Raw genomic sequence first — 55,465 nt, 5'->3', positions numbered from 1 at the left:
GCAGAACCCGATCGTCGGGCTCGACGGTCGCCTGGCGCTCCTGCGCAGACTGGGGGAACGGGTCGCTTCGGCTCCAGACCTCTTCGCCATTGCAGATGATCCGCGGCCGGGCGGGCTGTTTGACCTGCTCCTGTCCCGGGTCGAGGCGGGGGCGATCAGCGCGCCGACCATTCTGGAGACCGTCCTCACCGCCTTGGGCCCGATCTGGCCGGGGCGGATCAGCGTTGGCGGCGTTGACCTGGGGGACACGTGGCGCCACCCGCTGGTGACCGCGCCGGATGCCACCGATGGACTCGTTCCGATCCACAAGCTCTCACAGTGGCTGAGCTACTCGCTGATCGAGCCGCTGCTGTGGGCCGGCATCGAGGTGACCGATATCGACGGGCTGACGGGGCTCGCAGAGTATCGCAACGGTGGTCTCCTGATCGACACTGGCGTGATCGCGCTCAAGGATCCCACCGATGCCGCGCGGCCGCAGCCGGTTGGCAGCCTCCTGGTGGTGGAGTGGCGCGCGCTCACCGTCGCGCTGCTCGACCGGCTGGCGGACGAGATCCGACGACTGCTCGGGCGGGACTCAAGGAGCCTGCCGCTCGCCATGGTTCTGGAGGGCGGCACGTGGTCCGCCGGACGGGCGATCGCAGCCAAGCTCCGACCTGGTGGCGGTCCGCCGATTACGGTGGAGAGCGATGGAACGGTGTTTTGATCCGCGCCGGTCTCGGCTAGGGTCGGTCGGTTTTTCAAGGGCTTTGCGAGAGGGGTCCCATGGAGGGCGTCAAGGTCATCGATCATCCGCTGGTGCAGCACAAGCTGACGATCATGCGCAACAAGGAGACCTCGACCGCCGGGTTCCGGCGCCTGCTCCGCGAGATCGCGACACTTCTTTGCTATGAAGTGACGCGCAATCTCGAACTCACCACGGTGGAGATCGAGACGCCGCTCTGTCCGATGACGGCGCCGACGCTGGTGGGCAAGAAGCTGGTGTTCGCCTCGGTGCTCCGCGCCGGAAACGGCCTCTTGGAGGGCATGCTGGACCTGGTGCCCGCCGCGCGCGTCGCCCATGTCGGCCTCTACCGCGATCCGAAGACGCTGCAAGCGGTGGAGTACTACTTCAAGGCGCCGGACGACCTCGCCGACCGGCTCACCATCATCGTCGATCCGATGCTGGCGACCGCGAACTCGGCCGTTGCCGCCGTCGATCGCCTGAAGGAGCGCGGCGCGAAGGATCTTCGCTTCGTCTGCCTGCTGGCGGTGCCCGAAGGCATCGAGCGGTTCCGCGGGGCGCACCCGGACGTGGAGATCTATACCGCCGCCGTCGATAGCCATCTCAACGAGAAGGGCTACATCATACCGGGGCTCGGCGATGCCGGCGACCGGATGTACGGCACGAAGTAGACACACCGCGGGCCGTCATGCCCTTCCGCACCCGCCTCAAGGTCTGTTGCATCATGTCCGCGGAGGAAGCGCGGCTCGCGGTCGCGCACGGAGCCGACGCTGTAGGGTTGGTCGCGCAGATGCCGTCCGGGCCCGGCGTGATCGCGGACGCACAGATCGAAGCGATCGTCGCCGACGTTCCACCACCGGTCGCCACGTTCCTCCTGACCAGCGAGACCACGGCAGAGGGCATCGCGGATCATGTCCTGAGGACGCGTCCGTCGGCCGTGCAGTTGGTGTCGCACGTCGATCCGGCGGTGCATGGCCAATTGAAGCGACTGTTGCCGTCGGTGCGGATCGTCCAGGTAATTCACGTGGAGGACCATGGGTCGGTGGCGCTGGCACGCGACTATGCGCGGCTGGCGGACGTGCTTCTCCTCGACAGCGGGCGGCCAAAGGCCGCGATCGCCGAACTCGGCGGGACCGGACGCGTGCACGATTGGTCGTTGAGCCGATCGATCGTGGAGAGTGTGGAACGGCCAGTGTTTCTTGCCGGCGGCCTCAATCCGGTCAATGTGGCCGAGGCTGTCGCGCTTGTCCGGCCGTTCGGACTGGACCTTTGTTCCGGCGTCCGCACGAACGGCCGGCTGGACCCGGGCAAGCTCGGCGCGCTCGTCGCAGCCATCCTGGCGGCGGACAGGGGAGGTCTCGAATGATCGTGGTTTTCGGCTCCATCAACGTCGATCTGGTCACTGCGGTCGATCGCCTTCCGGGACCCGGAGAAACCGTCAAAGGACCGGACTACCAGACCTTTCCTGGCGGCAAGGGCGCCAATCAGGCGCTGGCGGCGCGCCGCGCCGGGGCCGAAGTCGCGATGGTGGGGGCCGTCGGCCGTGACGGGTTCGCGGACACGGCCCTGGCGCTTCTCAAGGCCGACGGCGTCGACCTGTCCGGCGTGAGCGTCGTGGATGCGCCGACGGGGATTGCGATGATCGCCGTGGATCGACGGGCCGAGAACCAGATCATCGTGGCGAGCGGTGCCAACAGCCGGGCGGATGCCGCCACGCTCGGGCGGAGGCTCGGAGCGGGCGACATTCTGCTGCTCCAGTTTGAGGTGCCCGAGGGAGAGGTGCTCCGGGCCGCGGAGATCGCGAAGTCCAGAGGCGCCCGGGTCATCCTCAACGCCGCACCGGCCGGGCCTGTCGACCCGTCGCTGATAGCCCTTCTGGACGGCCTGGTCGTCAACGAACACGAGGCAGCGGAAGTGGGTGCGGCGGCCGGGTTGCCGACCGAGCCGACGGCCTTCGCCGCTGCCTTCGCGGACGCGACCGGCGGGTTCTGCGTGGTCACCCTCGGTGCCGAGGGAGCCTACGCGACGGTCGGCAGTGCGGCCTATCGCATTCCGGCCGCCGCCGCGACGGTGGTGGACACGACCGCTGCGGGGGATGCCTTCGTCGGAAGCTTCGCTGCAGCTCTCGGCCGCGGTCTCGAATTGCGGGATGCCGTGATCGAGGGGGTTTCGGCCGGCAGCCTCGCCGTGGAGACAACGGGGGCACAGCCAAGCCTGCCGCGGCGGGCAACGATCGCGGAGAGAGCGGACAAACTTCGCCGCAGTCTTGGCGAAGCATAAACCGTCTTCAGCAGCGTTTCGGGACCATTAAGGCGGGCGCAAGCCTCGGCGGCCGATCGTCGGGGAGGTCCATCCATCCGGTCCCTGCACCCATGTTGAAACTTGCCGCCTCTGTCCTCGTGCTGGCTCTCGTCGCGACCGCTGTGGTGCCGCGCCTCGACGCGATGACGGCGCCGAGCGCTGCGCCCGGCACCGTATCGGCGGTCAACGAAACCACGGCGCCGAAGAAGCGAGCGGGCGCTGCGCTCGGCGATGTGGTGATCGAAGCCGATCGGGACGGCCACTACCGGGTCAACGCCCGCGTCAACGGGGCTTCGGTGCTGTTCCTTGCCGACACCGGCGCGACGGTCGTGGCGCTTCGCCAGAGCGAGGCGAACCGGATGGGGCTCCATCCTGCGCCCGGGGACTTCACGGTGCCAGTGCAGACGGCCAATGGCGTTGTCCAGGGCGCGCCGGTAAGCGTTCCCGAAATTTCGGTAGGCCGAATCCGCGTGGGCTCCGTTCCGGGCCTCGTGCTGCCGGACGCCGTGCTGGCCACCAACCTGCTCGGGATGAGTTTTCTCGGAAAGCTCGACAGCTTCCAGGTGGTCGGCGGCCGGTTGATCCTCAGCGACTGAGGGTCATGCCGAATTGAGCGGCAGGCCGAGATCGCGCAGATCGCGCCGCAGATCGTGCGCGCCCGTGAAGTGGATCGCGTTCATCCCCGCAGCCAGCGCGCCCTCTACGTTCTTGACGGAATCGTCGATGAAGACGGTTCTTCGGGGATCGAGATCGTTGCGGTCCAGAAGCCGCCGGTAGATGGCCGGATCCGGCTTCAGCAGGCCCTCGTGCGCCGAGACGACCGTGTCGCGGAAGATCGTCAGGAACGGGAAGCGGTCCGTTGCCTCCGCGTACTTCTCGGCGGAGAAATTGGTGATGGCGAACAGGGGCACGCCGGCGCCGTGGAGTTCGTCGAGGATGCTTCGAGTGCCGTCCACCTCGCCTGGCACCATCTCGTGCCAGCCGGTGTCGTAGGCGGCGATGAGATCCGCCTTGTCGGGAAACAGGGCGACGCGTTCGGCGACGGCTTCGGTCCAGGTGCGGCCGCGATCCTGCTCGAGGTTCCAGGCGTCGGTGCAGACTTCAGCGAGGAAGCGCTCCATCTCCGCGGCATCCGGGATCAGGCGGCGATAAAGATTGCGGGGATCCCAGCGGATCAGGACGTTCCCGATATCGAATACGACTGTGTCGACGCGTGGCATGTCGGCTCCGGGGCGTGTGGGTGGAGCGGACGTAGCTCTCCAGCGTGACAAGACTTTGACGCTCAGCGGGTCGCGGCCTTGATCGCGGTCTGCATGCGTTCGGCGGCCCCGCGGAGCACGAACTTCACCGTCGTGCCGTCCTCGCCCGCGGTGAACTCGGAAATCTGTCCGCCGACCTTGCGGAGAGCGGTTCGGAAAGCTGCCATGATGAGTTGCCAATCGGCCGCGACGGCATGCTCCGGGCCACCGTCGCCTCCAGCAGCCTGTGCACGGATCGTGAAACCGGCCGTCTCGAAGTTGATGCCGCGGCCCTCGATGACCATGGCTGCCGGCGCGGATCCGGTGCGGGCGTAGGCGAGCAGGAGGCCGAGGCGGATGACTGCGCGCAGTTCCTCCTGCGGTCCGGCGATGATGGGCGATTCATTGCCGATCGACGAGTTGACGACCAGATCGGACTGGCGGGCCATGGCAAGCCACTCCTCGACGAAGGGCAGCACCTCGATGTGCACTTCGGGGTGCTTCTCACCGCCGCCCAGCAGGCTGAGGCAGGCCTCTAGGGACAGTTTCAGCTCCATGTTCCGGCGGTTGGTCGTTCGGGTACCGTACTCGGCGCGTTGCCGTGCATCCTCGGCAGCCACCTTGCCCTCATAAAGCGGGCTGATGTCGGTGAAGAGAACGAGGTAGCTGGGCGATCGCGTGTCGCGACCGATCACGAGGCCGCCGCACATCGCATAGCGCGGCCCCGAACTGGTCATGATCTCAACGAGGCGGCATTCGGAACCGTGCTTCTCCAGGTGCTCGCGGATGACCGCCCGCTCGCCTGACGCCAGATCCCGAACCACCAGAGGCGCGGTGTTCTGGGTCTTGACCACGTCCCGATCGAACAAGGCGGTGGCGACCGAGTTGCAGAAAGTCGGGGTGCCTTCCATGGCGAGCTGCACGACGCCGACGGGGGCTCGTTCCAGAAGATTCTCCGCCACGATGACCTTGCTGCGCCAGGTGCTCGCCAGCATGGTCCGGAAGCGATCAAGGGCAATGCCAAGCGCGCCGATCTCGTCGCGGCCCGTGGGCAGGATCATGGCCGCGTCCGCGCTTGCCGGATCGGAGATCACGCGGTCGACGACGGCGAGGATCTGGCGCATCGGGCGCGCCACGCGCAGCCATACGACGATTGCGATTATCACGGCCGCCAAGGCGCCGGACGCCAGCGCCAGCATGGTGACCCGCTCGCCGGAGATGGTCTCCAGGCGAGTCATCTCGGTGATCTCGATCCGAGCGATCAGGTGAAAGGGCGTCCCGGAAACTTCGGGCGGAATGTAGAACTCCACACGGTACGGGTCGAGTGTGCGGAAGATCCGGCTGGTTCCGTGCTTGATAGCCTCGAACCCGGTGACGGCCTTCTCGCCGAAGCTCTCGACGAGGTGCCCGGTGGCATCGAACATCGCACCGCCCTTGAGGATCTCCATCATCACCAGGCGGTTTGTGACCCGACCGACCTCGGTCGACTTGGTCTGGAAGCGCGGATCGATAGCCGCGCGGACGGTCTGCTCGGTCTCGGTATAGAGGCGTTCGAGGAAAGCGTTCGGATCGTCACGGGTGATAAGGGCCGACACACCCACGACGGCAAACGCGGTCGCGGCAAAGGTCGCCAGGGTCGTCAGAAGGACAACCGAAAGAATCAGGACGGATCGCTTGTCGCGTCTCACCACTGAACTGCCTTGTCATAGCAATCGCAAATGCGATAGCCCCCTGATAACCATGCGCCCGGAACATGAAATGTGCGTTAAGGCGGCCGACCTCAGGTGTGAGAAGCCCAGGTGAGACGGCGAATTCCTCACGAAAAGACTTACGGTGTATAAGTGACCGTGTTTCCAATACGCGGCCGCATCATGAAAACATGAGACAGATCGTATGAAGTCTTGCCGGTGATGCCCTTCATGAAGGACGAGAACGGCGAGGTGAACTGGTAGGTGGTCTGGGCCACGATCACCTGGGTTCCATCGACCGCGATGTTGGCGGGAACAGGAATGGGAGTGGTCGGGGGGGTGGATCCGTCGCTGGTCTTCACCCACGCGATCGTCTGTTTGCCCGATTTGATGTCGACAGCCATCACAACGGTCTTCAGCGTGTTGGCCGTGTAGGGTTCGATGATCGACGTCGCCGCGGCGAAGATGTCGGTGAGCTCGCTTGCGGTTAGCGTTTCCTTCTGCGCGACCAGATCACCGAGCGTGCTCGCCACGCGGTTGACCTTGCGGTCAACGGCGAGTGCTTCGCTGAGTTCGACGCTGCCGGCATAGAGGAGCAGCATGATCGGCAGGATGAGGGCGAATTCCACCGCGGAAACGCCGCGATTTTCCCTGCCAAAGACGTGCGCCCAACGGCCGAGGCGGGCAAGCGTGGCTCTCATCTGATCACCACGGGAAGGGTTCGTTTCGGAAGGCGACCACCGCGCCGAGCAGCTTGCGGCCATCGGCGAGCGTGGAAGTCTTGTTTCCGAAGAAGCCGAAGAAAGTCGGCCACGGGTAGAAGGCCCGGACCACGACGATATCGCTCTTGCCGCCCATGTCGTAGGTCATCAGGCTGGCGTCCAGCTTGTTGTCCTTGTCGATCGGCGAGGTCTGCGTGACCTTGCTGAAGTCGGAGTATTTCCGCACATCGATCATCAGGTTGCCGCTGCAGTTCACCAAGCCGACCATGCCGTTGCAGACAAGGGTCTTAAACTGCGCCCCGGTCATGGCGGCCTGTTGCGCCTGACCAGTCCGGATCTGACGCGATGCCTTGGTCACAGCTGAATCGAGGATCTGCCCCACGAAGAACATGAGGGCGGTTTCGATGATCGCGAACAGAAGCGCGAAGAAGGGGATCGAAACGATCGCAAATTCGACGGCGACAGAGCCCGAGGATGCGCGACCGAACCGCAGGCCCGCTCCGAGCCATCGGCGGGCCGACTTGTTCCTGTTCTTGTCATCCTCAGACATTGTCCGTCGTCCTAGCGACCAAAGTGCCCACGATCGGCGGCCATTCATCCTGGTCAGTCGAACATGCGAGGGTTTATGAAGGGTATAGACGACGGAGGTGAGGGGTTTCGGTCCGCGGAACCCCGTCGAACTGGTTACCTGACCGTAAAGCCCGTCAGCCACCCGTCCGGTTACTGAGCCTGTGTGGCCTGGCCGCTCGCGGCGCCGCTGCGTGCGCCCGCCTGGCTCTGGATGTTGCCGAAGAAGTCGGCGGCGTCACCGGGCACCACGCTCGCTTCGCAGCTCGATGCGCAGGAGTAGCTGAATCGGTTGGTCGCGCGGTAGACGGTGACGCGATTCTCGGTGGGACCTTCGACCACCAGATTGGCGTCGGCGATCGTCTCGCCTTCGGAATCCAGGATGATCATGTTGGTGGTTCCGTAGGTTCGTCCGGTGATCACCAGCGTCTGCGCGTCCTGCATTGTCGCATCGGCGATCGCCGGGTTGCCGATGATGATGGTGGATGCCGGCGCGGCGATCCGCATGATCTTGGCCTGATCCATGACAATGGTCACGGATTCCTTCTCCAGACCTGTCGACTGAGCACCTGCTGAAAAGGGCAGAGCCGTCAGCACACCGACCATGAGAAAAATCTGATAACGGGTCGCCATCTCGGCCTCCGAAGTCGCGTTGGCCGAAACATTGCGCGCGGTTGGTAAACAAAGGGAAAACAGGGTTCGCTGGAGAGCGCCCACCCTTTTGGCGAGCAGCAGACGCGTCCCCGGCCAACTGTTGAGAAAACCTTGCAGCCGGAGCTTCGTGCTGGGGAAAAGAACGATTGAGCGTTGTTTTTGGACCACCTTTCGCGGCGTTTGATGAACAACACGATTAGAAGTCTGGCTAACAAAGTGTAATTTTTCCAGATAGTTCTATTTCTTGATGGATTTTGCTTATTGAATGCAACACTCCGGTAATTTTCCTCATTAACATGTTCGAAATTGCTTCTTATTAGGTTCGACATCGGTTCAGCTGGTCGGGGACAAGACCTACGAACCCCCGTGCTGTCAGAATAGATCCAGGAGATATCTTATGAAGAATCTCGCTTCCCGCTTCCTCAAGGACGAATCCGGCGCCACTGCGATCGAATACGGCCTCATTGCTTCGCTCATCGCCGTTGTGATCATTGGCGCGGCGACGACTCTCGGCTCGAAGATCAGCAATACCTTCAGCCAGGTCTCGAACCAGCTGCGTTGATGCGCTCGTGCCGGACCCGTTCTCCGGCACGATCCGCCTCGAATTCAAGATAGCGGTCCGCACTGCGGGCCGCTTTCTTCGTTTCCTGTCAAGTCCGCGGGCCGGACATGGTGGATTCGGAGGCGGGCGGTAACGCGGGGGCAACCTCTCCATTGTTGAATAGCGTTTCCCGCGCTGTTCGACGCGAGCAAGAGATCTGCCATGACGGACTGGATACTCCTTCCCAGCATCTTCGCCTTTCCGGTCCTGGCCGCCTATTCGGCGGCAAGCGATCTCCTGACGATGCAGATCCCCAATCGCATCTCCCTGATCCTTATTGCCTGCTTCCTGTTGGCGGCCGCTCTCAGCGGGCTGGACCTCACCACGATCGGTCTCCACGTGGCGGTTGCGGTCGGAACGCTCGTCGTCACCTTCATCCTATTCGCCATCGGCCAGATCGGGGGAGGCGACGCCAAGCTCGCCGCAGCGATCGCCCTATGGATGGGTCCGGAGCACGTCTTCCCCTTCCTTGTCTACACATCCGTTTTCGGTGGACTGCTGACCCTCGGCTTTCTGGGGTTCCGGAGTATGGCGCTTCCCATGTTCGCCTTGCGCGAGCCGTGGATCGCGAGGCTGCACGAGAAAGGGATGGGCATCCCCTATGGGATCGCGTTGTGCATCGGCGGACTGCTGATCTTCCCGGACACCATCTGGTTCAAGGCGCTGGTTGCAATGCCGCTGATTTAGCCTATGCAACCCTGAAAAAAACGAAACCTGTCGTTAACCATAAATTCAGGGCTTTGCCGTGTACTGACGTCGAACCTTTGTTTCGACTAACAGGACACGTTCATGCGCCCGATCCAACTGCTCATCCTGCTGGTCGCGCTTGGCGCGGCAGGTGCCGCCGGGCTGCTCGCCATGAACCTGGCGACACCGGAACAGACAGCAGCGCCGGTCCAGATGGAAGCCGCACCGGCCATGGAGACCGAGGACGTTCTTGTCGCCTCGGCCGACATCGGCATGGGCACCCAGGTGAAGGGTGACGTGCTCGCCTGGCGGACCTGGCCGAAGGAGGGGCTCTCCGAGGGCTACATCACCCGGACCATGAGGCCGGATGCGATGACCGAACTGGAGGGCACGCTGGCGCGCAGCCCGTTCCTGTCCGGCGAACCGATCAAGGAAGCCAAGCTCGTCCGGACCGACCGCGGATTCCTTTCGGCCATCCTTCCGAAGGGCAAGCGCGCCGTCGCCGTGCGGGTGAACGCCGCCTCGACGGCCGGCGGCTTCATCCTGCCGAACGATCGGGTCGATATCATCCTCATCCGCCAGGCGGTTTCCGGCGGAAATCCGATCAGCGAAACGATCCTCTCCAATATTCGCGTGCTTGCCATCGACCAGACGGTCGACGAGGTGCAGGGCGAGCAGCGATCGGTCGTCGCTCAGGATACCGCCACGTTGGAGCTGACGCCGGAGCAGGCGGAACTCATCATTCAGGCTCAGCAGATGGGTACGATCTCTCTCATCCTGCGGTCCATTGAGGATCTCAATGTGACAGCAGCCGAGAAACAGCAAGAAAAGCCTTCAGGCGTGCGCACCGTAAAGTTCGGAGTTCAGTCGCGCATCATGGCGAATGAAGTCAATTGAGCACCCATGTGCGACTGGATACATTCCGAGGACCAGAAATGAAGCGCTCTTTTTCGACAGCCCTGGCCATCGTTGCGGGACTTCTGCTGGCCGGCACCGCGGCGCCATCTTCGGCCGCAGATGCTGACATCATGACGATCAACTCGGTCAGCGAGATCCGCGGCGAAGTTCTGCATCTGCCGCTCAACAAGTCGATCGTGATCGATCTGCCCGAAGAGGTTCGGGACGTTCTGGTCTCCAACCCCGCGATCGCGGATGCCGTGCTGCGGTCGAACAAGAAGATCTACCTGATCGGCGCCTCGGTGGGCGAGACGAACGTATTCCTGTTCGGCGCCGAAAACCGTGAGATCGCCCGTTTCGAAGTGGTGGTCAGCCGTGACACGATCGGGGTGGATGCCCTGATCCGCGAAGTGGTTCCTGGCTCGGCGATCAAGGTCCAGACCATCGGCGACTCCATGGTGCTCTCTGGTACCGTTCCGACGCCGGAGGGCGCAACGAAAGCGGCGGAAGTCGCTGCAAAGTTCATCGGCGACCCCTCCAAGGTGGTCAACATGATGACCGTTGCCGGATCCGACCAGGTGAACCTGCGTGTGGTGATCGCGGAAGTGCAGCGCACAGCGGCCAAGCAGATCGGCGTGGATTTCAACATCTCCGCGTCGGTCGGCGGCGTCAGCTTCAACCCGATCACCAACAACCTGTTTGGCGTCGCCGGGTCGGCGGTGAACAACACCCGCACACTGCTCTCCGGTGGCGACTTCTCCGCCACGATCCGCGCCCTCGAGCGCGACGGCATCCTGCGTTCGCTGGCCGAGCCGAACCTCACCGCGGTGTCCGGTGACGATGCGAACTTCCTTGTCGGCGGCGAGGTTCCGGCGGTGTCCGCGGTCGAGAACGGCGTGGCGACCTACACCTACAAGCCCTATGGCGTCGGGCTCGGCTTCACGCCCGTGGTCCTGTCACCCGGCCGCATCAGCCTGCGCATCAAGACCGAGATCAGCGAACTCGATCCCACCACCTCCCAGTCGGTGTTCGTCGGCTTCAAGACCCGGCGCGCCGAGACCACGGTGGAGCTGCCGTCCGGCGGATCGATCGCCATCGGCGGACTGATCAAGGACGACGTGCGGCAGAGCTTCGACGGCGTGCCCGGGCTGATGAACGTTCCCATCCTCGGCACCCTGTTCAAGAGCCGCGACTTCCAGCGGTCGCAGACGGAACTCGTGATCTTCGTGACCCCGTACATCGTGGATCCGGTCGCGACTTCGGCGCTGACCCGTCCCGACAAGAACTTCGAGGCCCCGAACGACGCGCAGGGCATCTTCCTCGGCCAGGTGAACCGGGTCTACCGGACCAGTCCGAGCGCGCCCGGCGCGACGCCCTACTACGGCCGCTACGGCTTCGTCTACGAATGAACCCTCCGTCGCAGGAAAACAGAGCGATGAACAACCGGCTTAACCCTGCCCGGCGCCACCTGCCCTTCGGATCCGCACGCGCTTTGGGACGTCTGCTCGTTCCTGCGGCCCTCGGAATGGCGGCGTTGATGTCCGCGTGCACCAGCCCGGAAACGCTGGAGACAGGCTCGATCCGCTCCGACGGGTACCGGACGCGCTATCCTATCGCGTTGGCGGAGGCACCGGAGACGCTCGACATTCCGGTCGGCTACTCCACCAGCGGCCTCGATCCCATCTCGCGCGACAGCGTACGATCCTTTGCCGCCAATGCAGCGCGCAAGGGGACCGGCAGCCTGGTCATTCTCGCGCCGGCCGGATCGGCGAACCAGAAGGCCGCCGCCTACATCGCCCGCGAGGCGCGAAATGCTGCCGTTGCCGGCGGCCTTCCGTCGACGCTCATCGAAATGCGCACCTACCCGGTGGCCGACGGCAAGGCGGCCGCCCCGATCCGTCTCAGCTACAATCGGCTGAAGGCTGTGAGCCCGCCGTGCGGGGAGTGGACCGGGAACGCGCTGATCGGGCACAGCAACGACGACCCGGTGGAGTTCGGCTGCTCCACCCAGGCAAACCTTGCAGCCATGGTCTCCAATCCCAACGACCTGATCACGCCGCGCGTGATGACGGCGGCGTCGGCTACGCGGCGGGCCGGCTCGATCGGCAAGTACGAGGCCGGCACGGATCCGACCGGCGCCTGGAAAGACACGAACATCACGGCCGGTGGGAGCTGATCCAGATGAGCAGTTTCACGATGAACTTGCCCGCCGAGCCCACCACGTCGGAACGGATCGCCGAGACAGCGGATCTGCGGCCGATACCCCGCATCGCCATCCAGGCCTTCTGCGAGACGCCGGAGGTGGCCTCCGTGCTGGAGCGGGCGGCCGCGGACCGCCGGATGGCGAAGACGCACGTCAAGATCCACATGGGCGGGATCGAGGCCGCGACCGACTTCTACGGCAGCGCGCCGACCCCCAACCTCCTGTTCGTGGAATCGACCAAGGGCCGCGATGCGGTCCTCGACGCGGTCGACCGGCTTGCCGGCGTCTGCGACCCCGGAACCAAGGTAATCCTGATCGGCACGACCAACGACGTGCTGCTCTACCGCGAGCTGCTGCGCCGCGGGGTGAGCGACTACATGGTCGTCCCGTTCGATCTGTTCGACGTCATCCGGGAGATCGGTGAGATCTATCTCGATCCGAGTTCCGGCCCCATCGGGAAGACCATCGCCTTTCTCGGGGCGAAGGGTGGCGCGGGCTCGTCCACAATCGCCCACAATGTGGCATTCGCGCTGTCGCGGCAGTTCGAGGCCGAGGTGGTGATCGGGGATATGGACCTGGCCTGGGGCACGGCCGGGCTGGACTTCAACCAGGACCCCCCGCAAGGCATCGCCGATGCGGTGTTCTCGCCGGATCGCGTCGACGACATGTTCCTCGACCGGATCCTCGCCAAGTGCGCGGACAACCTCAGCCTTCTCGCGGCGCCGGCCACGCTCGATCGGACCTACGACTTCAGCGAGGAGTCCTTCACCGGCATCGTCGACGTGATGCGCGCCGGTGTGCCCGCGATCGTGCTCGACGTTCCCCATGTCTGGACGGCCTGGGTCCGGCGGGTGCTGACGCTCGCCGACGAGGTGGTGATCACGTCCGTTCCAGACCTCGCGTCGCTGCGGAACGCCAAGAACATCGTCGACCAGCTGAAGCTGATGCGCCCCAACGACCAGCCGCCCCGGCTGATCATCAATCAGGTGGGCGTGCCGAAGCGTCCGGAGATCAAGGCGGACGACTTCAAGAAGGCGCTCGGCATGGATCCCGTGGCGATCATCCCGTTCGAGCCGCACCTGTTCGGATCGGCGGCCAACAACGGCCAGATGATCGCCGAAGTGAACGGCAAGAGCCCGGTGGCGGAGATCTTCGAGGAGATCGCCCGCCTGGTGGTCGGCCGAACCGTAGCGCGCAAGGTCCGCAAGTCGGCGATCGCGCCCTTGCTTTCCCGTTTCTCGATCGGCCGGCGCAAGGCCGGTTGAACGCTCTGATTTGGAGGTCGCAGGTAGATGTTCGGAAAACGCGGCAACTTCGGTTCGGGCGAGGCGAAGCAGACCCCGGCTGCGGTGGCGGCGGCTCCCAAGCCGGTCGCTCAGCCGGCACCCCAGGCTTCGGCCCCGCCCGCGCAGCCCCGCCAGGACACGACGCCGGCCGGCGAGCGTCGCAAGTCCGACAACTACTACGATGTGAAGTCCTCGATCTTCTCCGCGCTGATCGAGACGATCGACTTGTCGCAGCTGGCCAAGCTGGACGCGGAATCCGCGCGTGAGGAAATCCGCGATATCGTCAACGACATCATCGCCCTCAAGGCGGTGGTCATGTCGATCTCCGAGCAGGAGGAACTGCTCGACGACATCTGCAACGACGTGCTCGGTTATGGTCCGCTCGAGCCGCTGCTGGCGCGCGACGATATCGCGGACATCATGGTCAACGGCGCGGACACCACCTTCATCGAAGTCGCGGGCAAGATGCAGAAGACCGGCATCCGGTTCCGCGACAACATGCAACTGATGAACATCTGCCAGCGGATCGTCAGCCAGGTCGGCCGCCGCGTGGACGAAGCCTCGCCGATCTGCGACGCGCGTCTTCCCGACGGATCGCGCGTCAACGTGATCGCGCCGCCACTGGCGATCGACGGGCCGACGCTCACAATCCGCAAATTCAAGAAGGACAAGCTGACGCTGCCGCAGCTGGTGACCTTCGGGTCGATCAGTCCGGAAGGCGCGACGATCCTGGAGATCATCGGGCGGGTCCGCTGCAACGTCATCGTCTCCGGCGGTACCGGCTCGGGCAAGACGACGCTGCTCAACTGCCTGACGCGCTACATCGACACGACCGAACGCATCATCACCTGCGAGGACGCGGCGGAGCTCCAGTTGCAGCAGCCGCACGTGGTTCGCCTGGAAACGCGGCCGCCCAACCTGGAGGGCGAGGGCCAGGTGACGATGCGAGACCTGGTCAAGAACTGCCTGCGCATGCGTCCAGAACGCATCATCGTCGGCGAGGTGCGCGGACCGGAAGCCTTCGACCTCTTGCAGGCGATGAACACCGGTCACGACGGCTCGATGGGCACCCTGCACGCCAACTCGCCGCGCGAGGCACTTTCTCGCGTGGAGTCGATGATTACGATGGGCGGATACTCGCTGCCGTCCCGCACGATCCGCGAGATGCTGGTCGCTTCGGTCGACGTCATCGTGCAGGCCGCCCGCCTGCGCGACGGCTCGCGCCGCATCACCCACATCACCGAGGTGGTGGGGATGGAAGGCGACGTGATCGTGACGCAGGATCTCTTCCTCTACGAGATGCTGGGCGAGGACGAGCACGGCAAGATCATCGGCCGGCACCGGTCGACCGGTATCGGCCGGCCGCGGTTCTGGGATCGGGCGCGGTACTACAATGAAGAGAAGCGGCTGGCAGCCGCCCTCGACGCGGCGGAAGTGGACGAGCGCAATCCGTTCGCCTGATCGGGGGGATATCGATGCAACTGTTCGGTTTTGATGCGACGATCCTGGCGCTGGTGGCGCTGGTCGGCTTCGCCGTGGCCGGCGTCGCATACTCGCTCCTGTTCAACCGGATCAACGAGACGGCGAGCCGCGAAAAGCGTCTGGACCGGGTATCCGGCACCGCCGCCGTGGCGAGCAAGAAGTCGAACGAGCCGGTGTCATCACGTCGTCGTTCGGTGCAGGACACGCTGAAGGACATCGAGACCAAGCAGAAGTTCAAGGCTTCCCGTTCCACCAATCCGCCGATGGTCCTGCGGCTTCAACAGGCCGGCATCGCGGCGAGCATGTCGCAGTTCATCATCGCCAGCGTGGCGACGGGCGTCGTCTTCGTACTTGCCGGGCTCTACATGGGCTTTCCGTTCGCCTTGACCGTGGGTCTCGGCGTGGTCGGCGGATTGGGGCTGCCGCGCTTCATCGTCAACTACAAGCGAAAGAAGCGGCAGAAGAACTTCATCGACGAACTGCCGAACGCGGTGGAGGTCATCGTGCGCGGCGTCAAGGCCGGCCTGCCTCTCAACGATTGTCTGCGCATGATCGCGTCGGAGGCGAAGGAGCCGGTTCGCGGCGAGTTCAAGAACATCACCGACGCGCTCGCCATCGGCATCCCGCTCGACGAGGCGGTATCTCGGCTGTTCGAACGGATGCCGCTGGCGGAAGCGAACTTCTTTGCCATCGTGATCGCAATCCAGTCGAAGGCCGGTGGTAATCTCTCCGAGGCGCTAGGCAACCTCGCCCGCGTTCTGCGCGACCGTAAGAAGATGCGCGCTAAGATCCAGGCGATGAGTACAGAGGCCAAGGCCTCGGCCGGCATCATCGGTTCGCTGCCGATCATCGTGATGGGCCTCGTCTACATCACCAGCCCCGACTACATCACGATCCTTTTCGTCGACCCGCGCGGGCAGGTGGTGCTGGTCGGCTCGGGACTCGTCATGGCCGCCGGCGTCTTCGTCATGAAGCGAATGATCAACTTCGACATCTGATCGCGAACGCTTTCCACCCGACCACAGGCACCAAGGATCCGACGGATCATGATCGATACCATCCGAAATCCGATCTTCCTGCTGTCGGTGTTCGTCGCCGTCTCGATCTTCTTCACCATCGTCTCGTTGGCGATGCCGATGCTGGCCACCGACAAGCTGCAGAACCGCATGAAGGCGGTGGCGCTGGAGCGGGACAAGATCCGTGCCCGCGAACGTGCCCGCCTGCAGGCGGAATCCCAGCGGCCGGTGCTGCGCAAGGAATCGCGCCGCTACATGAAGGATCTCGTCGAGCGGCTCAGCCTGAAGAACGCGCTGGCCGACGAGAAGACCCAGATGAAGCTGACGCAGGCCGGCTTCCGGGGAGAGGCCCCGCTTACGGCCTTCCTGTTCGCCCGCTTCGTCCTGCCGTTCCTGTTCCTTTCGGTCGCAGGGTTCTACATCTTCGTGGTGATCGAGCTCGACCGGCCGCTGCTGTTCAAGATCGCGCTGACGCTGGTAGGCGGCTACTTCGGCTTCTACGCGCCGATCATCTACGTCAACAATCTGATCTCCAAGCGGCAGCTCTCGATCAAGCGGGCCTTTCCGGACGCGCTCGACCTGCTGCTGATCTGCGTCGAGTCGGGTATGTCGATCGAGGCTGCGATGCGGCGGGTGGCCGAGGAAATCGGCATCCAGTCGGTGGCGCTCGCCGAGGAGTTCAGCCTGACGATGGCTGAGCTCTCGTTCCTCCCCGATCGGAAGACGGCCTATGAAAACCTTGCCACGCGCGTCGGCCTCGACGGCGTCAAGTCGGTCTGTCTGGCGCTGATCCAGTCGGAGCGGTACGGCACGCCGCTCGGAACCACGCTGCGCGTGATGGCGCAGGAGAACCGCGACATGCGCATGAACGAGGCGGAGAAGAAAGCCGCGGCGCTGCCGCCGAAGCTGACCGTGCCGATGATCGTGTTCTTCCTGCCCGTGCTGTTCGCGGTGATCATGGCCCCGGCGATCATCAAGATCATGTCGATCTGAGGCGCACCGGGTCTTCGCCTCGCCCGAGCCGGCCGGCTAGCGCGCAAGGGCCTCCTCGGCAAGGGCCACCCACCAGCTCGACCCGTAGGCGATCGCCTCGTCGTCGAAGTCGTAGGCGGGGTGATGAAGCCCGGCCGAGGGGCCGTTGCCCATGAAGATGTAGGCGCCGGGCCGCCGCTCCAGGAAGTAGGCGAAATCCTCCGCCCCCATCATCGGGTCGGCCGTTTCGCTGACCGCCGCGTCGCCGACCACCTTTCGAGCGACGTCTGCCGCGAACCGGGCGGCGCGGGGGTCGTTGACGGTCACCGGATATCCGCGGCGGTAGCCGACCTCGGCCGTTGCACCGAAGACGGCGGCGGTCGATGCCACTATGTGGCGCAGCCTTTCCTCGATGAAGGACCGGACGCCGGCATCCAGGGTGCGCACCGTTCCGCCCAACCAGGCGGTCTGCGGGATGACGTTGCTGGTGTCGCCGGCATGGAATTCGGTGACGGACACGACGGCGGCCGACAACGGGTCCACGGTCCGCGATACGATGCTCTGGAGCGCGGTGACGATGTGCGAGCCGACCAGCACCGGGTCAATCGTGGCATGGGGCTTGGCGGCGTGCCCGCCGCGCCCTTCCAGATCGATCCGGAACACGTCGGCGGCCGCCATGATGGGGCCCGGGCGGATGGCGAACCGGCCGACGTCGAGGCCCGGCATGTTATGCAGACCGTAGACCTCGTCGAAGGGGAACCGGTCCAGAAGGCCGTCCTCCAGCATCGTGCGGGCGCCGCCGCCGCCTTCTTCGGCCGGCTGGAAGATGAAGACGATTGTTCCTTCGAAAGCACGGGTCTCGGCCAGCTGGCGCGCCGCGCCTAGCAGCATGGCCGTGTGTCCGTCATGTCCGCACGCATGCATCTTTCCGGGAACGGCTGAGGACCATGGCTTGCCGGTGATCTCGTGGATGGGCAGTGCGTCCATGTCGGCGCGGAGCGCGACGGTTCTCGTCCCCGCTCCAGCCCGGCCGTGGAGAACGCCGACAACGCCGGTGCGGCCGATCCCCGTTTCCACTCGGTCCAGTCCGAACGCGCGAAGCTTCTCGGCCACGACCGATGCCGTCCGGTGGACGTCGTAGAGCAATTCGGGGTTGCGGTGAAAATCGCGGCGCCATTCGGCGATCTCGGGGGCCGCCGCACGGATGCTGTTGGAAACGGGCACGGGCAAGGAGCTCCAGCGGACTTGGGTGGCGCTATGACGGTTAGCGCGGGAACGCGTGGCCGGGCGCACAAGATTGAAGCGCACGGTAGGACGCGGCCGGAGGGCGATGCAAGCGTCAGGCCGACCTCGCCCTGGTGATCGCAGAAATGCCGCGGAAGCCATGCTATCTCAATCCAGGTTCCGCGATTCGTGCCGATTGGGTTCAGCCTCCATGATTTTGAAGCCTACCGCCCTTGTTCTCGCCGCCATCTGTCTCGCCTTGGCGGGGTGCGAGAGCGCCCCCAAGCCGCAAGCCTCGCAGCCGTCGTTCTACCGGGACCTGGCCTCGCCCTACGCGGAGGTGGACGCGGTCAAGGCGCTCGCGATGATCAACGAATACCGGGCGCGCAGCGGGTCGGGACCGCTGCGCCTGGACCCGGGGCTGAACCGGATCGCCAAGGCCTACGCCGAAACCATGGCTAGGGCCGACAAGATGGGCCACGCAGTGGCGCCGGGCGAATCCATCATCGAGCGCCTGAACCGCAACGGCTACAGCGCCCTCACGGCCGGCGAGAACGTTGCCGCGGGTTATCGCACGCTGGCCGAAGCCTTCTCCGGATGGCGGGATTCGCCTCGGCACGACCGGGGCATGAAAGATCCGCAGATGTCGCTGATGGGGATCGGAACGGCCTATAATCCCAACTCCAAGTACAAGGTGTTCTGGTCGCTAATCTTTGCTGCGCCCAAGGACGGGGCGGTCGGAATGCCTGGCGTGGGCGGCGTTCCGTCTGTCGTCTCAGTGGCCGGCGCGCCCGTGCCCAACTGACGCGGGTTGGCAGAAAATCAACGGTTCAGGGATCTAATCGCACCTGTTATGGTGCGAAGCGCAATTGCCTTGTGCAGCGCACGCGTCCACACTTCGGCAGGTTCCTGCCGCTCCGGTGACCGTCCCCGTGTCCAAGCGTTCCGCCTTCGACGATCTTGCCGCCACGTTCCGGTGGCACCTGCCGCCGCGCCTCAATATGGGCGTCGATGTCTCGGACCGCTGGGCGGCGATCGATCCAGGCCGGCCTGCGATCATCTCCCACGGGGGCGGTCCGGAGCCGGAGATCGTCACCTTCGGAATGCTGTCGGCGCAGTCGAACCGGCTCGCCAATGCCCTGAGGGCCTATGGGGTGGAACGCGGCGACCGGGTTGCGATCCTCCTGCCCCAGTCGGTGGAGGCAGCGGTCTCCCATATCGCAGTCTACAAGCTAGGGGCTGTGGCTCTGCCCTTGTCGATCCTGTTCGGCATCGACGCGCTGGAGTATCGGCTGCGCAGGTCGCAGGCGAAGGTGATCGTGACGGTGGTCCACTCGGCCGATCGCATTACCGCGTTACGCGACCGCTGCCCGGATCTCCACACCGTCATCACGGTGGACGGACCGGCTCCGGGCGCGCTTGCCTACGGACAGCTTCTCGCGCGAGCGTCGGATCGCTTGGTCGCCGAAGCGACGGGGCCGCGGGATCCTGCCCTGATGATCTTCACCTCCGGTACGACCGGCATGCCGAAGCCGGCTCTGCACGGCCACAGCGTGCTGGCGGGGCATCTGCCGGGCATCAACCTCGCGCAGGAGACGCTCGGCCGTGCCGGCGACATCATGTGGACGCCGGCCGACTGGGCCTGGGCCGGGGGGCTGCTCAACGCGATGCTGCCCGCTCTCCATGCGGGGGTGCCGGTGCTGGCACATCGCTTCGAGAAGTTCGATCCGGAACTGGCTTTCGACCTGATGTCGCGGCACGCGGTGACCAACGCGTTCCTGCCACCGACGGCGATCAAGCTGATGCGGCAGGTGGAGGGCGTGCGGTCACGCTTTTCGCTTTGCCTGCGAGCCATCGGCTCGGCCGGTGAGTCGCTCGGGCGCGAAGCCTACGAGTGGTCCAAGGCCGAACTGGGTCTCAGCGTCAACGAGTTCTACGGACAGACCGAGTGCAACGCGGTGATCGGCTCGGCCCATGCGCTCGGCGTCGGGCGTGCGGGATCGATGGGCTGCGCGATCCCCGGACACCGGGTGGCGGTGATCGATCAGGATGGACAGCCGGTTGCACCCGGCGTGATCGGCCAGATCGCCGTGCGTCGGCCGGATCCGGTGATGTTCCTCGGCTATGCCGGAGACCCGGCCGCGACGGACGAGAAGTTCATCGGTGACTGGATGACCACGGGCGATTCAGGGGTCATGGACGAGGAGGGCATCTTCACCTTCGTCGGCCGGGACGACGACGTGATCACCTCGGCCGGCTACCGGATCGGGCCGGGAGAGATCGAGGACTGCCTGCTGTCTCATCCGGCCGTCCAGCTTGCCGTGGCCGTCGGGAAGCCCGACCCGGTTCGGACGGAGATCGTCAAAGCGTATGTCAAGCTGAAGCCGGGATTCCGTTCGGATCCGGAGGTCGAGGCCTCGATCAAGGCCCATGTGAAGGGCCGGCTGTCGGGGCACGAGTACCCCCGCGAGGTGGCGTTCGTTCCGGAGATCCCGATGACGACGACGGGCAAGCTGATCCGCCGCGGCTTCCGCGACCTTGCCAAGGCGGAGGCCGAACGCGCGGTCAACGCCTGATGCGGTCGCGAAGGCTTCGTGCCGCGGCCCGGAGGCGGACGTGCGCGTCGTGGATGGCCGTGACGCGGGCGGCCTGGCGGTTGGCGGAGGCCGTGGTTGCGAAGATCAATGTTCCCATCCGAAGGCGGCCCGCCCAGAGCCTGTTGATCATGGGGTGATCGGCGGTGGCTAAGCTGTCGACGTTCTGCAATGTCGGGTCTGCCAGGAAGTCCTCGGTTGCGAGCCGAACGATCTGGACGCCCGGGGAATACGCGGCGAATGCCTCGTCATAAGCGATTTTCCAGAGGTACGCGGTGTCGCCGGTGCGGTGGGTGATCAACGAGGCGATAGGCTTCTCGGCGACCGAAAGGGTATCGATGCGAACTGCGCCGGCGGCCGCCCGGGCAGAGACGAATGCGCGCGCGAAGCGGCGCCGCGTCTCCTCGGCAGCGAAACTGGAGCCGCCCTCGCCCTTCCAGCCTGCATGCTCGATGCGGATGTAGTCTTCCAGCGCCGCAGTGACATCGCTCGGAGCCGTCGCTACGGCATGACTGACGGGGCCGTGGTCGCCAAGGCGGCGGTGAAGGCGGGCGAGTTCCTTCCTTCGCTTGGATTTCAGCGCTGGTCCCAGCGCTTCCTCCGGGTCGGTCGACGATACCAGTTGCGCCCGCTCGTGGACGTCGGTCACCTCGAGAGCAATGCCTCGCTGTTCGGTCGCTGCCGTGAGGGCCGCGACGAAGGGACCGTCCAACCTTTGATAGCGCATTCGGACGACAGAGCCGCACCTGCCCAAAACGTCGATCAGCCGGCCGACCAGCGCGGGTGAAGCGTTCCGCAGCAGCGGCGTGCCGACCGGGCCGAAATCGCTCCAGAACGTCTCGATCACGGGCGGCCCGATCAGGGGAACAGCCCGCATGGTGCGAAACGGAGCGACGGCCTCGAAGCGATCTCCCGAACCGGCCACCGCGATCTGCCAGTCGTCGGGTGCAACGCTGCCGGCGGCCGCGCCGATCATCTCCGGTCCGGCAAAGACGTTCGGCTCGGACGAGACGTCCATCAATTCCCGCCAGGCTTGCTCGTGTTCCGGGTGGGCGGCCTTCGGTGCGACGAAATCGTCCGGTGAGGCGGATCGCGTAGCGCGGTCGGGCGTCATGAAGGCTGGCCCTCGGGTGGTCCGATCCGGAAGATGAAGGCCGTGAGGTGAAAGTGCCGGCGGACAGCCAGAAAGAGAAGCAGGGTCTCAAGGATCATGGCGAGCGCCATGCCGCAACTGGCGCCATAAAGGCCGAAGAAGGGGATCAGCAGGGCGTTCAGGGACACGTTGGCAAGGAAGACGGCGCCGAAGATCCAGGCGACTGTCGTCTGGTGACCGGCCATCGTGAGGAGCGATTCAACGGGGCCGATGGAGGCGCGGGCGAGGATTCCCAACACCAGGATCGTGAGGATGCCGACCCCGTCGGCGAATTCGGAACCGAACAGCGAGAGCAGTGGCGTTCCGAAGCTCAGCACGACCACCGAGACGGCGACGGAGGGCCAGAACGTCCACCGCACGGACGTCCGGACCATGGACTCCAGCCCGGCGCGGTCCCCGGCATGGAAGCTGTAGGAGTAGCGCGGTCCGCTCGCCGCCCGCACCGCGTAGTAGACGAAGTGCACCAGGGCGAGTGTCTTCGTCGCCGCGTAGTAGACAGCAACGTCGTGGGGCGACTCGAAGTGCGCCACCATCAGGACGTCGACGGACGTCAGAAGCGCGAAGAAGCCGTCGGAGAGGAGGATCGGCAATGACACGGCGAACCAGGTCCGCCAGTCCGTCGCGCGGGGGTGCCGCTCGACCGTGACTGTTGTCCGGGTGTGGAGCACGAACAACTGGATCAGAGCCGTCGCCCAGGTCGCCACGATGGTGGCGCCGCAGGCCGTGGCCGCGGTCATCGGGAATCCGGCCTCATGGGCGAAGGCCATCGCCAGCAGGATCCCGATCGGCCGCCAGAGGTAGGTCGGGCCGAAGGCAAGATCCGGCCAGTCGAAGGACCGGGCGATGCCGTCCTGCACCTCGGTGAGGCAGAACAGGGGAAGGCAGATCGCGCCAAGATAGATCGGCCAGACGAAATGGCTGTCGACGAGCCCGGGAAAGAGCCAGATGGTTCCAACGCCCACCGCGGACAGGACGGTCGCGAAGCCGCCGGCGGCGATCCGGCTGGCGCGCATGATGCCCCATAGCCGCCCGAGGTCGGCCTTGGCCCGGTACTCCGGGATGAAGCGGATCACGGAACTGGAGAATCCCAGATTGCCCAGCTGGCTCAGGATGGTCAGCCAGACGTAGACCACGACGAAGACGCCGTACTCGAAGATGCCCATCCATCGTGCCAGAAGGATCTGCGTGAGGTAGGCGATTGCGGCGCCGACCACGCGCAGGCTGAAGGCCGTGATGGCCGTACGACCCGCCAGAACCTGGTCGGACGAGAACCGGTCGAGCGCGGTTTCGATCCGCGTGCGAACGGATGCTGGCAGGAACGGTACGGCAAGATGGGCGACACGAAAAAGCACTGTCCAACCATGCGCGACGTGTGTGTTGCGGCGCAGTCTAGGTGAGACCCCTTAAATTTCCGTGGGGCAAAAACCGACCCGTCGGCGGTTGTCGATCGCACTGCCCATGCAATCCCAGCAATGTTGCTCAAGTTTTCTGCAACCGCTCTTTCCGTCACTTTACCGCGCTTTAGTGATTATCGTTTCTGATGAAGGGGCTTGGAACTAGTGTTTTTCGTATATGAAACGGAGGGATGATGACGATTGCCCGGGCTGTTCGCCCTTCCCGAGATGTGTCTCTCCCGATCGGCACCCGCATCGCCGCCGTTTCTCTGGTCTGGTTGTTTGGTCTTTCGGCCGTTGCTGCTGTTTCGTGGTACGGCTCGCGCCAATTGGCCGCCGCCCAGGTAACCAATGAAGCTGCCGTGCGGCTGCAGATTCTTGCCGAACAGACGCGCGCCATCACCGCCGCCCTGGCGGCCGAGCAAAGTGACTTCGTCGCGGAGCCACTGAAGACGCGAATCGCAGCCATGACTTATCAGATCGCCGCAAGCGAGGAAAAGGTCGCTGAAGTCTCGGCGGCGGCTGCGACACTCGGCCTGGACCCGGCTCCGATCGTTCAGCTTCGGGACATGCTGTCGACCATCAAGACCCATGTCGCGACCCTCGAAGCACGGCAGGCCGACATGGGCTTCGGCTCGGAGGATGGCGCGATCGGTGCCATCAATGCCGCGAACCAGGCCATCAAGGTTGCCGTCAACAAGGTTTCGAAGAGCGGGCAGAACCCGGAAACCGTGCGGATCGTCCAGGCCTATGCCCAGATCAATCAGGCGCGAGCCGAGTTCCTGCTCTCCCGCGACGACATCAGCCGGGGCGCCTTCGACGCGGCGACCACGCGCCTGAAGAAGCAGTTGAAGGACGCCGCCATTCCCGACGACGTGAAGGTGACGATCTCCGGGCTTGCCGACCAGCAGGCGGAAGCCTTCGCGCTCTACGCTGAAAAGGCGAAGGAGCGGGCCTCGGCGCTGGACCAGATCAGTCTCGGGTTCGACCTGGTCGGACCGGCGACCGCTGCGATCAGCAAGGCGGCCGGAGAAACGCGGTCCGTCGCCGACGCTACGCAGCGGTCGGTCGCAGCGGTGACGAACGGCGTCCTCGCAGTCATGGTGCCGCTGACGCTCGTGCTGGGGCTGGGACTCAGCCTGGTGATCGGACGCGGGATCACGCGTCCGCTCAAGCGCCTGGAAAACACCATGTCCGCGTTGTCGAAAGGGGAGAAGATCAGTGTCGACGGCGTCGAGCGTCGGGACGAGATCGGCTCCATGGCCCGCGCCGTCGCCGTGTTCCGGGACATGTCGCTCCACCGCGAGCAACTGGAACTGGAGGCGCAGGCTGCCACGGCCGAGCGCGAGGGCCGGCAGGCCCGGGTCGACCGGGCGGTCAGTGAATTCCGCCGCGAGGTGGAGATGCTGACGGCTGCCGTCGCAGAGACGATGGACGAGATGCGGACGACAGCGAGCACGCTGTCCGGCGTCGCAGAGAACAGCGCCAGGCAGGCATCCGACGCCGGCGCCGCTTCCGGGGCGGCGACCCGCAAGGTGGCCCTGGTGGCATCGGCGGCGGAAGAGCTGGCGAGTTCGATCGCGGAGATATCGTCCCAGCTCGGTCGCACGTCCGGCATCGTGGCCCGCGCCACTGAAGGCGCCCGCGCAACTAACCATCAGGTGGAGAAGCTGGCGGAATCGGCGAGCAAGGTCGGCGAGGTGGTCACCCTTATCCAGACCATCGCGGAGCAGACCAACCTTCTGGCGCTGAATGCCACGATCGAAGCCGCCCGGGCCGGGGAGGCGGGGCGCGGCTTCGCGGTGGTCGCCCAGGAGGTGAAGAACCTCGCCACCCAGACCGCGCGCGCCACCCAGGAGATCGCCGGCCAGATCACGTCGATCCAGACCTCCACCGCGGGCGCGGTCCAGGCGATCCAGGCGATCGCCGAGACCATGGAGGAGGTGAACCAGACGACGGCATCGATCGCCGGCGCCGTCGAGCAGCAGGGTGCGTCGACGGGGGAGATCAGCCTGAACGTCCAGGAAGCGTCAGCAGACACGGACGTGGTGTCGAGGAGCCTCGACGGCGTGACGATGGCAATCGGCCAGACGACGCAGTCGGCGGAGCGCGTCGAGACGGCAGCCGCGCAGGTGGTCGCCCGGACCCGGGACCTGCAATCTTCGATCGGGCGGTTCCTGGAGGAGGTATCGGCCGCCTAAGTGTGGCGGCCACCGGACCGATCAAGCGCCGGCGTTCACCGTAGCGCCGGTGCCGAACGCGGCCCGTTCGATCGCCGCGTAGAGTTCGCGCGGCGTGAAGGGCTTGGTCAGCCAACCCGCCAATCCCTCGACGCCCGTCGGGCGGAGATTTCCGGAGACCGCGATCACGGGCGGCAAGCTGTCCACAGTCCCGGCAAGGCTTTCCAGGACGTCGGCCCCCGATTCGTGAGCGAGAGTCCAGTCGAGCAGGATGATGTCGGGCTTCGCGTTCGCCAGCGCGTGGAGCGCCTGCACTCCGTCGGCGCACGCCTCGACCTCGATGCCGAAGGATCCGAGGATGGTCGACATCAGCATCCGCGAGACGGGGCTGTCGTCGACGACGAGCGCGCGGGCTACGACCGCTGCCACCGGTACGGTCTTGCGGTCGGTCGCCCGCCTGCGCCGCCGGGGGGAAGCCGGCCGTGCCGAATCGGGGACGATCCCGGCCGCGGCCGGTTCGGTAGACGCGATCGGTGCCGCAGCGCCGACGGGCACCTGGAGAGACGCAGCCGTGCCACCTTCCGGCCGGCGTTCCAGCCGTAGGTCGCCGTTCAGGGCAGTCGCGATGCGCGCCGAGATCCAGAGGCCAAGGCCCGCTCCCGGAGCCGAGGCGTCTTCGCGACCGGCAAACGGCCGGGGGACGAAACCAACGGGAATTCCGGGTCCTTCGTCCAGCACCTCGAAGACGACCGTGTCCGCGCCGCCCCGCCGCAGGCGAAGAAGGATGCGACCGGCCGACATGTACTTGCTGGCGTTGGAGACGAGATTGAAGAGCACCTGTCGGACGCGGCTCTCGTCCGACACGATCATGCCCGGCAGATCGTCGGCAATTTCCACATCGAGTTGCTTGGCCGTCCCCACCGTGAGCGGCGCGTAGAGAGCCGCGATGGCGCGGAGGGTGTCGGCTGGCGCGAAGGGCGCCGGAAGGGTGCGGAAGCTGTCGGCGCCCAGGCTCGCTTCGGCGACGAGATCTTCGGCCACGGCTGACAGGTGATGGCCGGCAAGCCGGATCAGTTCGACGACATGCCGATCCGCGGTTGGAAGGTCCCGCGTGAGCAGGAGTTCACTCAGCGCGGTAATGACGCCGAGAGGACCTCGGATCTCGTGACTGACGACCGCGGTTCGATCCGGCCGCCGTCCGGCCGCCTTCGTGCGGAGGCTGGCGCGCCGTTTCGGCTTCGGCTGATCGGGGGGGAGATCGGGCATCGGCACTCTCGGCGGGACATCGACCGAGCCGAGGATAGAGATGGGCCGTAAAGAGCCCGTTTAGCCGGTGCGGTGGAATGCACCCTCGACGCTTTCCTCCACGCGAGGCCCGAAGCTTCCCATTGACGCTTGCCGCGTCGTCACTATAGTCCCCGCCGCTGCCCCAGTGGCGAAATGGTAGACGCACGGCACTCAAAATGCCGCGTCCGAGAGGACATGCTGGTTCGAGTCCGGCCTGGGGCACCAAACGGCTTGGCTGTGGCCGACATCACCGGGGCTGGAGCAGAACGATGAGCCGGAGAGACATCTCGCACCCGTTCTATCGTCCGCTCTGGCGGCGGATCGCTATCGTCGCGGTGGTCGCGCTCTGGCTCGGCTACGAGGTGACGTTCGGAGGCGACCCGATGTGGCTAGTGCTGGCCACCGGCATGCTCGCCTATTCGGTGTGGGCGTTTCTTCTCACCTACAGGCCACCGGCCGACGCTCCATCGGCCGAACCCGATCAACAATAAAGGCCGCCCCGCCGGGGCAGCCTTTAATGGTTTTTGCTGACCAGGGCGGTAGATCAGCCGTTGGCGATGTACTGGCCGCCGTTGATGGTGTGCACCGCGCCGGTGAAGAAGCCCGCCTGCTCGCCGGCGAGGAACACGACCAGCGCCGCGATCTCCTCCGCCTTGCCGAGACGGCCCACCGGAATGCCCTTGATGATGCCCTTCAACACGTCTTCGGGGACGGCAGCCACCATGTCCGTGTCGATGTAGCCCGGGCAGATGCAGTTCACGGTGATGCCCTTGAAGGCGTTCTCCTGGGCGAGCGCCTTGGTGAAGCCGATCACGCCCGCCTTGGCGGCGGAGTAGTTGGTCTGGCCCATCTGGCCCTTCTGGCCGTTGATGGACGAGATGTTGATGATGCGGCCGAATCCGCGATTGCGCATGCCGTCGATGACGGGCTTGGTCATCGTGAACATCGAATCGAGGTTGGTGGAGAGCACGGCGCGCCACTGGTCGAAGGACATCTTGTGGAACATGCCGTCCTTGGTGATGCCGGCGTTGTTCACGAGGATCTCGACGGGGCCGAGCTCGGCCTCGACCTTGGCGAGGCCGGCGGCGCAGGCCTCGGCGTCCGAAACGTCCCACTGGTAGACGTGGATGCCAGTCTCGGCCTTGAAGGCCTCGGCCTTCTCGACGTTGCCGGCAAAGGTGGCGGCGACGGTGTAGCCGGCCTCCTTCAGCCCCTTGGAGATGGCGGCGCCGATGCCGCGCGTTCCGCCGGTGACAACTGTAACCTTGGACATGCGAGGATTCCCCCTGGATCATGGCTGGATCGTTTTGCAGGCAAGCACAGGCCCGCCGATCCGATCTTGATGGTGGTGATTGAGATCGGGCCGCCCGGTCCCTCCCAGAAGCGGACGGCCTTCAGGTGTTTCCGGTTCAGCGCTCGACGGTCAGGGCGACGCCCATGCCGCCGCCGATGCAGAGCGTGGCGAGGCCCTTCTTCGCGTCGCGACGCTGCATCTCGTGGAGCAGCGTGACGAGGACGCGGCATCCCGAGGCGCCGATCGGATGGCCGATGGCGATGGCGCCGCCGTTGACGTTGACGTTGTCCGTGTTCCAGCCGAGGTCCTTGTTGACCGCGCAGGCCTGCGCGGCGAAGGCCTCGTTGGCCTCGACGAGGTCGAGTTCACCGATCGACCAGCCGGCCTTCTGCAGCGCCTTCTTGGACGCGGGGATCGGGCCGGTTCCCATGACGGCGGGATCGACGCCGGCCGTAGCCCAGGAAGCAACGCGGGCGATCGGGGTCAATCCCCGGCGAGATGCTTCGGCGGCCGTCATCAGGACGACGGCGGCGGCACCGTCGTTGAGACCGGAGGCGTTTCCGGCCGTGACGGTCCCGTCCTTGGAGAAGGCCGGCTTCAGCTTGGCGACGGCATCGATGGTGGTGCCGGCGCGGATGTACTCGTCGGCATCGACGGTGACGTCGCCCTTGCGCGTCTTGAGCACCACCGGGATGATCTCGTCCTTGAACTTGCCGGCCTTCTGAGCGGCTTCGGCCTTGTTCTGCGACGCGACAGCGAAGGCGTCCTGCTCGTCGCGGGTGATCTGGTAGGCCTTGGCGACGTTCTCGGCGGTGGTGCCCATGTGGTAGCCGTGGAAGGCGTCCCACAGGCCGTCCTTGATCATGGAGTCGATCATGGCGTAGTCGCCCATCTTGACGCCGGCACGCAGATGCTGGACGTGGGGCGACAGCGACATGTTCTCCTGGCCGCCGGCGATCACGACCGAGGCATCGCCGTTGGCGATCTGCTGCATGCCGAGCGCCACGGCGCGCAAGCCCGAGCCGCAGACCTGGTTGAGGCCCCAAGCGGTGGTCTCGATGGGCAGCCCCGCCTTGATCGAAGCCTGACGGGCCGGGTTCTGTCCCTGGCCGGCGGTCAGCACCTGGCCAAGGATCACCTCGTCGACGTCACCAGCTTCCAAGCCGGCCTTCGCCAGAAGACCCTTGATCACCTCGGCGCCGAGATCGTGCGCGGCCGTGCCGGCGAAGGCGCCGTTGAAGGATCCCACCGCCGTGCGGCCGGCGGCGACGATGACGATATCGGTTGCAGGCATTACGCGTGGCCTCCCGAGCCCAATCCTTGAGACGCCGGCGGCTGTGGATCCGGCCACCGTTGAGGAGCGTCTTCTTGCGTCGCACTACAGTCGGCAGGGCAGCGCGTGTCAACTCGGCCAAGCGGATAACAGTCGCGTCAAGACGTCCCCCGCCTTTGGTCGCATTCCGGTCCGAACATCGCGGAAACCTTGTCTTCCATGCGTTGCGAAAGACTATGGCCGCGCCGCACAAAAGCTCGTAACATCAGGCTTATGGGAGGCGGGCACGACTTGGGAGCGGTCGGGCGCGCGGGGGCAGGCAACGCCTTAAGGGGGCGGACAATCAAATGGCCAAGACAGAAGAGCCGACTATCATCAAAAAGTATGCGAACCGCCGTCTCTACAACACGGGGACCAGCACCTACGTGACGCTGGAGGACCTGGCGTCGATGGTGAAGGGCGGCGAGGACTTCGTTGTCTACGACGCGAAGTCAGGTGAGGAAATCACACATTCCGTACTCACCCAGATCATCTTCGAGCAGGAGAACAAGGGCCAGAACCTTCTGCCCATCACCTTCCTGCGGCAGTTGATCCGGTTCTATGGCGACAGCATCCAGACCCTGGTGCCGAGCTACCTGGAACATTCGATGTCGCAGCTGACGCGCGAACAGGAGAAGTTCCGCCAGCAACTCGGCCAGGCCTTCGGAAGCGCCAACGCGTTTGAAGCGATGGACGAGCAGATTCGGCGCAACACCGAAATCTTCGAGCGGGCGTTCCGGATGTTCATGCCCTTCGGAGCCGCGGAAAGCGATGCGGCGAAGGCCAACGAGGCTGCCGGCAAAACCGCGGCGCCCGTGCAGCGGTCGGACGATCTGGATGCCCTGAAGAAGCAGTTGGAAGCCATGCAGCGCAGGCTGGACCAGCTGGCGCCGGAAAAGTAATCAGGCGGCTGCGCTGGCGGCGGGCTTGACCTGCCCGACGCCGAGCGGTCCGCGGGACAAGCCGGTGAACGAGAACTCCCCCGCCGGCGCGCGCGGCGGCGGATTGCCCGGGCTGACGAGGACGGCCTCGGTCAGGGCGGTGACCCGCAACATCGGATCGCCGGCGAGCCGGCCCTGGAGGGCGTCAACGCCCAGGGCGGCGAGAACCTCCGCGGATTCCTCGTCCTGCACCCATTCGGCGACCGTTCGGATTCCGAAGTGGTTGGCAAGGCTCACCAGGGTCCGGGTGAACACCTGCGAATCCGGGTTGGTCTTGAGGTCGCGGATATAGCTTCCGTCGATCTTCAGCCAGTCGAAGGACAGCATCCGCAGCGTGTTGAAGGAGGTGTGGCCCGTGCCGAAGTCGTCGATGGCGACCTTGCAGCCGAGGTCGCGCAACGTTTGAGACAGGTTGGCCATCTGGTCGAGGTTGTTCATGGCCGCCGTTTCGGTGAACTCGACGGTCAGCCGGGGGGCGATCCCGCGATTGGTGCGGATCGCCTCGACCAGGGTCGCGAACCAGACGGGATCGATGACCGTCTCCACGGAAACGTTGACGGCCAGTTTGAGATCCGGGTTCTCGTCGAGGTCGGCGAGCACAAGTTGCAGCGTTCGCTCGTCGATCCGCTTGACCAGACCCAGGCGCTCGGCCGTGGCAATCAGCGGGCCCGCCGAGATGACGGTGCCGTCCTCCGTGACCAGGCGGGACAGGGCCTCGTAGGAGATGATCCGGCGGGTGCGTGCATCGACGACGGGCTGGTAGGCCAGGACGAAGCGGTTGCGGGCGAGGCCCCGGACGATCTCGTTGGCGAGTTCGAGATTGCGGCGCCGCACAATGTCACGTTCGGGGGAGGGCGAATAGACCTTGAACCCTCCGCGCCCGTGCGCCTTCACCTCTGACAGACATTCCTCCGCACGAAGGGCGGCCGTATCGGCGTCGGAGGCATAGCGCGGCACCACGACGGCACCGATGGAGATACTGGCCTGCACCTCCGCGTCGGGGGTCACGATCAGTTCGTCGTCGATGGCGGCCCGGAACCGGTCTGCAGCGACGGCAAGTGCGGTCTCCGAGCAGTTGCGGATGATGGCGCCGAACTTGTGTCCGGAGATGTGGCCAAGCGTGTCACCGTTCCGCATCCGGCGGGAGATCCGCTGCGCGACGGCCAGGATGATGCGGTCGCCGGTCTCGTATCCGAAGTTGGCGTTGATGCGGGTCAGGTCGTCGATGGCGATGACCATGAAGCCGGCAGACCCCTGGCGGTCGCGCCGCATCTCCACCAGGGTGATGTCCAGCGCGGCGAGCAGGCTGTCGCGCTGCATGATGCCGGTGACCGGGTCGTGGGTCGACTTGGCGTCGGAGATCTGCTGGTCGAAGACGGCCACGGGCCGGATCACGCCCTCGGCGCCGACCACGACACCATCGGTGCCGATGATCCAACGGCCGTGTTCCTCCAACTGGCACGGCAATCCGGAAATCACGACCTGCGGTTTGAGGCCGTAGCGGACCTTATACCGGCCATCGCCAAGCAGGCCGGGGCTTTCCAGCGAGGCAATTGATTTCGGCGTGCGGACCCCGGACGACTCCGCGGTCAGCAGCCGGTTGAAGGCGCGCGCGGTTCTCGGAAGGTCCTCTTCGCGGATGCCGAGTGTGGATGCGGAGTGGTGCGACCACAGGAGACTGTCGTCGCCGGCGTTCCAGCGGAAAGCGGTGACGCCCATGTCGGCGAGGATCCGCCGGGCGGCATCCTGGTCCAGACAGTCGTGATCCTGAGCGGCGTATGACGACATCGGCAATCAGGTCCTGGCGGGGGCGTCTGTCCTCAAGCGAACTGACAGGTGTCAACTCTAACCGTCTCTCCTTAAGGAACGCCGAATCGCGGCGGGCGTTGAGACATCAGCTGGCTGGCTTGCGCCTTGCGAGGGAAGGCCGATGGCAGGCGACGCTGTTCCGATCCGGAGCAGAATGCCGGAGGAACGGCCCATGATCGGCGGCATCGGACAGTCCAGTGGCCCGGAACGGCACAAGGCTTTCAAGGTCGACCCGACGTCCAGCGCGCCGGACAGCCGACAGCGAGACGATTCTCAGACTGCGCCGCAAAGTCGTGCCCTCGTTCCCGTCCAATCCCTGCAGCCGCGCGAGCGGACGTTCGTACGGCTGCAGACCGGCGCACCCTACCTCGCCCAGTTGATCGCCTCGAATCTCGGTGCAGGCGCTTCCGGAGAGCGCAGACAGCAGCGGCGACCCGATCTGGTGGCGGGCCGGGCGGTGGCCGCCTACCGCTCGGCGGACCGGCTTGGCAGTGAAATCGAGGCGGGCTTCCTGCTGCAGCGGAGCGCCTGATCCGGCTTCCGGTCAGAAATCCCGGCCGAAGCCGACGTCGCGGCGCGCAGCGCGGATGGTCACCGAGAATCCGCCGACGACATCGATGAAAGCGATCACCGTCAGGATCAGAAAGACGGAATGAGCCGCGGCGGAAACCGTCAGGAACTCGATCAGATAGACCACGAACACGATCATGGAGAAGAGATGGTCGGCGAGAGCCGGCCCGATGCGAGTCGCCTTCAGGATCTCAACGAACAAAAGGACGATCGAAGCCGCGATGAGAAGATCGCCCGACGTCAATGTGAACCGGGCGCCGGAGATCATCTCCACGGTGATCAGGGGAGCGAGCCAGGGGTCGCCAGGCTCGGCGCCGAGCATCTGGAACGCGAAGATGTTGAAGACGATCAGTGGAACCAGTGTGAGCGGCAGACTGCGGACCATCGTTGCCACGCTCCTTCGGATCAATCCTCGTGCTGCAGCCACAATATCCATTTCGGTGGCGGCCACAAACGCGAAAAGCCGGCGCGGGCGCCGGCTTCCTTCATCAAGATACGACCCGAAGACGGATCAGACCGTCTCCTTGGGCTCCAGGATCTGACGGCCGCGGTACATGCCCGACTTCAGGTCGACGTGATGCGGACGACGCAGTTCGCCGGAGGTCTTGTCCTCGACGTAGGTCGGCTGCTTCAGGGCGTCGTGCGAACGGCGCATGCCGCGCTTCGACGGCGAGGTCTTTCGCTTGGGGACTGCCATGTTTCCAACTCCAATCGCCACCCTCCGTCAGGTCACAGGCGACCATGGCGGCAGCGGTGGCGCTCGCTCGCTCAAAAAGATGGGGCCTTATACAGACAACGACCCGGTTTGGCCAGTGCCGCGGCCCTCAAAAAATGAAGTCCATGCTCAGCCCTCGAAAATGCATTTGGTATAGGCGCCCGATTGCGCCGCGCGGCGTTCGATGACCGTCGCGATCCGCCGCTGGCGTTTGGTCGGCTTGGATGGACTGCGCAGGATGGGATTGGGCAGGGCTGATGCCATCAGCGCGGCTTCGCGCCTGCTCAACTCGTTCGCCGATTTGTTGAAGTGGTGACGGGCCGCGGCTTCGGCGCCGTAGATGCCCGGCCCCCATTCGGCGACGTTGAGATAGATCTCCATGGTCCGCCGCTTCGACCAGATCAGGTCCGCGTAGAGGGCGAGCGGTATCTCAAGGCCTTTGCGGATGTAGCTGCGCGAATTCCAGAGCAGCAGGTTCTTCACCGTCTGCATTGGGATCGTGCTGGCGCCTCTCGTGGGGCCATCCTCGTCGGCCGCCTCCAAGACGAGGCTGATCGCCTGCCAGTCGACGCCGCCGTGCTCGCAATAGCGGCCGTCCTCGCTCATCACGACGGAACGGATGAGGTTCGGGGAGATCTCCTCGATCGGAACCCAATCGCGGTCGAAACCTCGGAGCGTGAGGAGGTCCCAGATCATCAGCGTGGAAACGGGAGGCACCACGGCATAGACTGGAACCAGGATGAAGGGCAGCAACACGATGCCCACGGCGATGCGGATCGCCAACCGGACGCGTCGGTGCGTTCGACAGCGGGCAAGGCGTTGTCGCCATGTAAAGGGTCCAGCAACACCGTCCGCCTCGACCATCCAGATCCTCCGCGCACCATCCTCTCCCGAGTCCGGTAAACTTCATATCCTGTCGAGGGGTTTGTGGGCAGGGGTAGCAGAACTGCGTGCATTTCGAGCGTCTGCATAAAATTTGCGCAGGCTCTGCTCAACTTTCGCCGTGGTGGAAAAACAGGCAGCGTGAGACTCTTGTCTCGAGAGTTGCTGCTGACGTCGATCCTCGAAGCCAGCATTCCCCAGCGGACCGCGCTTCTCTTGACCTTTCCTCCCAAACTCAGGCCGGTTCACCGGCCTGTTTTTTTGCCCGCTTCGCCCGGCGCACTGTCGTGTCGCATGGCGGGGCGCAGCTTTTCGTGTTTCCCTCCCGGCATGTGCGGAGGGGACCGGAGCAGAAGTCTCCCCGCCCGGAGGACGACAGACGGGGAGAAAGGACGCACGGGGTCCGGCAACGGACGTGCACCGCCCAATCACCAGTCTGCCAGGGATGCTCATCGAGCGCGACGTCCGGCATAGCAGCCGACGCCGCAGGAGGGACCGCCGCTGTGAGCTCGGTTCAGACGGAACGTTTCAATCGCAGGACCGACCCCGAGATTCCGGGGCTCGATCGGATCGATCGCAAAATACTCTCCGCGCTGCAGGCGGACGGGCGCATCACCAACCTGGAGCTGGCCGACAAGGTTGGGCTTTCACCGACGGCGACTGCCGAGCGTGTGAAGCGACTGACGCGGGACGGCTACATCACCGGCTATACGGCCAAGCTGGATCCGGGGCGGTTGCAGCGGGGGCTGCTCGTCTTCGTGGAGATCAAGCTCGACCGGATGAACCCGGAAGTCTTCTCCACCTTCGCTGCGGCTGTCGCGCGGGCGCCGGAGGTGCTCGAATGTCATCTGATCGCCGGGGGCTTCGACTACCTGGTCAAGGCGCGCGTCCGGGACATGGAAGCCTATCGGTCGTTCCTGTCGGAGGTGCTGATGGCGCTACCGGGCGTGCGGGAGACGCACACCTATCCGGTGATGGAAGAGGTCAAGCACACGACCGCGCTGCCGCTCTGACAAACGGCTTGACGGCCGGTGCCCGGTTGGGGCACCCACCGCCGGACAGGTCGGCGGAGGCAACCTCATGATCAAGACGGAGTTCGAGGGTCGCCTGTCGTCTTTTGCTGTGGCGATCGAAGAGCGGCTCCAGGACGTGCTTTCCAACGCAGCTCGCTCCGACGAAACGGTCCGGCCGGAGCGGCTGATGCGCGCCATGCGACACGCGGTTCTGGCAGGCGGCAAGCGGTTGCGCCCGTTTCTCCTGGTGGAGACCGCCCAGGCGCTCGGCCGGGAACCGGGCGATGGCCTGGGCGACCTCCTCTATCCGGCCGCCGCTCTGGAGTTGATCCACTGCTATTCGCTCGTGCATGACGACCTGCCGGCCATGGACGACGATGACGTGCGGCGTGGCCGGCCGACCGTCCACAAGGCTTTCGACGACGCGACGGCGATCCTGACGGGGGATGCGTTGCAGACGCTGGCCTTCGATCTCGTGGTCGATCCTGCCGGACATCCCGACGCCACCGTCCGCTGCCGCCTCGCCTCGGCGCTGGCCCGCGCCTCCGGTCTCGGTGGCATGGTCGGCGGTCAGGTGCTTGATCTGGCGGCCGAAGGACGCTTCGGGGACGGACGGCCGCTAGCGTTGACAGAGCCGGAGATCCGCCGGCTGCAGGCGATGAAGACCGGGGCGCTGATCCGGTTCGCCTGCGATGCCGGTGGCCTGCTGGCTGGCGCCGCGCCGGACGTGCTGAAGCTCGTGCGTCGATACGGCGAAATCGTCGGGCTGGCGTTTCAGCTCTCGGACGATCTGCTCGATGTCACCGGGGACGCCGTGACCGTGGGCAAGGCCACCGCAAAGGACGCCACGCGCGGCAAAGGCACGCTCGTGTCGCTCAACGGGGTGGAAGCGGCGCGGGCAGAACTCGCCGCGCTGGTCCGGGAGGCGGAAGAGACGGTCGCTCCGCTCGGAACACGCGGCGCCATGCTGGCCGAGGCGGCGCGGTTCGTGGCGCGGCGGCAGAGCTGACGGCCGGCGACGAGCGGTTCAGCCGATCTTCTCGATCGAGATCTCGTGCAGGGCGCGCCCTGTCTTTTCGAAGGCGGTCAAGTTGCCGATGGTGGTCTCGGCAATACCGGAGAGCGCTTCCCTCGTGAAGAAGGCCTGGTGCCCGGTGATCAGCACGTTCGGGAATGTCAGTAGGCGGGCGAAGAGGTCGTCGCTGATGAAGCGGTTGGAGAGATCCTCGAAGAAGAAGTCGCCCTCCTCCTCATAGACGTCGAGCGCCACCGAGCCGATCTGGCCCGATTTCAGTCCGTCGAGAACCGCGGCGGTGTCGACCACCGCGCCGCGGCTGGTGTTGACCAACATGATGCCCGGCTTCATCAGGGCGATCGTGTCCGCGTCGATGAGGTGGTGGGTCTGCGGCGTCAGCGGGCAATGCAGCGTGATGAGATCGCTGCCGGCGGCCAGTTCCGTGAATGGGACGTAGGTTGCGCCCATCGACACGACCGCTTGGTTCTGCGCCACGTCGTGCACCAGCACCCGGCAGCCGAATCCAGTCAGGATGCGAACGACGAGTTCACCGATCTTGCCGGTCCCCACCACGCCGGCCGTCTTGCCGGCAAGGTCGAACCCCAGGAGCCCTTCCAGAGCAAAGTTCCCTTCCCGTACACGGTTGTAGGCGCGGTGAATGCGGCGGTTGAGGGCGAGGATGAGAGCCATCGTGTGTTCTGCGACCGCATGCGGCGAGTAGGCCGGCACGCGGGCCACCTTGATACCCAGCGCCTTCGCCGCGCTGAGATCGACGTTGTTGAAACCGGCGCAGCGCAGGGCGACGAGGCTGACACCGACGCTGTTGAGCTTGTTGAGCGTCGCGCCATCCAGCCGGTCGTTGACAAAGGCGCACACGGCCGTATGGCCGGCGGCGAGCACGGCGGTCTCTTCGGTGAGGTGTGGTTCGAGGAAGGTCAGCCTGTGGCGCCCGTCGCCGTTCGCTTCACTCAGAAAGGTACGGTCGTAGGACTTGGTGTTGAAGACGGCGACGTCCATGTAGGTCCTGCTCCGGTTCAGGCGGCCGTCCCGTCCACCCTGTCGGCGGCTGCGCCACCACGGCCGTAGCGCTTCTCCATGTAATCGATGACAAGCGCGCGGAACTCTTCTGCAATCCGCGGGCCACGCAAGGTGACGGCCTTCTTTCCGTCGATGAACACGGGAGCCGCCGGTGTCTCCCCGGTTCCCGGCAACGAGATCCCGATGTTGGCGTGCTTGCTTTCGCCAGGTCCGTTGACGATGCAGCCCATCACGGCGACCTGCATGGCCTCCACGCCCGGATAGCGCTCGCGCCAGACCGGCATCTCGTCGCGGATCTGATCCTGGATGGACTTGGCCAGCTCCTGGAACACGGTGGACGTGGTGCGGCCGCAGCCGGGGCAGGCGGCGACGACGGGGACGAAGGCGCGGAAACCCATGACCTGCAGGAGCTCCTGCGCAACCTGGACCTCTCGTGTGCGGTCGCCGCCCGGTTCGGGCGTCAGCGAGATCCGGATGGTGTCGCCGATCCCTTGCTGCAGCAGGATGCCCATCGAGGCGGACGAGGCGACGATACCCTTGGTGCCCATGCCGGCCTCGGTCAGCCCGAGGTGCAGCGCATGGTCGGATCGCCTTGCGAGCTCGACGTAGACGGCGATCAGATCCTGGACCTGGCTGACCTTTGCGGAGAGGATGATCCGCGACCGGGGCAGACCGATCTCTTCCGCGCGCTCGGCGGAAAGCAGCGCCGACTGGACGATCGCCTCGCGGGTGACCTCCTGAGCCGACAGCGGAAAGCCGGCCGCCTGGTTCTCGTCCATCAGGCGGGTGAGGAGCTCCTGGTCGAGGGAACCCCAATTGACGCCGATGCGGACCGGCTTGTCATAACGGATGGCGAGTTCGACGATGTCGGTGAACTGGCGATCGCGCTTGTCCTTGAAGCCGACGTTGCCGGGATTGATGCGGTACTTGGCGAGCGTCTCGGCGCAGGCGGGATGATCGGTGAGGAGCTTGTGTCCGATGTAGTGGAAATCGCCCACGAGCGGCACCGTAATGCCAAGCCTGTCCAGGCGTTCGCGGATGCGGGGGACGGCTGCTGCGCTCTCGTCACGGTCGACGGTGATGCGGACGATCTCGGATCCGGCCCTTGCCAGATCCGCCACCTGACGAACCGTCGCGTCGATGTCGGCGGTGTCGGTGTTCGTCATCGACTGGACGACGATCGGGGCGCCGCCGCCCACGGTGACGCCGCCGACGTCCACCGCCACGGAGCGGCGGCGGGGCAGCGGAGCCGTCAGGAAGGTCATGCATGGTCTCCGTGATCGTGATGGTGGGCGAGCGGCGCGGTCCGGCCAGCCTCCTGGCAGAGAGCGCAGGTCCCGCGCATCTCCAACACAGCCGACTTGGTCCGGAAACCCGCGCGTTCGGCGACATCGTCGAGCATCGCGGCCAGCCGCGGCGGTTCGGCCTCGGCGGCCGCGCCGCAGGCTTCGCAGAGCAGAAAGACGAGCATCGGCTCGGCGGCGGCGGTGCCATGGTCCTGACTGCACGCGAGGAACGCGTTGCGGCTCTCGATGCGATGGGCAAACCGGTTCGCCAACAGGAAATCCAGCGCCCGGTAGACCGAGATCGGGCTTGGACGGCGCCCGTGCTGGGCGATCCGGTCGATGATCTCGTAGGCGGACACTGGGACGTGGCTGGACAAGAGAACATCCAGCACCTGACGTCGCTGCGCGGTCATGCGGAGCCCCATTGCCTCGCAACGGGCTTCGGCCCGGGCGAGGCCGTCGCGCCGGCAGGCATGGTGATCGTGTTCGTCATGTCCGAGCACGGGCGGGTCCGATCCGTCAGTTCATCCGGTCTCCCATATAGCTTCGGAAGACGCCACACAAAAGGGCCGGCAGGCGACAGGGCGCAGCCGGCCGCTTCGGAGAGAGCGTCCATTCCCCGCCTTCGTTCCGCCGCAGCCGGCCGCGAGTGTGGTCACACGCAGCTGTGACGATCTCGCGGGGCTTCTCGCCTTGGCGGCATGGCCTCCTATGTTATCCTCGCGAGGCACGTCGGGGGTCGAGGCCAGAATTCGAGGATATCCGAGTGGCGGATCCAGTGAAGACTTCCCCAGAGGCTGCCGGATCGGGCGATCCCCTTGCGAGCCTTGTCGCGAAGCGCCGGATGGCGCGGTTCGCCCTTGCGTGGGAGCGGGTGTGGCCCCGCCTCGTGACGGCCCTGGCTATCGCCGGGCTCTTCGCGGCAGCGGCCTGGCTTGGTTTCTTCCAGCTGTTTCCTGACGTCCCGAGGTTGATCGTCGTCGGCCTGTTCGGGCTCGCCTTCCTGGTGGCACTGGTCCGGCTGGCCCGCACCCGACTTCCGGAAGAACGGGACACCCTTGGCCGCCTCGAGCGGGACAGCGGTTTCCAGCATCGCCCGCTCACCGCGCTCGCCGACCGGCAGGCCGCCGGCGAGAGCGACCCGATCGGCCAGGCGCTCTGGCGGGCGCATCGGCGGAGGGTGGCGGCGACCCTCAGCCAGGTGCGGGTCAAGGCTCCCTCTCCGCGCGTTGACCGTCGCGATCCTTATGTCCTGCGCGCCCTTGCCGCCTTCATCTTCGTGATCGGCCTCGTCGCGGCGCGCGGGGATCTGGTGCGGCCGCTCGCCGACGCTGTCCGGCTGCCCGCTCCGCCGCCCTCGAACCTGCGGATCGATGCGTGGGTGACGCCGCCGAGCTACACCGGCCGTGGTCCGGTCTATCTTTCGATGCCGGTCGTCCCGCCCGATGCGGAGGAAGCGGCCGCGGCGGCGCCGCCGCCGCTCGCCGGCCCGGACAATCCGCTGGAGGTTCCCGAAGGCAGCGTCCTGGCGATCCGCGTGACGGGCGTCGATACTCCGGTCGCTCGCTTCACCGGTGAAGGTGATCCGGCGGAAGCCGGGCTCGACATCGGCGGCAAGGCTCCCGAAGCGACGGCCGCGGCGGCAACGCCCGGGGATGCGATCGTACGGCCGACGGCGTTCGAATGGAAACTCGACCGCAGCGGTTTCGTCACTCTCGCCTCGGGGGAGGAGACGCTTCGGCAATTCCGCTTCGCGGTGGTGCTCGACCAGGCACCGGTCATCAAGTTGACGGAAGAACCTGCCGCCACGGTTCGCGGGGCGTTCCGGCTCGCCTATTCCGTGGAGGACGACTACCGGGTCAGTTCCGCCCGCGCGGTCTTCGACGAGCCGAAGACGGCGCTCACGCCCTCCATCTATGTGGGATCGGGCGAAGCGCGCCCCCTGATCGGGGCGCCGGATATGCCGCTGTCGCTGCCGAGACGTGGCGCCAAGGAACCAACGGGGCAGACCTTCCGCGACCTTTCCGCCCATCCCTGGGCGGGCGCGGTGGTGTCCATGCGCCTGGAGGCCAAGGACGACGCCGGAAAGATCGGGCGGTCCGATCCGGTCGACGTGGTGATCCCGGCAAGGCCGTTCCGCAACCCTGTCGCGCGCATGCTGATCGAGCAGCGGCGCGTGCTGGCCCTGGACGCCAACGCGGCACCATTCGTCAGCGACGTACTCGGAACGGTTCTGGTCGGTTCGGAGCGCTACGTGGCGGATGCGTCCATCCATCTGGGGCTCAGCGTGCTGAAGTCCCGCATCCAGAACGCGGCGACGGACGATGAGCTGAAGGAAGCTCTCGACCTGATGTGGGAAATGGCGCTCGCCATCGATGGCGGCGATGCGTCGCTCGCCGAGCAGCGGCTGCGCGAAGCGCGCGAGCGGTTGCGCGAGGCGCTGGAGAACGGCGCTTCTCAGGAGGAGATCGCAAAGCTGACGGAAGAGCTCCGGCAGGCCATGCAGGAGTACATGCAGGCGCTGCAGGAGCAGATGCAGAACAATCCGAACCTGTCGCAGAACCAGCAGCAGATGCCGCAGAACGCCCAGGAGGTCTCTCCGGAGGACTTCCAGAAAATGATCGACCGCATCGAGGAACTGTCGAAGCTGGGCGATCGGGAAGCGGCCGAGCAGTTGCTGTCGCAGCTCGACCAGATGCTGGAGAACCTGCAGACCGCGCAGCCCCAGCAGGGTCAGCAAGGCCAGCAGGGGCAGCAGGGTCAGATGAACCAGATGATGAACGAGCTCGCGGACATGATCCGCCGTCAGCAGGAGCTGATGAACGAGACGTTCAACATGTCGCCTGACGGCCGTCAGCAAGGTCAGAACGGTCAGATGTCCGAACAGGAGATGCAGGAGGCGATGCGCCAGCTGCAGCAGGGTCAGGCGGATCTGCAGAAGCGCCTGCAGGAGCTGCAGAACCAGATGCAGCAGAATGGCATGAACCCCGGCGAGCAGCTGGGCCAGGCTGGCGAGTCGATGGGCCAGGCCCAGGAATCGCTCGGGCAGGGCCAGAGCCAGGATGCGCTCGGGCAACAGGGCCAGGCGCTCGACCAGCTCCGGCAGGGCGCACAGCAGCTTGCCGAGCAGATGGGCAACGAAGGCGAGGGGCAGCAGGGCCGCCCCGGCGGTCAGCGGTCGTATGCGGAGGATCCGCTCGGTCGCCCGCAGCGGCGCGAGGGGCCGGATTTCGGCGACAGCGTCAAGGTGCCAGGCGAGATCGAAGTGCAGCGGGCACGGCGCATCCTGGAAGAACTGCGGCGCCGGTTCTCCGAGCCGAGCCGTCCGTCGATCGAACTGGACTACCTGGAGCGCCTGCTGAAGCCGTTCTGAGGCTTCACCCAGCCATTCTCCGGACGCCGAGCGGGCGCACGGCTATCGCCTCGTCGACCGCGCGGCGAATGTCCGCCAGGGAGAACGGCTTCGGCACCACGTCGTGGACCAGGGCATCCAGTCCGTGGGCGCGTTCGCGCTGGTCGGCGTAGCCGGTCATCAGCAGGATCGTCAGATCAGGCCAATCGCGCGCGGTCGCCAACGCCAGCGCGATGCCGTCCATCACCGGCATCGTGATGTCTGAGAGGAGAAGATCGAAGTCGCCGTTGCGCTCCTGCAGGATCTCGAGCGCCATGCCGCCGTCATCGGCTGTGGTGACGGCGTGACCATCCAGTTCCAGGGCGCGCTTCACGAAGGTGCGGACGCTGTCGTCGTCCTCGGTGAGCAGGATGTTGGCCATCTCCTCCGACCCTTTCGTCACGCGCCGCTGCCGGCGTCCTTGATCACGCCGACGAACGGCAGTTGACGCCATGCATGGGCGGCGTCCATTCCGTAACCCACCACGAACTCGTCGGGACACACGAAGCCGACGTGATCGGCTTGGATCTCCGCCTTGCGCTTGCCCGGTTTCTCCAGGAGCACGGCCACCTTGACGCGCGAGGCGCCGCGCTCGGCGATGAGGCGGCGGGCGAAGGCGAGCGTGCGCCCGGACTCCAGGATGTCATCGACTATCAGGACGTCGCGCCCCTTCACGTCGGTGTCAATGTCGCGAACGATGCGCACGGTCCCTGACGAAACCGTCGCTTCGCCGTAGCTGGAGAGCATCATGAACTCCACCTGCGGTTCCAGGCCGACCCGGTGCAGAGCACGCATGAGGTCGGCGGCGAACATGAAGCTGCCCTTGAGAATGGCGACGACGAGAAGCCGCTCGGGCCTGTCCTCGGCGATCCGGTCGGCGATCGCGGCGACACGCTCCGCGATCGCTTCCTCGGAGTAGAGGACGTCGATGGTCCTGGTCGTCATGCAAACTCCACTCTTTCGACGCTCAGGATCCCGCACGATCGGTAAATCGAACCTGAACGTCCGTCGCAGCATCCGGAGGTGCCGGAAGCCGACTCTTGAAGGGCAGGCGCTCGCCGGGGTCCAATTCGTTCTTGCCGGGCGCCATGGTCCAAGCATAGACCTCACGGCCGGCGGCGGAACGCAAGCCGAAACGAAGCGTCGGAACGCTTCTGATCTTCATATCGATGTTGGTGACTTCTCCCTCCACGACCAGCACGGGTGTGGCGCCGTCGACCTCGCGGTAGGTCTTGACGTCGACGATCTCCAAGCCGCGAAGGTTGACCTTCATGCCGACCATCTCGTAGAGGCCGGCGAAATCGGGCTGGAGGCTGACCACCACGTCGCGCCATGCTATCGCGCCGGCGACGGCACCACCCGTGATCAGGAGGATGATGAGAGCCAGGACGCCGGATGGCATCGGGGTGGACTTGCGGCCCGGCCGCACGCGCTTGGGCGCCTTCTTGTTCCCCCGGATCGCCGCGCGCTTCTCCTTGGAGAATCCGGCGGGCTCCTGGTCGATCACATCGGCCTCTGCCGTCGCCGTCGGTTCCGCGGCGGTGACATCGGATGCCACGTCCTCTTCGGTCGGGTCAGGATCGGGGATCGGCTTGAAGGGGACCACATTGCTGCCGGTGGTCGCGTCCGGTTCCGCGTCGTCGGGATCTTCGCTGGCCGCGGCCTGTTCGTCGTCGCTGAGAGCGGCGCGCCACGCATCGACCTCGGTGTCATCCGCAGAGCCGCGGCTGCGTGCCGCGTCAGCCCAGGAGGGGGCATCGTCCTCGTCGGGCTCCGGCAGGGTCGGCAGGGCATGCCAGATCGTGCCGCAGCGGGTGCAGCGGACCTTGCGGCCCGTCGCGCCGATCGCGCGGTCCGCCAACTGATAAGTCGCCTCGCAGTTCGGACAGCTGATCTTCATGGCTTCCGATCGGTACCGTCCCCGTGACGCTGCCCCAATGTCCAGGCATTGTCCGCCGGAGGTGCGAATCACATGCGGCGGGACAGACCTCCCTGTCCCGTTGCAGGACTAGCGGACGCTGACATTGATTAACGATCCGTTAACGCTACGCTTTCACGATGAGACCGGCCGCTCCGCCCGCCGCGGGCCGGATGCCGGGTGCGGGGTGATGTCGTGATCCGCTTCGAGAATGTTGGCCTCAGGTATGGCATGGGGCCGGAAGTGCTGAGCGACCTGACCTTCGCCGTGGAGCCGCGCTCGTTCCAGTTCCTGACCGGTCCGTCCGGTGCGGGCAAGACGACGCTGCTCCGCCTGCTGTTCATGTCGCTGAAGCCGACGCGCGGGCTGATCAGCATGTTCGGGCGGGACACGATGCGGATCGTGCCGGGCGAACTGCCGAAGATCCGCCGACGCATCGGCATGGTGTTCCAGGACTTCCGGCTTCTCGACCACCTCACGACCTATGAAAACGTGGCGCTGCCGTATCGCGTGCAGGGAATCGACGAGAGCAGCTATCGCACCGATGTGGTCGAGTTGTTGCACTGGGTGGGCCTCGGCGAGCGGATGCACGTGCTTCCGCCCATCCTCTCCGGTGGCGAGAAGCAGCGGGCGGCCATCGCGCGCGCCTTGATCACCAAGCCGGAGATTCTGCTCGCCGACGAGCCGACAGGCAACGTCGATGCCCCCCTCGCGCGGCGCCTGCTCCGCCTTTTCGTGGAGCTCAACCGGCTCGGCACCGCCGTGGTGATCGCCACGCACGACCTTACGCTGATGAATCAGTACGAAGCGCGGCGGCTGGTGCTCGCCGGCGGACGGATGGAGATCTACGAATGAGCGCCGCCGCCCCCGCCGAGGACGACGCGGCGACGCGATCCGAGCCATCGCGGACCCGCACTCCGATCGTTCCACCGCAGACGATCGCCGGACGGGCACTCACCCTCGTGATCGCCATCATGACGTTTCTCGCCAGCCTGACGATTGGCGCCGTCACGATGGTGGACGCGGCGGCTCGAGCCTGGCAGTCGGACATCGGCCGGGAAGTGACTATCGAGGTCAGGCCGCTCGATGGGACCGACATCACCGCAGAACTGAGCAAGGCCGCAGCGCTGGCGGGCGAATTTCCGGGCGTTGCGTCGGCGCGCGCGCTCAGCGACGAGGAAACGCGACGCTTGCTGGAACCGTGGCTCGGCGCAGGGGTCGATCTGGCGGCCTTGCCCGTGCCGCGTCTGGTTGTGGTGACCGTGGACGATCCGGCTCTGTTCGACGTCGCCGGCCTGAGCGAAGCCGTTCGCACCCAGATCCAAGGTGGCAGTCTGGACGACCACGCCGCCTGGGTGGACCGGTTGCGCGCGATGGCGGGATCGATGGTCGCGGTCGGCATCGCGGTGCTGGTGCTGGTGCTCGTCGCCATGGTGCTGTCCGTGGTGTTCGCCACACGCGCTGCCATGGCCGGCAACCGGCAGATCATCGAGGTCCTTCATTTCTGCGGTGCAGAAGATCGGTTCATCGCGGGCGAGTTCCAGCATCACTTTCTTCTGCTCGGGATCCGCGGCGGTCTGATCGGCGGCGGTCTGGCGCTGGTGCTCTTCATCGCGCTCGCGATCCTGTTCCGGGAGTCCTCGGGGCTACCCGGCGCCGCGCAGATGGACACCCTGCTCGGCGGCCTCTCGATCGGGCTGCCCGGGTTTCTCGGCATCGTCGTGCTGGTCGGCGCTGTGGCGGTGCTGACGGCTGCAACCTCCAGGCTTGCGGTGCGGCGTTCCCTCGCCACCATCGAGTGATGCGAAAACAGGCGGCAGAGTGCCTCAAACTGGGACTTGCCCAGAGGCGGCCGCAATCGCATAGAATGGTTCCGCGATGAAGCCGAGTTCGACGCCCTTCCTGGCCGCCGTCTACGAGGCCCCTCATACCGACGCCTCCCGGCCGTCGAAACCCTCGCGCGCGCGCAAATACCGGCATCCTTCGATGCGCGATCCACTGATCCCCCGCTGGGTTCGCCGCGCGTTCGGCTTCCTTCTCATCGGCGCCATCGTCTCAGGCATCCTGTTCGCGTGCGGTTTCCTGGTTTTCGCTACCTATGTCGGCAGCCTCGCACGGCCCGACCGGCCGGAGGCGGACGGGATCGTCGTGTTGACGGGAGGAGCTGAACGCGTCTCCGGGGCGATCGATCTCCTCACCGACGGCGCGGCCCAGCGGCTGCTGATCTCCGGCGTCCATCCGGACACCAGCGCCCGCCAGATCGGCAAGGTCGTCGACGCGGGGCCCTCCCTCTTTGACTGTTGCGTCGATCTCGACCGGCGCGCGGCGAACACGATCGGCAATGCGCAGGAGACCGCGAAGTGGGCCCGGGCCCACGAGTTCGGTTCGCTGATCGTCGTCACCAGCGCCTATCACATGCCGCGGGCGCTCGCAGAGCTCGGTCATGCGATGCCGGAGATGCGTATGGTGGCCTATCCCGTGGCCAAGAACCGACTGGACATTGCTCACTGGTACGCCAACCAGGAGACCGCGACGCTGCTGCTGGAGGAGTACGTGAAGTACATTGCGACGCGTGCGCGATTGTCGCTTGCCGGCAGCGACCAGGCCCCGGTCGGACTAGCATCGATCGCGCGCTGACGGTAAGCGTCTCTGCGTCGAACGTTCTCGCGCCGGTCGCTCCATGGTCCTCCGTACCTTTATCTTCAACGTGCTCTTCTACCTCGTGACGGCCGGCGCGCTGATCGTCTGCTCCCCCGTCGTGCTGTTCCTGAAGCCGCCGCAGATCATGTCGATCGTGCGCTGGTGGGCGAACACTGTGATGGCGCTGCACAGGGCGGTGCTCGGCATCCGCCATGAAATCCGCGGGCGCGAGCACATTCCCACCACCGGTGCGATCGTCGCGGCAAAACATCAGTCGACCTGGGAGACGATGGCGCTGATCCCGCTGGTGCCGGATCCGGTGTTCATCCTGAAACGCGAACTGATGTGGTTGCCGCTGTTCGGCTGGTGGGCGTCGCGGGCTCGCATGATTCCGGTAGACCGCGGCAAGGGCAGCCAGGCGCTGGCCGACATGACCGAGCGTGCCCGGGAGGCGGTCCGCGGCGACCGCCAGATCATGATCTTCCCTGAGGGGACACGACGGGAAGCGGGTGCGGAGCCGCGCTACAAGATCGGCGTTGCCTATCTTTATCGCGACCTGAAGGTCCCGATCGTACCGGTGGCGCTGAACTCCGGGGTTTTCTGGCCGCGCCGGACACCCTCGCACGTCAAGGGAACGATCGTGATGGAGTTCCTGCCGCCGATCGCGCCGGGGCTGGAACCAAAGGACGCGCTCGTAAAGCTCCAGTCCGAGGTGGAGGCGGCCTCCGATCGCCTGCTCCTGGAGGCCGCCGACGGAGGCGCCGCCTTGAGGCCTGAGGCTGCGGCCCGCGTCACCCGGCTCCGACAGTCCGCCGCCGCCTAGGCCTCGGGTATCGCCAATTCACGGACCAGCGCTTGCACGCGATGATCGCTGATCCCGAGTTCGCGCAGATGGGCGGCCGTGGAGCGGACATAATCGGGATTGGCGCCGGAGCGCCCGACGCCGTTGCGGACCAGCCTCACCTGCTCCGCATGGTCGAGTCGGCCGGCGTATTGCGGATGGGAGCGGTCGACCATGTAGGTGAGCGCCTCGACCGTTTCGCCGGTGAGCAGGCGGACCGGGCGTACGGCCTCGATGTAGACGCTGGTGACCTGCTCGCGTTCGCGCAGATAGGCGATCACAGCGTCCCGATCGGCGGGAGCCACTTCGAAGGCGAGCCCGCGGCAGGAGCCGCCGCGGTCCAATCCGAACACTAGGCCCGGCCGCTCCGGCGTGCCGCGATGGACATAGGAGTAGACGCAGAGCGAACGATGGGCGCCGCGCAGGAGGCCCTGCAGGGAGCGCAGATGCGGGAAACCGGGGTTCCACATCAAGGAGCCGTAGCCGAACACCCAGAAGGCCAAGCCGCCGCCCTTTCCTTGTCGACCGGAAGCGGGTAGCAGAGGCAGGCCCGTCCGGGCAAGCCCGGCACGTGCGCTGCTTGATCCCGACCGCCGACCTTAGCCACGGACCCTCCGAATGCGCGGAAGATTCATCGCCCTGCTCGTCGTCCTTGCGGCCATCGTCGGGGGGTGGACCTATGCATGGACGCAGGTCCGCGACACCGTGATCGGGAACGTGGACCGCGGCATCGGCGATCTCGCATCCCAGGGCATCACCGTTATCTGTCTGGACCGGAGCGTCGGCGGCTGGCCGTTCAGGGTCTCGGTTTCCTGCAGGAACCCTGAGATCACGCTGCCGGACGGGACCCACATGAGCGCCGCCGGCCTGGAGTCGAACGGGTCGGTCAATGATCCGGACCTGATCGTTTCCCGCTTTGCGGCCCCGATCACCTTCCGCGCGCCGACAGGCGAGGTGTTCGAAGGCACCTTCTCGGCGCTGACGACGAGCTTCCGACCGGACCCGAACGGCGGTTCGGTGCCGCAGGTCTCGATCGCGGCGGAGGATCTGGCGGCCAACGTCACCGCGGGGGGGCTGGACATCGGCCGGGTGACCGCGCGGCACGTGGAGGCCCACCTGCGGTCTCCGGCATCCAGCACCGCGGACGTGGAGTTCTCGGCGACACTGAATGGCGCCGCAGGCCTGGTTGGGACGACGGATCTGCTTCCCGAGGAAGCCGATGCGGGCGTCCTGCTGCGGGTCAGGAACGGGACCATGATCGACGGCACGCCGGACGGGCTGGCAGCCTGGGCTGCGGCGGGCGGCGGCGCGGAGGTTGCGCAGGTCGCCGTCGAGATCGGCGAGACCCGGATCGAGGCCGAAGGGTCCGCCACGGTCGCCTCTGACGGTGCCGTTGTCGGCACGCTGACGGCGACTGCGACCCGAATCGACTGGCTGACCGCCCAAGCGGCGGCCGGCAAGCCGCTCAACCCGGTCCTGGCAGCACTCGGGTCTGCCTTCGCGCTGATCGGAAGGGCCGGCGAGGGGGAGGGCAATCCCCGCACGCTGACAATCGACATGTCCAACGGCGCGGTGACGGCGAACGGCCTGCCGCTCGGGTCGGCGCCGCGCCTCTTCTGAAGCGCCCGGAGCTCAGGATCCCTTGCGGCGGCCGAAATCGGGCGCGGGCGTCTCCTGCCCCATGCCGATGATGCCGCGGCGGATCGCACGGGTGCGGGTAAACAGGTCGAAGAGTTCGTCGGCCTCGCCCCAGCGGATGTGGCGCTGCAAGGCGATCAGGTCTTCGGTAAACCGGCCGAGCACCTCGATCACCGCTTCCTTGTTGTGGAGGAAGACGTCGCGCCACATCGTGGGATCGGAGGCGGCGATGCGGGTGAAATCGCGGAAACCTCCGGCGGAGAACTTCATGACCTCGGACTGGGTCACCTCCTCCAGGTCGGCGGCCGTTCCCACGATGTTGTAGGCGATGAGATGCGGCACGTGGCTGGTGATGGCGAGCACCAGGTCGTGGTGGTCGGCCGTCATCGTCTCCACGTTGGCGCCGAGACCGCGCCAGAAGCCGGTGAGCCGCGCGATGGCGGTCGGGTCGGCCGTCTCGTCCGGGGTCAGGATGCACCAGCGGTTCTCGAACAGTTCGGCGAAGCCGGCATCCGGACCTGAGTACTCCGTGCCGGCGACGGGATGGCCGGGTATGAAGTGTACATGCCCGGGCAAGTGCGGCCGCATCTGGCGCACCACGGAGCCCTTTACCGATCCGACGTCGGTGACGATGGCGCCGGGCTTCAAGTCCCGTGCAATCAGCTTGGCAACGTCTTCGCAGGCGCCGACGGGCACGCAGAGGATGACGAGATCGGCATCCTCCACGGCTGCGTCCGCCCCGGCATGCAGGCTGTCGCCGAGGGCGAGCGCCTCTGCGCGTTCCAGGTGGTCGGGCGAGGTATCCGCGATGGCGATCCGACGGACGAGACCCTTCACCCGGGCGCCCCGGGCGATGGACGAGCCCTGCAGGCCGATGCCGACGATGGCGAGCTTGTCGAACAGCGGCTCGATCATGCCGGCCTCGCCAGGAAGTCGGCGAGCGCGGCCACCGTGGCGCGGTTGGCCTCCTCGTCGCCGATCGTCATGCGGAGCGCGTTCGGCAAACCGTAGGCGGTGACGCGACGGAGCACGATACCGCGCCCGATGAGGAATTCGTCGGCGTCGGCTGCGGTCCGCCCCGCAGCTTCGGGGAAGTGGATCAGGATGAAGTTGCCGACCGACGGCGTCACGGCGAGGCCGAGCTTGCGAACTTCCTCCGCGGTCCAGGCGAGCCAGTCGTCGTTGTGGCGGACCGCAGCGTCGACGAAGGCCTTGTCGCGAACGGCGGCCGCTCCGGCTGCAATGGCCGCTGCGGACAGGTTGAACGGGCCGCGCAGGCGGTTGAGCACATCGACGACATGCTCCGGGCCGTAGAGCCAGCCGACGCGCAGGGCAGCGAGCCCGTAGACCTTGGAGAAGGTGCGGGTCATCACGACGTTCTCGGCCGATGAGACCATCTCGATCCCGCTCTCGTAGTCGTTGCGCCGGACATACTCCGCGTAGGCCGCGTCGAGCACCAGCAGGACATGGGGCGGCAGGCCGGCGTGAAGACGCCGGACCTCGGTGATCGGCAGGTAGGTGCCGGTCGGGTTGTTCGGATTGGCCAGGAAGACGACCTTGGTGCGCGGGGTGACTCGGGCAAGCAGCGCGTCGACATCGGTGGTGTGGTCGGTCTCCGGGGCGATCACGGGTGTGGCGCCGGCCGCGAGAATGGCGATCTTGTAGACCAGGAAGCCGAACTGCGAGTAGAGCCCCTCGTCGCCGGGCGCGAGATAGGCGGAGGCGAGCAGCGTCAGCAGTTCGTCCGAACCGTTGCCGCAGACGATGCGGTTGGGGTTGAGGCCGTAGGTGTCGGCGATCGCCTCCCGCAGCGCCGTCGATGCGCCGTCCGGGTAGCGCTCCAGGTGGTCCCCGACGGCGGAAAAGGCCTCGATCGCCTTCGGCGACGGGCCGAGCGGCGTCTCGTTGGAGGAGAGCTTGTGCAGCTTGACGCCCGGCGCGGCCTTGGACCGTCCGGGGACGTAGGCGTCGATCTCAAGCAGGCTCGGACGGGGCTGGGGACGGGCGGCGGTGGACATGGGTCAATCCGAGCGTGAATGCGGGAATGGGAATCAGCGGGCGCGAAGTTCGATCGGCGCGGCATAGCCGCCGATCAGGCGCACGTCGGCGAGTATGATACCGGCATCGTCGCGGGCCTTGTCGGCCGTGGCCGCAGCGACGGTGGCCGGGTCGCGGTTTTCCGCAGGGACGGCGACGACGAGGTCGGCGCCGATGGCTCCGGTGTGCCGGCCCCAGGGCGCGTGCCAGGCGATCACCTCGACACCCCGGTTGCGCAGCCAACGGTGAGCCGACGTGTCTGCCGGTCCGCGGCAGGCGAAGACGACCACCTCGGGGGCAACGGGGTCCTTGAGCGGCATCGACACGACCACGGCCGGCGTCGAGACCGGACGTTGCTCGACCCCGATGAAGGGCAGTCGGCCGATGATGCGCGGCGCCGGCGCGTCCGCGTCGAGCGGCGCCCACCACGGCGTCGGGGCTTCACCGAGGCGGATCACGGCAAGGTCCGACGTCGTGCGCGAGACGGCCGCGATGGCGTCCGCAGCCTGGTCGACGGTCTCGAAGGGAACGGTGAAGCCGAAATAGAAGCGCGCGACGTCGCGCGTCTCGGCGGCGTCGCCCGTTGCCACGTGAACGGTGTAGGGCGCTTGCAGCCAGGTGAAGGTGGAGATGATCTCGCGCCAGACATGCTCCACCGTGACGAGGGGAAGATGGCCGCGATGGCGGTCGACGAGCGCGTGCATCATGGACGCTTCGCGGGCCGGGCGGAAGGCCGCGCCGGGCTCGTCGGTCCGCTTGACGCTGATCAGCTGGTCGATGATCTCGCTGCGCTCGATCAGGAGCTTGTGCAGCTCGGCGTCGATGGCGTCGATCTTGGACCGGAGGTCGGACAGGCCGCGCGGCGAGGAGAGGTCGTTCAGGGACATGGATCCGGACGGGTCACGAGGGGGCGGGCGCCGCCGGGCGCCCTTGCGCGAAAGCGCGGTATTCATAGGGTGGAGCGCCGCTGAAGGCAAAGGAAAACAGGGTGCCGCGCGGTGCGCCTTGACAGCGCCCGGGCAGCATCCCTAGCTAGCGGCCTTCATCACGGGTTCCCCGAAGGTTTCAGTCCCATGTCGACCGTCGATACCGCAGAGCTGGAGCGCCAGGAGCGCTTGCGCCGTCACGAATCCGACGCGCCGTCCAGCCCGGTCATGCGGTTCGGGCCGGACCAGCCGCTCCGGCTCGACGGTGGTTCGTCGATCGCTCCATGGCAGATCGCCTACCAGACCTACGGCACGCTCAACGAGGCGCGAACCAACGCCATCCTGATCTGCCACGCCCTGACCGGCGACCAGCATGTGGCGAACGACCATCCGGTGACCGGCAAGCCAGGCTGGTGGACGACGATGGTCGGCCCGGGCCGGCCGATCGACACGGACCGGTTTTACGTGATCTGCGCCAACGTGCTCGGCGGCTGCATGGGAACGACGGGCCCGGCCAGCACCAATCCGCAGACCGGGCGGGCGTTCGGGCTCGACTTTCCCGTGGTGACGATCCGCGACATGGTGCGAGCGCAGGCCATGCTCGTCTCGGCGCTCGGCATCGACACGCTGTTTTCGGTCGTGGGCGGTTCGATGGGCGGCATGCAGGTGCTGCAGTGGGCGGCCGATTATCCGGCCCGCGTCTTCTCGGCCATCGCGATCGCCACCAGCCACCGACACTCCTCGCAGAACATCGCATTCCACGAGGTCGGCCGGCAGGCTGTCATGGCCGATCCGGACTGGCGCAGCGGCCGCTACATGGAAGACGGGGTCAACCCGAAGAAGGGCCTTGCCGTCGCCCGGATGGCGGCGCACATCACCTACATGTCGGACGCCTCGCTGCACGCCAAGTTCGGGCGGAACCTGCAGGATCGCGAGCGGCTGACCTTCGGGTTCGACGCCGATTTCCAGATCGAGAGCTACCTCCGGCACCAGGGCATGAGCTTCGTCGACCGGTTCGACGCGAACTCCTATCTCTACGTGACGCGGGCGATGGACTACTTCGATCTGGCTGCCGACCACGGCGGGGTGCTGGCACAGGTTTTCCGCGGGTCCAAGACCCGTTTCTGCGTCGTCTCGTTCACCTCCGACTGGCTGTTCCCGACCTCCGAGAGCCGGGCCGTTGTCCACGCGCTCAACGCGGCGGGGGCCAGCGTGTCGTTCGTGGAGATCGATACGGACCGGGGGCACGACAGCTTCCTGCTCGACATACCCGAGCAGTACCGGATCGTCCGGGGGTTCCTCACCGGGGCGGCGCGTCAGCGCGGCATCCCCGGTCCGGCGAGCGCCGTGGCGGGAGAGTGACGATGGTGGTCCCGACGCTTCCCTCCGCCGACGTCCGCGTCGACTTCAAGCTGATCGCCGACCTCGTCGCTCCCGGCAGCCGCGTGCTCGACATCGGCTGCGAGAACGGCGCGTTGCTGGAACTCCTGGAGCAGACCCGCGGTGTCGACGCGCGAGGCCTGGAGATCAGTCCTGCAGGCGTGCGGAACTGCGTCGCGCGCGGTCTTGCGGTGATCCAGGGCGACGCCGACAGCGATCTCGACCAGTATCCGGATCAGGCGTTCGACTACGTGATCCTCAGCCAGACGATCCAGGCGACACGCAACCCCCGGCACGTGCTGGAAAACCTCCTGAGGATCGGCCGCAAGGCGATCGTGTCGTTCCCCAACTTCGGGCACTACGACGTGCGGATCCGGCTGCTTCTCGGCGGCCGGATGCCGGTGTCGTCGCGGCTGCCCTACAGCTGGTACGACACGCCGAACATCCACTTCTGCACGATCCGCGACTTCGTCTCGCTGGCCGACGAGGTGGGCGCGACGGTGGAGAAAGCGATCGCGCTCGACGTCAACGGCGTCAAGCTGCCGTTCAACGCGCCGTGGTGGGTGTGGAACCTGATCGGGGCGCAGGGCCTGTTTCTGCTGTCGAAGTCCTGAGGCGGATCAGGGCGCCGGCGAACCGTCCAGCGATCCGGGCGTGAGCGTCGACACGCCGGCGGGGGCCGGCAGCAGCGCGGGGCGGAAGCCGGTGACCACCTTGGCCCGGCGGCGGATCGGCAGGCCATGGTAGAGCTGCTTGGTCGCCTCCACCATGATGACGCCCGCAAAGGCGGGCCAGAGGCCATGCCCGATGCGCTCCCATGTGGATGCGGAGCGTCGGAAGCGGCGGCGTTTCACCGGCAGCATGTGGAGCGCCTCGTCCCAGGCGACAGGCGAGAACAGGCTGTCGCGCAGGAGGTTGGTGAGCTGGCTCCTGGAAAACGGCCGTCCGTAGCCGAAGGGCGAGGTGTCGACGCGCGCCCAGAGCCCGCGTCGGTTCGGCACGATGAGGAACAGGCGCCCGCCCGGCGCCATCACGCGCCAGATCTCCCGAAGCACCTCGCGCGGGTCGTGCGACATCTCCAAGGCGTGGACGAGCAGCACGCGGTCCACGGCGCCGTCGGGGAGCGGAAGGGTGTCTTCGACCACGAGGGCGGACGACGAGGGACCGTCGGCCGGCCAGTTCACCACGCCCTGCGCGGCCGGCATGAAGGCGAGCAACCGTTCGGCCTCGCCGCGGAACAGGCTGAGATAGGGCGTCGTATAGCCGAAGCCCATGATCCGGTCGCCGCCAACCGCGCGCCAGTGGTCGCGAATGCGCGTGGAGAGTATCTCCCGGACGGTGAAGCCGAGGTCGCCGGTATAGAAGTCACGCAGGTCGACCACGTCCAGATGCATCGGGCTGGGGTCCGGTTTCCAAATGGGTTGGCCGCGCTCGGGTCCGACCCTATGGTGGGCGGCAACCCGACACGCTTTCGTTAACACGCAGAAGGCGCAGAGTCCCGTACGAGGTCCTGCTCATGGCCAGTCCCGAGATCGAACTTGTCCCCTGCCGCTCCGATAACTACGCCGTTTTGCTGCACGATCCGGAGAGCCATGCGACCGTTCTCGTCGATGCGCCCGACAGTGCCGCGATCGCGGACGTGCTGAACCGGCGGGGCTGGCGGCTGACCGACATCCTGATCACGCACCATCATCACGACCATGTCGCCGGTCTCGCCGACCTGAAGGCAGTGAGCGGCGCGCGTGCGATCGGCCCTGCCGCCGAGGCCGACAGGATCCCCGGGCTGGACGTCACCGTCTCGGGCGGCGACAGCCTGCAGGTCGGACCCTACAGGGTCGAGGTGATCGCCACGCCCGGCCACACGCTCGGTCATGTAGCGTATCATCTTCCCGATCAGGCGCTCGTCTTCTCCGGCGACACGCTGTTCGCGCTCGGATGCGGACGGCTCTTCG

Annotated in this window: 57 protein-coding genes and 1 tRNA gene (2 of these 58 running past the window's edge); 32 read left to right on the top strand and 26 right to left on the bottom strand. The window is 66.1% G+C overall.

Going from position 1 to position 55,465, the window contains the following annotated elements; all coding sequences use genetic code 11:
• From HZ321_RS06815 to HZ321_RS06795, 5 genes are all read left to right on the top strand, one after another.
• Window positions 1-703, top strand: partial view of a URC4/urg3 family protein gene (locus HZ321_RS06815; RefSeq protein WP_181701427.1) — the 3' portion only. 530 nt of this gene lie to the left of the window's left edge; only the last 703 of its 1,233 coding nucleotides appear in the window; its start codon lies beyond the left edge, outside the window; it ends in the stop codon at window positions 701-703.
• A gap of 59 nt (window positions 704-762) precedes the next feature.
• Window positions 763-1,392 (top strand): uracil phosphoribosyltransferase, encoded by a 630-nt coding sequence (gene upp / locus HZ321_RS06810; RefSeq protein WP_181701426.1) that lies wholly within the window; start codon window positions 763-765, stop codon window positions 1,390-1,392.
• Between the two features lie 17 nt (window positions 1,393-1,409).
• Entirely contained in the window at window positions 1,410-2,087 is a 678-nt protein-coding gene (locus HZ321_RS06805) for a phosphoribosylanthranilate isomerase (protein ID WP_181701425.1), read from the top strand.
• A complete protein-coding gene (locus tag HZ321_RS06800) occupies window positions 2,084-3,001 on the top strand; it encodes a ribokinase (protein WP_181701424.1) in 918 nt (305 codons plus the stop codon). Before HZ321_RS06805 ends, HZ321_RS06800 begins: the two co-directional genes overlap by 4 nt.
• A gap of 92 nt (window positions 3,002-3,093) precedes the next feature.
• Window positions 3,094-3,618 (top strand): retropepsin-like aspartic protease family protein, encoded by a 525-nt coding sequence (locus HZ321_RS06795; protein ID WP_181701422.1) that lies wholly within the window; start codon window positions 3,094-3,096, stop codon window positions 3,616-3,618.
• A 3-nt stretch (window positions 3,619-3,621) separates the two neighbouring features.
• Here the strand turns inward: HZ321_RS06795 and HZ321_RS06790 are convergent, their stop codons facing one another.
• From HZ321_RS06790 to HZ321_RS06770, 5 genes are all read right to left on the bottom strand, one after another.
• The gene (locus tag HZ321_RS06790) at window positions 3,622-4,242 is read right to left on the bottom strand and encodes an HAD family hydrolase (protein WP_181701420.1); all 621 of its coding nucleotides are present in this window, start codon (window positions 4,240-4,242) and stop codon (window positions 3,622-3,624) included.
• A gap of 62 nt (window positions 4,243-4,304) precedes the next feature.
• Entirely contained in the window at window positions 4,305-5,948 is a 1,644-nt protein-coding gene (locus HZ321_RS06785; protein ID WP_181701417.1) for a hypothetical protein, read from the bottom strand.
• A 140-nt stretch (window positions 5,949-6,088) separates the two neighbouring features.
• On the bottom strand, window positions 6,089-6,649 hold the full coding sequence (locus HZ321_RS06780; protein ID WP_181701414.1) for a TadE/TadG family type IV pilus assembly protein: 561 nt from the start codon (window positions 6,647-6,649) through the stop codon (window positions 6,089-6,091).
• Between the two features lie 4 nt (window positions 6,650-6,653).
• The gene (locus HZ321_RS06775; RefSeq protein WP_244635606.1) at window positions 6,654-7,268 is read right to left on the bottom strand and encodes a TadE/TadG family type IV pilus assembly protein; all 615 of its coding nucleotides are present in this window, start codon (window positions 7,266-7,268) and stop codon (window positions 6,654-6,656) included.
• A 122-nt stretch (window positions 7,269-7,390) separates the two neighbouring features.
• Complete coding sequence (locus HZ321_RS06770) at window positions 7,391-7,870, bottom strand: pilus assembly protein N-terminal domain-containing protein (protein ID WP_181701411.1); 480 nt, start codon at window positions 7,868-7,870, stop codon at window positions 7,391-7,393.
• A 418-nt stretch (window positions 7,871-8,288) separates the two neighbouring features.
• Here HZ321_RS06770 and HZ321_RS06765 point away from each other — a divergent pair, with 418 nt between their 5' ends.
• The 9 genes from HZ321_RS06765 (at window position 8,289) to HZ321_RS06725 (ending at window position 17,056) form a co-directional block, all read left to right on the top strand.
• Window positions 8,289-8,453 carry a Flp family type IVb pilin gene (locus HZ321_RS06765; protein WP_181701409.1) on the top strand — a complete coding sequence of 55 codons (165 nt, stop codon included), beginning with the start codon at window positions 8,289-8,291 and terminating at the stop codon, window positions 8,451-8,453.
• Window positions 8,454-8,654: 201 nt separating this feature from the next.
• Window positions 8,655-9,179 carry an A24 family peptidase gene (locus HZ321_RS06760; RefSeq protein ID WP_181701408.1) on the top strand — a complete coding sequence of 175 codons (525 nt, stop codon included), beginning with the start codon at window positions 8,655-8,657 and terminating at the stop codon, window positions 9,177-9,179.
• Between the two features lie 102 nt (window positions 9,180-9,281).
• Window positions 9,282-10,076 (top strand): Flp pilus assembly protein CpaB, encoded by a 795-nt coding sequence (cpaB, locus tag HZ321_RS06755; RefSeq protein WP_181701406.1) that lies wholly within the window; start codon window positions 9,282-9,284, stop codon window positions 10,074-10,076.
• 38 nt (window positions 10,077-10,114) lie between these two features.
• Window positions 10,115-11,485, top strand: coding sequence for a type II and III secretion system protein family protein (locus HZ321_RS06750; protein ID WP_181701405.1), 1,371 nt, complete (start codon window positions 10,115-10,117; stop codon window positions 11,483-11,485).
• Window positions 11,486-11,511: 26 nt separating this feature from the next.
• The gene (locus HZ321_RS06745) at window positions 11,512-12,252 is read left to right on the top strand and encodes a CpaD family pilus assembly protein (protein ID WP_181701403.1); all 741 of its coding nucleotides are present in this window, start codon (window positions 11,512-11,514) and stop codon (window positions 12,250-12,252) included.
• 5 nt (window positions 12,253-12,257) lie between these two features.
• Entirely contained in the window at window positions 12,258-13,544 is a 1,287-nt protein-coding gene (locus HZ321_RS06740) for a CpaE/TadZ family protein (protein ID WP_244635604.1), read from the top strand.
• Between the two features lie 27 nt (window positions 13,545-13,571).
• Window positions 13,572-15,026, top strand: coding sequence for a TadA family conjugal transfer-associated ATPase (locus HZ321_RS06735; RefSeq protein WP_181701401.1), 1,455 nt, complete (start codon window positions 13,572-13,574; stop codon window positions 15,024-15,026).
• 14 nt (window positions 15,027-15,040) lie between these two features.
• Window positions 15,041-16,045, top strand: coding sequence for a type II secretion system F family protein (locus HZ321_RS06730; RefSeq protein ID WP_244635602.1), 1,005 nt, complete (start codon window positions 15,041-15,043; stop codon window positions 16,043-16,045).
• Window positions 16,046-16,081: 36 nt separating this feature from the next.
• Window positions 16,082-17,056, top strand: coding sequence for a type II secretion system F family protein (locus tag HZ321_RS06725; protein ID WP_425305383.1), 975 nt, complete (start codon window positions 16,082-16,084; stop codon window positions 17,054-17,056).
• Between the two features lie 36 nt (window positions 17,057-17,092).
• Here HZ321_RS06725 and HZ321_RS06720 read toward each other — a convergent pair whose 3' ends face one another.
• Complete coding sequence (locus tag HZ321_RS06720; protein WP_181701398.1) at window positions 17,093-18,259, bottom strand: amidohydrolase; 1,167 nt, start codon at window positions 18,257-18,259, stop codon at window positions 17,093-17,095.
• A 211-nt stretch (window positions 18,260-18,470) separates the two neighbouring features.
• On the opposite strand from HZ321_RS06720, the gene HZ321_RS06715 reads away from it, so the two are divergent.
• Complete coding sequence (locus tag HZ321_RS06715; protein WP_181701396.1) at window positions 18,471-19,064, top strand: CAP domain-containing protein; 594 nt, start codon at window positions 18,471-18,473, stop codon at window positions 19,062-19,064.
• Window positions 19,065-19,191: 127 nt separating this feature from the next.
• Window positions 19,192-20,835, top strand: coding sequence for an AMP-binding protein (locus HZ321_RS06710; protein WP_342343817.1), 1,644 nt, complete (start codon window positions 19,192-19,194; stop codon window positions 20,833-20,835).
• On the opposite strand, the gene HZ321_RS06705 is transcribed toward HZ321_RS06710, so the two are convergent.
• Together HZ321_RS06705 and HZ321_RS06700 are read right to left on the bottom strand one after the other, a co-directional pair.
• Window positions 20,825-21,967, bottom strand: coding sequence for a GNAT family N-acetyltransferase (locus tag HZ321_RS06705; RefSeq protein WP_181701395.1), 1,143 nt, complete (start codon window positions 21,965-21,967; stop codon window positions 20,825-20,827). The two genes, HZ321_RS06710 and HZ321_RS06705, sit on opposite strands and share 11 nt — an antisense overlap.
• Window positions 21,964-23,358 (bottom strand): oligosaccharide flippase family protein, encoded by a 1,395-nt coding sequence (locus HZ321_RS06700; protein WP_181701393.1) that lies wholly within the window; start codon window positions 23,356-23,358, stop codon window positions 21,964-21,966. The genes HZ321_RS06705 and HZ321_RS06700 overlap by 4 nt, the downstream gene beginning before the upstream one ends.
• Before the next feature lie 404 nt (window positions 23,359-23,762).
• On the opposite strand from HZ321_RS06700, the gene HZ321_RS06695 reads away from it, so the two are divergent.
• Window positions 23,763-25,601 carry a methyl-accepting chemotaxis protein gene (locus HZ321_RS06695; RefSeq protein ID WP_181701391.1) on the top strand — a complete coding sequence of 613 codons (1,839 nt, stop codon included), beginning with the start codon at window positions 23,763-23,765 and terminating at the stop codon, window positions 25,599-25,601.
• 21 nt (window positions 25,602-25,622) lie between these two features.
• Here HZ321_RS06695 and HZ321_RS06690 read toward each other — a convergent pair whose 3' ends face one another.
• A complete protein-coding gene (locus HZ321_RS06690) occupies window positions 25,623-26,846 on the bottom strand; it encodes a hybrid sensor histidine kinase/response regulator (RefSeq protein ID WP_181701389.1) in 1,224 nt (407 codons plus the stop codon).
• Between the two features lie 160 nt (window positions 26,847-27,006).
• Between HZ321_RS06690 and HZ321_RS06685 the strand changes: the two genes are divergently transcribed.
• Both HZ321_RS06685 and HZ321_RS06680 read left to right on the top strand, forming a co-directional pair.
• Window positions 27,007-27,092, top strand: a tRNA-Leu gene (locus HZ321_RS06685).
• 44 nt (window positions 27,093-27,136) lie between these two features.
• A complete protein-coding gene (locus tag HZ321_RS06680) occupies window positions 27,137-27,358 on the top strand; it encodes a DUF3329 domain-containing protein (RefSeq protein ID WP_181701387.1) in 222 nt (73 codons plus the stop codon).
• A 53-nt stretch (window positions 27,359-27,411) separates the two neighbouring features.
• Here the strand turns inward: HZ321_RS06680 and phbB are convergent, their stop codons facing one another.
• Both phbB and HZ321_RS06670 read right to left on the bottom strand, forming a co-directional pair.
• Window positions 27,412-28,140, bottom strand: coding sequence for an acetoacetyl-CoA reductase (gene phbB / locus HZ321_RS06675; RefSeq protein ID WP_181701385.1), 729 nt, complete (start codon window positions 28,138-28,140; stop codon window positions 27,412-27,414).
• 136 nt (window positions 28,141-28,276) lie between these two features.
• Window positions 28,277-29,455, bottom strand: coding sequence for an acetyl-CoA C-acetyltransferase (locus tag HZ321_RS06670; RefSeq protein ID WP_181701384.1), 1,179 nt, complete (start codon window positions 29,453-29,455; stop codon window positions 28,277-28,279).
• Between the two features lie 326 nt (window positions 29,456-29,781).
• Between HZ321_RS06670 and phaR the strand changes: the two genes are divergently transcribed.
• A complete protein-coding gene (gene phaR / locus HZ321_RS06665) occupies window positions 29,782-30,375 on the top strand; it encodes a polyhydroxyalkanoate synthesis repressor PhaR (RefSeq protein ID WP_181701382.1) in 594 nt (197 codons plus the stop codon).
• Here phaR and HZ321_RS06660 read toward each other — a convergent pair whose 3' ends face one another.
• The gene (locus tag HZ321_RS06660) at window positions 30,376-32,202 is read right to left on the bottom strand and encodes a bifunctional diguanylate cyclase/phosphodiesterase (protein WP_181701380.1); all 1,827 of its coding nucleotides are present in this window, start codon (window positions 32,200-32,202) and stop codon (window positions 30,376-30,378) included.
• 193 nt (window positions 32,203-32,395) lie between these two features.
• Here HZ321_RS06660 and HZ321_RS06655 point away from each other — a divergent pair, with 193 nt between their 5' ends.
• On the top strand, window positions 32,396-32,755 hold the full coding sequence (locus HZ321_RS06655; RefSeq protein ID WP_181701378.1) for a hypothetical protein: 360 nt from the start codon (window positions 32,396-32,398) through the stop codon (window positions 32,753-32,755).
• A 12-nt stretch (window positions 32,756-32,767) separates the two neighbouring features.
• On the opposite strand, the gene HZ321_RS06650 is transcribed toward HZ321_RS06655, so the two are convergent.
• From HZ321_RS06650 to mtgA, 3 genes are all read right to left on the bottom strand, one after another.
• Window positions 32,768-33,178, bottom strand: a complete 411-nt coding sequence (locus HZ321_RS06650) for a hypothetical protein (RefSeq protein WP_181701376.1) — start codon at window positions 33,176-33,178, stop codon at window positions 32,768-32,770.
• Between the two features lie 126 nt (window positions 33,179-33,304).
• Complete coding sequence (gene rpmF / locus HZ321_RS06645) at window positions 33,305-33,490, bottom strand: 50S ribosomal protein L32 (RefSeq protein ID WP_181701374.1); 186 nt, start codon at window positions 33,488-33,490, stop codon at window positions 33,305-33,307.
• 147 nt (window positions 33,491-33,637) lie between these two features.
• On the bottom strand, window positions 33,638-34,372 hold the full coding sequence (gene mtgA / locus HZ321_RS06640; RefSeq protein WP_181701373.1) for a monofunctional biosynthetic peptidoglycan transglycosylase: 735 nt from the start codon (window positions 34,370-34,372) through the stop codon (window positions 33,638-33,640).
• A gap of 569 nt (window positions 34,373-34,941) precedes the next feature.
• Between mtgA and HZ321_RS21630 the strand changes: the two genes are divergently transcribed.
• Both HZ321_RS21630 and HZ321_RS06630 read left to right on the top strand, forming a co-directional pair.
• Window positions 34,942-35,403: an Lrp/AsnC ligand binding domain-containing protein gene (locus HZ321_RS21630; RefSeq protein WP_181701775.1), complete on the top strand. Its 462-nt coding sequence runs from the start codon at window positions 34,942-34,944 to the stop codon at window positions 35,401-35,403.
• Window positions 35,404-35,470: 67 nt separating this feature from the next.
• Window positions 35,471-36,412 (top strand): polyprenyl synthetase family protein, encoded by a 942-nt coding sequence (locus tag HZ321_RS06630; protein ID WP_181701371.1) that lies wholly within the window; start codon window positions 35,471-35,473, stop codon window positions 36,410-36,412.
• Between the two features lie 18 nt (window positions 36,413-36,430).
• On the opposite strand, the gene HZ321_RS06625 is transcribed toward HZ321_RS06630, so the two are convergent.
• Genes HZ321_RS06625 through HZ321_RS06615 form a run of 3 tightly spaced genes read right to left on the bottom strand, consistent with a single transcriptional unit; the run spans window position 36,431 to window position 39,155 of the window.
• Window positions 36,431-37,435: a 2-hydroxyacid dehydrogenase gene (locus tag HZ321_RS06625; RefSeq protein WP_181701370.1), complete on the bottom strand. Its 1,005-nt coding sequence runs from the start codon at window positions 37,433-37,435 to the stop codon at window positions 36,431-36,433.
• Between the two features lie 17 nt (window positions 37,436-37,452).
• Entirely contained in the window at window positions 37,453-38,721 is a 1,269-nt protein-coding gene (gene ispG, locus HZ321_RS06620) for a flavodoxin-dependent (E)-4-hydroxy-3-methylbut-2-enyl-diphosphate synthase (protein ID WP_181701368.1), read from the bottom strand.
• Window positions 38,718-39,155, bottom strand: a complete 438-nt coding sequence (locus HZ321_RS06615; protein WP_244635598.1) for a Fur family transcriptional regulator — start codon at window positions 39,153-39,155, stop codon at window positions 38,718-38,720. The genes ispG and HZ321_RS06615 overlap by 4 nt, the downstream gene beginning before the upstream one ends.
• 236 nt (window positions 39,156-39,391) lie before the next feature.
• On the opposite strand from HZ321_RS06615, the gene HZ321_RS06610 reads away from it, so the two are divergent.
• Complete coding sequence (locus HZ321_RS06610) at window positions 39,392-42,115, top strand: TIGR02302 family protein (RefSeq protein WP_342343816.1); 2,724 nt, start codon at window positions 39,392-39,394, stop codon at window positions 42,113-42,115.
• 4 nt (window positions 42,116-42,119) lie between these two features.
• On the opposite strand, the gene HZ321_RS06605 is transcribed toward HZ321_RS06610, so the two are convergent.
• Genes HZ321_RS06605 through HZ321_RS06595 form a run of 3 tightly spaced genes read right to left on the bottom strand, consistent with a single transcriptional unit; the run spans window position 42,120 to window position 44,033 of the window.
• Window positions 42,120-42,515: a response regulator gene (locus HZ321_RS06605; protein WP_181701773.1), complete on the bottom strand. Its 396-nt coding sequence runs from the start codon at window positions 42,513-42,515 to the stop codon at window positions 42,120-42,122.
• Between the two features lie 17 nt (window positions 42,516-42,532).
• The gene (hpt, locus tag HZ321_RS06600; RefSeq protein WP_181701365.1) at window positions 42,533-43,078 is read right to left on the bottom strand and encodes a hypoxanthine phosphoribosyltransferase; all 546 of its coding nucleotides are present in this window, start codon (window positions 43,076-43,078) and stop codon (window positions 42,533-42,535) included.
• Window positions 43,079-43,100: 22 nt separating this feature from the next.
• Window positions 43,101-44,033: a zinc-ribbon domain-containing protein gene (locus HZ321_RS06595; RefSeq protein ID WP_181701363.1), complete on the bottom strand. Its 933-nt coding sequence runs from the start codon at window positions 44,031-44,033 to the stop codon at window positions 43,101-43,103.
• A gap of 213 nt (window positions 44,034-44,246) precedes the next feature.
• Here HZ321_RS06595 and ftsE point away from each other — a divergent pair, with 213 nt between their 5' ends.
• The 4 genes from ftsE to HZ321_RS06575 all read left to right on the top strand — a co-directional run bounded on the left by ftsE (window position 44,247) and on the right by HZ321_RS06575 (window position 47,514).
• The gene (gene ftsE / locus HZ321_RS06590) at window positions 44,247-44,906 is read left to right on the top strand and encodes a cell division ATP-binding protein FtsE (RefSeq protein WP_181701772.1); all 660 of its coding nucleotides are present in this window, start codon (window positions 44,247-44,249) and stop codon (window positions 44,904-44,906) included.
• Window positions 44,903-45,853, top strand: a complete 951-nt coding sequence (locus HZ321_RS06585; RefSeq protein ID WP_181701361.1) for a cell division protein FtsX — start codon at window positions 44,903-44,905, stop codon at window positions 45,851-45,853. Before ftsE ends, HZ321_RS06585 begins: the two co-directional genes overlap by 4 nt.
• 76 nt (window positions 45,854-45,929) lie before the next feature.
• A complete protein-coding gene (locus HZ321_RS06580) occupies window positions 45,930-46,688 on the top strand; it encodes a YdcF family protein (RefSeq protein WP_206682728.1) in 759 nt (252 codons plus the stop codon).
• 43 nt (window positions 46,689-46,731) lie between these two features.
• Complete coding sequence (locus HZ321_RS06575) at window positions 46,732-47,514, top strand: lysophospholipid acyltransferase family protein (RefSeq protein WP_181701360.1); 783 nt, start codon at window positions 46,732-46,734, stop codon at window positions 47,512-47,514.
• On the opposite strand, the gene HZ321_RS06570 is transcribed toward HZ321_RS06575, so the two are convergent.
• Window positions 47,511-48,035 (bottom strand): gamma-glutamylcyclotransferase, encoded by a 525-nt coding sequence (locus HZ321_RS06570; protein WP_280514458.1) that lies wholly within the window; start codon window positions 48,033-48,035, stop codon window positions 47,511-47,513. The genes HZ321_RS06575 and HZ321_RS06570 overlap by 4 nt on opposite strands.
• A gap of 115 nt (window positions 48,036-48,150) precedes the next feature.
• On the opposite strand from HZ321_RS06570, the gene HZ321_RS06565 reads away from it, so the two are divergent.
• Complete coding sequence (locus HZ321_RS06565; RefSeq protein ID WP_181701358.1) at window positions 48,151-49,152, top strand: DUF2125 domain-containing protein; 1,002 nt, start codon at window positions 48,151-48,153, stop codon at window positions 49,150-49,152.
• Between the two features lie 12 nt (window positions 49,153-49,164).
• Here the strand turns inward: HZ321_RS06565 and HZ321_RS06560 are convergent, their stop codons facing one another.
• From HZ321_RS06560 to HZ321_RS06550, 3 genes are read right to left on the bottom strand one after another with little or no spacing between them, the layout of a single operon-like run.
• Complete coding sequence (locus HZ321_RS06560) at window positions 49,165-50,085, bottom strand: prephenate/arogenate dehydrogenase family protein (RefSeq protein ID WP_181701356.1); 921 nt, start codon at window positions 50,083-50,085, stop codon at window positions 49,165-49,167.
• Complete coding sequence (gene hisC / locus HZ321_RS06555) at window positions 50,082-51,188, bottom strand: histidinol-phosphate transaminase (RefSeq protein ID WP_181701354.1); 1,107 nt, start codon at window positions 51,186-51,188, stop codon at window positions 50,082-50,084. The genes HZ321_RS06560 and hisC overlap by 4 nt, the downstream gene beginning before the upstream one ends.
• Before the next feature lie 33 nt (window positions 51,189-51,221).
• Window positions 51,222-52,094, bottom strand: a complete 873-nt coding sequence (locus HZ321_RS06550) for a chorismate mutase (RefSeq protein ID WP_181701352.1) — start codon at window positions 52,092-52,094, stop codon at window positions 51,222-51,224.
• 186 nt (window positions 52,095-52,280) lie between these two features.
• Between HZ321_RS06550 and metX the strand changes: the two genes are divergently transcribed.
• Window positions 52,281-53,495, top strand: coding sequence for a homoserine O-acetyltransferase MetX (gene metX / locus HZ321_RS06545; RefSeq protein WP_181701350.1), 1,215 nt, complete (start codon window positions 52,281-52,283; stop codon window positions 53,493-53,495).
• Between the two features lie 2 nt (window positions 53,496-53,497).
• The gene (metW, locus tag HZ321_RS06540) at window positions 53,498-54,127 is read left to right on the top strand and encodes a methionine biosynthesis protein MetW (RefSeq protein WP_181701348.1); all 630 of its coding nucleotides are present in this window, start codon (window positions 53,498-53,500) and stop codon (window positions 54,125-54,127) included.
• Between the two features lie 6 nt (window positions 54,128-54,133).
• Here metW and HZ321_RS06535 read toward each other — a convergent pair whose 3' ends face one another.
• Window positions 54,134-54,907 (bottom strand): class I SAM-dependent methyltransferase, encoded by a 774-nt coding sequence (locus HZ321_RS06535; RefSeq protein ID WP_181701346.1) that lies wholly within the window; start codon window positions 54,905-54,907, stop codon window positions 54,134-54,136.
• Window positions 54,908-55,029: 122 nt separating this feature from the next.
• Between HZ321_RS06535 and gloB the strand changes: the two genes are divergently transcribed.
• A protein-coding gene (gene gloB, locus HZ321_RS06530) for a hydroxyacylglutathione hydrolase (RefSeq protein WP_181701344.1) crosses the window boundary here: on the top strand, window positions 55,030-55,465 show its 5' portion. It continues 335 nt past the right edge of the window; the window shows 436 of its 771 coding nt (coding positions 1-436); it begins with the start codon at window positions 55,030-55,032; its stop codon lies off the right edge, out of view.

The organism is Chthonobacter albigriseus (assembly GCF_013839445.1).
In the GTDB taxonomy this organism is placed as follows: domain Bacteria; phylum Pseudomonadota; class Alphaproteobacteria; order Rhizobiales; family Pleomorphomonadaceae; genus Chthonobacter; species Chthonobacter albigriseus.
This window is presented reverse-complemented; position numbering and strand designations above follow the sequence as displayed.

Coding starts and splice junctions, on each gene's coding strand:
- HZ321_RS06705 (WP_181701395.1), bottom strand. CDS start 21,967: ATGACGCCCGACCGCGCTACGCGATCCGCCTCACCGGACGATTTCGTC.
- HZ321_RS06790 (WP_181701420.1), bottom strand. CDS start 4,242: ATGCCACGCGTCGACACAGTCGTATTCGATATCGGGAACGTCCTGATC.
- hpt (WP_181701365.1), bottom strand. CDS start 43,078: ATGACGACCAGGACCATCGACGTCCTCTACTCCGAGGAAGCGATCGCG.
- HZ321_RS06770 (WP_181701411.1), bottom strand. CDS start 7,870: ATGGCGACCCGTTATCAGATTTTTCTCATGGTCGGTGTGCTGACGGCT.
- HZ321_RS06660 (WP_181701380.1), bottom strand. CDS start 32,202: ATGTCGTCATACGCCGCTCAGGATCACGACTGTCTGGACCAGGATGCC.
- HZ321_RS06745 (WP_181701403.1), top strand. CDS start 11,512: ATGAACAACCGGCTTAACCCTGCCCGGCGCCACCTGCCCTTCGGATCC.
- HZ321_RS06730 (WP_244635602.1), top strand. CDS start 15,041: ATGCAACTGTTCGGTTTTGATGCGACGATCCTGGCGCTGGTGGCGCTG.
- HZ321_RS06670 (WP_181701384.1), bottom strand. CDS start 29,455: ATGCCTGCAACCGATATCGTCATCGTCGCCGCCGGCCGCACGGCGGTG.
- HZ321_RS06680 (WP_181701387.1), top strand. CDS start 27,137: ATGAGCCGGAGAGACATCTCGCACCCGTTCTATCGTCCGCTCTGGCGG.
- HZ321_RS06655 (WP_181701378.1), top strand. CDS start 32,396: ATGATCGGCGGCATCGGACAGTCCAGTGGCCCGGAACGGCACAAGGCT.
- HZ321_RS06650 (WP_181701376.1), bottom strand. CDS start 33,178: ATGGTCCGCAGTCTGCCGCTCACACTGGTTCCACTGATCGTCTTCAAC.
- phaR (WP_181701382.1), top strand. CDS start 29,782: ATGGCCAAGACAGAAGAGCCGACTATCATCAAAAAGTATGCGAACCGC.
- HZ321_RS06740 (WP_244635604.1), top strand. CDS start 12,258: ATGAGCAGTTTCACGATGAACTTGCCCGCCGAGCCCACCACGTCGGAA.
- HZ321_RS06615 (WP_244635598.1), bottom strand. CDS start 39,155: ATGACCGCGCAGCGACGTCAGGTGCTGGATGTTCTCTTGTCCAGCCAC.
- HZ321_RS06715 (WP_181701396.1), top strand. CDS start 18,471: ATGATTTTGAAGCCTACCGCCCTTGTTCTCGCCGCCATCTGTCTCGCC.
- cpaB (WP_181701406.1), top strand. CDS start 9,282: ATGCGCCCGATCCAACTGCTCATCCTGCTGGTCGCGCTTGGCGCGGCA.
- HZ321_RS06735 (WP_181701401.1), top strand. CDS start 13,572: ATGTTCGGAAAACGCGGCAACTTCGGTTCGGGCGAGGCGAAGCAGACC.
- ispG (WP_181701368.1), bottom strand. CDS start 38,721: ATGACCTTCCTGACGGCTCCGCTGCCCCGCCGCCGCTCCGTGGCGGTG.
- phbB (WP_181701385.1), bottom strand. CDS start 28,140: ATGTCCAAGGTTACAGTTGTCACCGGCGGAACGCGCGGCATCGGCGCC.
- mtgA (WP_181701373.1), bottom strand. CDS start 34,372: ATGGTCGAGGCGGACGGTGTTGCTGGACCCTTTACATGGCGACAACGC.
- HZ321_RS06805 (WP_181701425.1), top strand. CDS start 1,410: ATGCCCTTCCGCACCCGCCTCAAGGTCTGTTGCATCATGTCCGCGGAG.
- HZ321_RS06780 (WP_181701414.1), bottom strand. CDS start 6,649: ATGAGAGCCACGCTTGCCCGCCTCGGCCGTTGGGCGCACGTCTTTGGC.
- HZ321_RS06690 (WP_181701389.1), bottom strand. CDS start 26,846: ATGCCCGATCTCCCCCCCGATCAGCCGAAGCCGAAACGGCGCGCCAGC.
- HZ321_RS06630 (WP_181701371.1), top strand. CDS start 35,471: ATGATCAAGACGGAGTTCGAGGGTCGCCTGTCGTCTTTTGCTGTGGCG.
- rpmF (WP_181701374.1), bottom strand. CDS start 33,490: ATGGCAGTCCCCAAGCGAAAGACCTCGCCGTCGAAGCGCGGCATGCGC.
- hisC (WP_181701354.1), bottom strand. CDS start 51,188: ATGTCCACCGCCGCCCGTCCCCAGCCCCGTCCGAGCCTGCTTGAGATC.
- HZ321_RS06605 (WP_181701773.1), bottom strand. CDS start 42,515: ATGGCCAACATCCTGCTCACCGAGGACGACGACAGCGTCCGCACCTTC.
- HZ321_RS06595 (WP_181701363.1), bottom strand. CDS start 44,033: ATGAAGATCAGCTGTCCGAACTGCGAGGCGACTTATCAGTTGGCGGAC.
- HZ321_RS06795 (WP_181701422.1), top strand. CDS start 3,094: ATGTTGAAACTTGCCGCCTCTGTCCTCGTGCTGGCTCTCGTCGCGACC.
- metW (WP_181701348.1), top strand. CDS start 53,498: ATGGTGGTCCCGACGCTTCCCTCCGCCGACGTCCGCGTCGACTTCAAG.
- HZ321_RS06565 (WP_181701358.1), top strand. CDS start 48,151: ATGCGCGGAAGATTCATCGCCCTGCTCGTCGTCCTTGCGGCCATCGTC.
- HZ321_RS06560 (WP_181701356.1), bottom strand. CDS start 50,085: ATGATCGAGCCGCTGTTCGACAAGCTCGCCATCGTCGGCATCGGCCTG.
- HZ321_RS06575 (WP_181701360.1), top strand. CDS start 46,732: ATGGTCCTCCGTACCTTTATCTTCAACGTGCTCTTCTACCTCGTGACG.
- HZ321_RS06800 (WP_181701424.1), top strand. CDS start 2,084: ATGATCGTGGTTTTCGGCTCCATCAACGTCGATCTGGTCACTGCGGTC.
- HZ321_RS06550 (WP_181701352.1), bottom strand. CDS start 52,094: ATGTCCCTGAACGACCTCTCCTCGCCGCGCGGCCTGTCCGACCTCCGG.
- HZ321_RS06625 (WP_181701370.1), bottom strand. CDS start 37,435: ATGGACGTCGCCGTCTTCAACACCAAGTCCTACGACCGTACCTTTCTG.
- HZ321_RS06760 (WP_181701408.1), top strand. CDS start 8,655: ATGACGGACTGGATACTCCTTCCCAGCATCTTCGCCTTTCCGGTCCTG.
- HZ321_RS06585 (WP_181701361.1), top strand. CDS start 44,903: ATGAGCGCCGCCGCCCCCGCCGAGGACGACGCGGCGACGCGATCCGAG.
- HZ321_RS06535 (WP_181701346.1), bottom strand. CDS start 54,907: ATGCATCTGGACGTGGTCGACCTGCGTGACTTCTATACCGGCGACCTC.
- HZ321_RS06750 (WP_181701405.1), top strand. CDS start 10,115: ATGAAGCGCTCTTTTTCGACAGCCCTGGCCATCGTTGCGGGACTTCTG.
- HZ321_RS06580 (WP_206682728.1), top strand. CDS start 45,930: ATGAAGCCGAGTTCGACGCCCTTCCTGGCCGCCGTCTACGAGGCCCCT.
- HZ321_RS06775 (WP_244635606.1), bottom strand. CDS start 7,268: ATGAATGGCCGCCGATCGTGGGCACTTTGGTCGCTAGGACGACGGACA.
- metX (WP_181701350.1), top strand. CDS start 52,281: ATGTCGACCGTCGATACCGCAGAGCTGGAGCGCCAGGAGCGCTTGCGC.
- upp (WP_181701426.1), top strand. CDS start 763: ATGGAGGGCGTCAAGGTCATCGATCATCCGCTGGTGCAGCACAAGCTG.
- HZ321_RS06765 (WP_181701409.1), top strand. CDS start 8,289: ATGAAGAATCTCGCTTCCCGCTTCCTCAAGGACGAATCCGGCGCCACT.